The organism is Stenotrophomonas sp. YJH_SMC_43 (genome assembly GCF_059372535.1).
In genome coordinates this window covers 784880-838771 of sequence record NZ_JCAFVQ010000002.1, presented here as the reverse complement: position 1 = coordinate 838771, position 53892 = coordinate 784880, and the positions used below count along the sequence as shown (strand labels likewise).

The following is a 53892-nucleotide window of genomic DNA, read 5'->3' as shown; positions in this document are numbered from 1 at the left end:
GCAGCAGCCAGCCTTCCTCGTCGGCCTGCTCACTGCGGATCACTTCCAGCTGGTGCAGGCGCGCGCGCAGGCGGCCCGCATCCGGCGGCAGGCGCAGTTCGCCGGTGACGTGCTGCAGTCCCAGGCGCTTGCCCAGCACCGCCTGCAGCAGGTCCAGGCCCTGCCCGTCACGCGCGGAAATCCACACCCGCTCGCGGCGCGACTCGTCCGGGATACCGTCCTGGCCGTCGTGACGGACGTCGGCGCCTTCAATGCGGTCGATCTTGTTGAACACCAGCAACTGCGGCAGATCACCGGCACCGACTGCGGTCAGTACCTCGTCCACCTGGGCGATGCGCTCCTCGCGGTGCGGATCGGCGGCGTCGACCACGTGCAGCAGGAAATCGGCCTCGCGTGCCTCCGACAGCGTCGAGCGGAAGGCGGCAACCAGGTCATGCGGCAGGTCACGGACGAAACCGACAGTGTCGGCCAGCACCACGTTGCCACCGGGCACCGCGATGCGGCGCACGGTCGGGTCCAGCGTGGCGAACAGCTGGTCGGCGGCATAGGCCTCGGCGCCGGTCATGGCGTTGAACAGGGTCGACTTGCCAGCGTTGGTGTAGCCCACCAGGGCCACGCGCGGCAGCTCGCTGCGCACACGCGCACGGCGCATCTGGGTACGCTGCACCTCGACCTTTTCCAGGCGCTTCTGCAGCTGCTCGACCCGCTTCTGCAGCAGGCGCCGGTCGGTTTCCAACTGGGTTTCACCCGGGCCGCGCAGGCCGATCGAACCGCCGCGCTGGCGCTCCAGGTGGGTCCAGCCGCGCACCAGCCGCGTGGCCAGGTGACGCAGCTGCGCCAGCTCGACCTGCAGCTTGCCCTCGTGGCTGTGCGCACGCTGGGCAAAGATGTCCAGGATCAGGCCGGTACGGTCGATCACCCGGCGCTCCAGGAACCGTTCCAGGTTGCGCTCCTGGCCCGGGCTCAACGCATGGTTGACCAGGACCAGGTCGGCACCACTGGCGTCGGCCGCCGCCTTGATCTCGTCCAGCTTGCCGCTGCCGATCAGGGTCGACGGATTCGGACGGTCCAGGCGCGCGGTGATCGTCGCGGCAATGCTGGCCCCAGCCGAGCGGGCCAGATCACCGAATTCTTCCAGCACATCGTCTTCCAGCTTGCCGAAATGGGGCTGGATCAACAGGGCGTGTTCGCCCTTCTTCGAGCGGTCAAACATTCACCGCTCCGGTATTACTCGTCTGCTTCATCACCTGCCTGACCACCTTCACCCGACTGCACGTAACCACCGCCCGGACCGACCTTCACGTTGCGTGCCGGAACGACCGTGGAAATGGCGTGCTTGTAGACCATCTGACTGACCGTGTTGCGCAGCAGGACCACGAACTGGTCGAACGACTCGATTGTGCCCTGCAGCTTGATGCCGTTGACCAGGTACACCGAAACCGGCACGCGTTCGCGCCGCAGTGCGTTCAAGAAAGGATCCTGCAGCGATTGCCCCTTGGACATTGCACACTCCTGATTATTGTTCTTATTGGGTTGCCGACGGTTGCCACGGCCCCCGAGCCGCCCGCCGACCGATGATGTTACACGGCTGGCGGGGGTTCAGCGTGCGACGAAGGTCGACACCGCGCCGGCCAGGCGCTCCCTGTCCATATGGGGGTCGAACCAGCGCGCATCAAGCTCGCCACGCAGCCAGGTCAGCTGGCGCTTGGCCAGCTGGCGGGTGGCGAAGATCGCCTTGTCACGGAAACGGGCGGCATCGCCCTCGCCGTCGAGGTATTCCCAGGCTTGGCGATAGCCGACCGCACGCACCGCCGGCAGGTCCAGCGGCGCCGTCACGGCGGCCATTTCCGGCATTGCACGCAGTGCCCGCACCTCGTCCAGGAAGCCCTGCGCCAGCATGGCGTCGAAGCGGGCCTCGATGCGCTGGTGCAGGACGGCGCGGTCACGCGGGGCCAGGATCAGTTTGAGGGTGCGTACCGGCAACGGCGCCACGCCCGGCCGACGCTGCCATTCGGTGATGGGGGTACCGGTCAGGCGGTAGACTTCCAGCGCCCGCTGGATGCGTTGCGGGTCGGTGGCATGGATGCGCGCGGCCGCTGCCGGATCGACCTCGGCCAGCTCCGCATGCAGTGCCGCCCAACCACGCTCGGCCGCCTCGGCGCTGAGCGCCTCGCGCATTACCGGGTCAGCCTCCGGCATCGGCGACAGGCCCTGCAGCAGGGCCCGGAAGTACAGCCCCGTACCACCTGCCAGGATCGGCGTTTTGCCACGCGCCACGATGTCGGCCACGACCCGGCTGGCATCGGCCGCGAACTCGGCCGCCGAATAGGTCTGCCACGGATCGCGCAGGTCCAGCAGATGATGCGGCGCCTGCGCACGCTCGGCGGCGTCGGGCTTGGCCGAACCAATATCCAGATACCGGTAGACCAGCGCCGAATCGACGCTGACGATCTCGCCGTCCAGTTGCCGCGCCAGGGCGATCGCCGTGGCGGTCTTGCCACTGGCAGTCGGCCCCATCACGGCGATCGCCAGCGGCCGCCGGTCGATGCCCATCAGTCTTCGTCCGGCCAGCGGATCGACGGCGTGGCATCGGCACGCGGCGTCGGCACGGCGTCGACGGCCTGCCAGATCTTCAGCGCATCGACGGTCGCCGCCACGTCATGCACGCGCACGATTCGCGCACCGCGCTGGACCGCGATCAGATGCGCCGCCACCGAGGCAGCCACCCGTTCGGATGGCGTGTCGCGGCCGGTCAGTTCGCCCAGGCTGCGTTTGCGCGACAGGCCAGCCAACATCGGCACGCCCAGTTCCAGGAAGCGTTCCGAGCGCGCCAGCAGGGTCATGTTGTGGGCAGTGGTTTTGCCGAAACCGAAACCGAGATCGATCAACAGGTTCTTCTTCGCAATGCCCGCCATCTCGGCAGCGAACAGGCGCTGGACCAGGAAGCCGTGCACCTCGGCGACCACGTCGTCGTAATGTGGATCGGCCTGCATGTGGCCTGGCTCGCCCTGCATGTGCATCAGCACCACCGGCACGCCGGTTGCAGCGGCGGCGTCCAGCGCCCCGTCCTGACGCAGGCCGAAGATGTCGTTGATCATGCCGGCGCCAGCGGCCACCGCCGCGCGCATCACCTCCGGCTTGAAGGTGTCGATGCTGATCGGCACCTGGGTGCGGGCGGCCAGCTGCTCGATCACCGGAATCACCCGGCGCAGCTCATCCTCGATCGACACCGGCGCAGCGCCCGGGCGGGTCGATTCGCCGCCGATGTCGAGCAGGTCGGCGCCCTCCTCGACCAGCTTCAGACCGTGGGCGACGGCCGCCTCGGTGGTGTCGTGCGCGCCGCCATCGGAGAACGAGTCCGGGGTGACGTTGACGATGCCCATGACCTGGGCACGGTCGAGGCGCAGGATGCGGCCGGCGCAGTCGAGCTGGGGCGAGGTATCGAACATGGGCAATCCTGCTGGGACAACGAAAGGTAGTTTAGTTCGGCAGGGCGGCGCCCTGCACCCGCAGAGGCCAGAGCGACAGCAACAGCCGGAGCAACAGCGGGTTCACTGAAGAATGGCGGGGTGGGTCCGGTTGCGGGGGCCGCTGCAAGTACGTCCATGTAAGCTCGGTCGCCGCATCCATGCGGCTCACGCCCCCGCAACCGGACCCACCCCGCCTTCGACAGATTTCCGCGATCTGCAGTAGATCCACGCCATGCGTGGATGAATCTCCATCGGAATCGAATATTTCGAATTGGAATCGAAATTCATCCACGCATGGCGTGGATCCACCGTGTCGACCAAGGTCGACACCCACCAACAGCAGCAGAAATCTGTCAGAGGTGGGGCGGTGTCGGAGGGCGGGGTGTCAGCCGCATGGATGCGGCTGCCAAGCCCCCATGGACGGGTTCACGGCGTCCCCGCCCTCCGACACCGCCCCGCCAAACCACGGAATGTTGCTGTTGCTGTTGCTGTTGCTGCTGAGGTTGCCGGCCAGCGGCCGGCACTACCGCGGGTGCAGGGCGCAGCCCTGCCGATACCCCTCAACGGCGGCGGCGCTTGCGATCCACGTACAGGGTCTTGGCGATGCTCAGCACGATGCCAACGGCGATACCCACCCCACAGCCCAGCAGCAGGTTGTCTGCGCCAAGGCCCACACCCACGCCGACCACGGTGGCGATGACCATTTCGACGGTGTGGGAAATCGGTTCGGGCTTCGGGGCGGACATGCGGGCTCCAGCGTCAGATCGGTTCTTCAGGATGGGCCGATGGCCCATAAACAACGAAGCCGGGTTACCCCGGCCTCGTCTCGTGTCACGTGCAGCGGGCCGTCAGTGCGATTCGGCCGGGCCTGCGATCGGCGGCAGCGGACGGGCGTCGCCGCCCTTGTCGTTGCCACCATCCTTGTTCGACTTGTTCCAGCCGGCCGGCGGCGGCGGATCGCGGCCCTCCATGATGGCGTCGATCTGCGGCGCGTCGATGGTCTCGTACTGCAGCAGCAGCTGCGACATCGCGTGCAGCTTGTCCAGGTTGGCCGTCATCAGCTCGGTGGTGCGTGCGTAAGCCTCGTCGAGGATGTTGCGCACTTCCTCGTCGATGCGGCGCGCGGTGTCGTTGGACACGCTCTTGTGCTGGGTGACCGAGCGCCCCAGGAACACCTCGTCATCTTCTTCGCCATAGGCAATCGGGCCGAGCTGGTCGGACAGGCCCCACTTGGTGACCATGTTGCGAGCCATCTTGGTGGCGCGTTCGATGTCGTTGGAGGCGCCCGTGGTGACCTTGTCGGCACCGAAGATCAGCTCCTCCGCCACACGACCACCGTACAGCGAGCACAGCTGCGACTTGATCGCCACGCGGTTCATCGAATACTTGTCGCCTTCCGGCAGGTACATGGTCACACCCAGCGCACGGCCGCGCGGAATGATGGTGACCTTGTAGACCGGGTCGTGCTCGGGCACCAGGCGGCCGACGATGGCGTGACCGGCCTCGTGGTAGGCGGTGAGCGTCTTCTCTTCTTCGCTCATGGCCATCGAGCGGCGCTCGGCACCCATCAGGATCTTGTCGCGGGCACGGTCGAAGTGGTCCATGCGGACTTCCTTCTCGTTGCCACGCGCAGCGAACAGGGCGGCCTCGTTGCAGAGGTTGGCCAGGTCGGCGCCGGAGAAGCCCGGGGTACCGCGCGCGATCACCATCGGCTCGACATCGTCGGCCAGGGGCAGCTTGCGCATGTGGACCTTCAGGATGTGCTCGCGGCCCTTCACGTCCGGCAGGCCGACCACGACCTGGCGGTCGAAACGGCCCGGACGCAGCAGCGCCGGGTCCAGCACGTCCGGACGGTTGGTCGCGGCGATCACGATCACGCCTTCGCCGCCTTCAAACCCGTCCATCTCGACCAGCAGCTGGTTCAGGGTCTGCTCGCGCTCGTCGTGACCGCCGCCCAGGCCGGCGCCACGGTGGCGACCGACGGCGTCGATTTCGTCGATGAAGATGATGCACGGCGCGTGCTTCTTGGCCTGCTCGAACATGTCGCGCACGCGGCTGGCGCCGACGCCGACGAACATTTCAACGAAGTCCGAACCGGAGATCGAGAAGAACGGCACCTTGGCTTCGCCGGCGATGGCCTTGGCCAGCAGCGTCTTGCCGGTACCCGGCGGGCCCACCATCAGCACGCCGCGCGGAATCTTGCCGCCCAGCTTGGTGAACTTGGACGGGTCGCGCAGGAAGTCGACCAGTTCACCCACTTCTTCCTTGGCCTCGTCGCAGCCGGCGACGTCGGCGAAGGTGACCTTGATCTGGTCTTCGCCCTGCAGCTTGGCGCGCGACTTGCCGAAGGACATCGCGCCCTTGGCACCGCCGCCACCGCCCTGCATCTGGCGCATGATGAACAACCAGAAGCCGATGATCAGGATGACCGGCAGGAAATTCATCAGGATCGCGCCGAGGGAAATGCCGCTGGACGGCTCCTCCTGCACGATCTCCACGTTCTTGGTGCGCAGCACGTTGATCAGGTCACGATCGAACGGCGCGGTGATGGTGGACGACTGCCCACCGCGGGTGGTGTAGGTCAGCTGGCTGGTGCCGCCGCGCATGTCGCCGCCGAAGGCGACCTTCTGCACGTTGCCGCTGTCCACCTGGTCCAGGAACTGCGAATACGACGCGCCCTGCGCCCCGGCCCCGGAGGACTTGGGCGAGAAGCTCTGGAAGACCACCATCAGCACGACGGCGACGACCACCCATAGCAGGAGGTTCTTGGTCAAGTCGTTCATCCTCATTGGCTCCGGTGTTCCTCTCAGTGCTGGCGTTGCGTTGGGGTCGAACTTGCGTACGTTGCGAGCTTACTTCATGTGGGCGCGTTTTCCCTGACCCAAGGCATACACCTCGGGAGAGCGCTTGCGCGAGGCTTCCGGCTTGCGGATGGAGACTTTGTCGTACCGGCGGCGCATGTCGCGCACGTAGTCGTCAAAGCCCTCGCCCTGGAACAGCTTGATCAGGAATGCCCCACCGGTTTTCAGGTGGTTGTCGGCAAAATCCAGGGCCAGCTCCGCCAGGTGCATCATCCGCGGCTGGTCGACCGCGCCCACACCACTCTTATTGGGGGCCATGTCCGACAGCACAAGGTCTACCGGCTGATCCCCGAGCATGGCTTCAAACTGCGATAGAACGGCTTCTTCCCTGAAGTCACCATGAAGGAACTCGACGCCGGCCAGCGGCGGCATGTCCAGGATGTCCAGGGCCAGCACGCGGCCGGTGTCGCCGATCTGTCTCCGAACCTGCTGAGACCAGCCGCCCGGGGCCGCGCCGAGGTCGACCACCACCATGTGCGGCTTCAGCAACCGGTCACGTTCCAGCAGCTCTTCGAGCTTGTAGGCGGCGCGCGAACGCATGCCTTCGGCCTGGGCCTTCTTCACGAAGGGGTCGGAGAAGTGTTCCTTGAGCCAGCGCTGGCTGCTTTTGCTGCGGGTAGCCATTGAAAATAGGGGCTGATGGGGTCCTCATGATACCCTGATCGCCCCATTCAACCGTGTTTTCCTGCATGTCCATCGCCCTGACCGCTTCCCAGACCCGTTTCCTGCGCGGCCAAGCCCACGACCTGAAGGCCCTGCTGCAGACCGGCGGCAAGGGTGTGACCCCGGCCTTCATCGCTGAGCTGAACGAAGTGCTGGAGCGCCACGAGCTGGTCAAGGTGAAGGTCGCTGCCGAAGACCGCGACGCCCGTGACGTGATGATCGGCGAGATCGTCGAAGCCACCGAAAGCGCGCTGGTGCAGCGCATCGGCCACGTCGCCGTGCTGTACCGCCCGAGCAAGGAACAGCGACAGATCGTGCTGCCGCGCGGCTGATCGCCCTACTGCCATGCAGCTGAACCACGAACCGCCGGATTACGCCTACAGCCTGCGCGCCGCCGATGGCCGCTCGGCCCGGGTCAACGAGCTGGTGCTGGGCAGCAGCTTCTTCCTGACCCCGGACCAGCTGGTCGAGCGCTGGCCGGTGAAGCAGGCCACCGAACTGCAGCTGGCCGACCTGGAGCCGATCCTGGCGCTGAACCCGGCGCTGATCGTGCTCGGCACCGGTGACCGCCAGGTGTTCCCGCCGGCGGTGGTGATGGCCGCCTGCCTGTCACGCGGCATCGGCCTGGAAGTGATGAACAATCCGGCCGCCGCACGCACCTTCAACATCCTGGCTGGCGAAGGCCGCAAGGTCGCCGCCGCCTTCATTCTCGAAGGCTGACGTGGCGTCGCCGGGCATGGCCCGGCAGTGCCCTGGATCACACCTACTCTGTAGCGCCCGAGCCCATGCTCGGGCGGCGCCGCGTCGCGGCGCGGCGCGGAAAGCCGCCGGGCGTGACCCGGCGCTACCCGATCACACGGTGATCAGCGTGCCGGCAGATACTGCTGCGGGTCGACCGGCTTGCCGTTGTAACGAATCTCGAAGTGGACCATGTCGCGGTTCGCACCGGTACGGCCCATTTCGGCGATCTGCTCGCCAGCCTTCACGCTCTGCCCTTCATTGACCAGGCGCTTGCGGTTGTGACCATAGGCGGACAGCCACTGGTCGCTGTGCTTGATGATGATCAGTTCGCCGTAGCCGACCAGGCCGGCACCGGAGTACACCACCACGCCATTGGCGGTGGCCTTGACCGGCTGGCCGCTGGTGCCGGCGATGTCCACGCCCTGCTTGGTCGCGTCACCGGCCACGTAGCGGCCGACGATCGCGCCATCGGCTGGCCAGCGCCAGGCGATGTTGCTCTTCACCGGCCCGACCGGCGCCGGGGCCGGCGCGGTGCTGCCGCCACTGCTGCCAGCCGAACGCGGCGGGGTGACCACCGTGGTCGGCGCACGGCCGCTGGTGGCCCCCTGCGGATACAGGCGGATCACCTGGCCGGGGTAGATGGTCGACGGGTTGTCCAGACGATTCCAGGCAATCAGGTCGGCCGGGGTGATGTCATGGATGCGGGCCAGCGCATAGATGGTGTCGCCCTTGCGCACCACCACGGTCTGCCCGGGCTTGGGCACCGAGGTCTTCGGCGTGGTCACACCACTGGCGGTGCTGCCACCACCCGGGCGGACCACAGTGGCGGTGCCGCAGGCGGCCAGGGTGGAAACCAGCAACGCCAGCGCGCCGATGCGCACTCCCTTGCTCTGACGATCAGGACTCATGCGAACTTCGACCTCCATACAAGCCAGGCGATCAGCACCACCACCAACGCGGTGGCGATCCAGCCCAGCGGTTCAATCCAGCGACGCAGTGCCGCTTCGGCACGCGCACCACCGATACGGATGACCGCAGCCAGCACGAACACGCGCTTGCCGCGACCGATCAGCATGCTCAGCAGGTACTGCGGCATCGGTACGCCGACGATACCCGATGCCCACGTGAAGACCTTCATCGGGATGGGCATGAATCCGCCCAGCACCAGGAAGGTGAACACCGCCCAGGGCGACTCGGCCATCTTCGCCTGCACGGTGATGATGCCCTGCTCGATCGCCGGCAGCATGCCCAGCGCTTCGAACAGCGGCTTGATCGCCTCGAAGGCGTAATGACCCAGTGCATAGCCAACCAGCGCGCCGACCATCGAGCCGGCCAGGCTGAGGGTGGCGAACCACCAGCCGCGCTTGGGCTGGGCCACGCACATCGGCGCCAGCATCACCTCCGGCATCACCGGGAAGATGATCGCCTCGAAGAAGCTCAACACCGTCAGGTAGGTCGGCGCGCGTTCGTGCGCCGCCCACTTCATCGCCCGCTCGTACAGCGGCCCGAAAATCTTCATGCAACCCTGCTCCGTGGATTAGTCGAGCATGCCAGACAGCAGCGGCACGAACGTGACCGGCGCCAGCACGTGTTGTTCGATGCTGCCGTCGGCCTTGCGGTCCAGCTGTACCAGCGACTGCGCTCCGGGGCCACCGACCGGCGCCACCAGGCGGCCGCCCCCGGCCAGCTGCTCGATCAGGGCGTCGACCAGTGCCGGCGCCGCCGCAGTGACCACGATGGCATCGAACGGACCGTGCTCGGCCCAACCGACGCGGCCGTCGTCATGCTTGGTGCGGATGTTCATGCCCAGCGCACGGAAGCGCTTGCGGGCCTGGCGCAGCAGATCGCCGATGCGCTCCACGGTGTAGACCTCCAGGCCCAGCGCACCGAGGATGGCGGCCTGGTAACCGGAACCGGTGCCGACTTCCAGCACCCGCTTCGGCGCGACCTGGAGCACCGCCTCGGTCATCCGCGCGACCACCCAGGGTTGCGAGATGGTCTGGCCGTGGCCGATCGGCAGCGCGGTGTCTTCATACGCGCGCGAGGCCAGTGCCTCGTCGATGAACAGATGGCGCGGCACCACCCGGATCGCGTTCAAGGTCGGCTCGTCGACGATCCCGGCTTCGCGAAGGCGGTCGACCAGGCGGTCACGCACGCGCTGCGAGGTCATGCCGATACCGACGGCTTCCGGTTGCAGGCGCAGGCGTGGGCTCATGCCGGCTGGTCCAGCGCCGCACTGAGGCCGCCAACCCAGCTGGCCACCTTCTCCAGTGCCTGGTAGCGGGTCAGGTCGACCTGGATCGGAGTGATCGAGATGTGGCCGGTGCGCACCGCATGGAAATCGGTGCCGGGACCGGAGTCCTGCTCACGACCGGCCGGGCCGATCCAGTACACCTCGTTGCCGCGCGGATCCTTCTGCGCGATGCAGCCTTCGGCGCGATGGCGGTTCCCCAGGCGGGTGACCTCGAAGCCCTTGACCTCGCTCCACGGCAGATCCGGCACGTTGACGTTGAGGATGGTGTCAGCCGGCAACGGATCGGCCTTGAGCCGGGCGACGATCTCCACCGCGGCGCGCGCAGCAGTCTCGAAGTGCTTCGGATCATGGTTGCGGGTAACCAGCGAGACCGCCACCGCCGGCAGGCCGAGGAAGCGACCTTCCATCGCCGCCGAGACGGTGCCGGAATAGATCACGTCATCGCCGAGGTTGGCGGCATTGTTGATGCCGGACACGACAATGTCGGGTTCGAACTCGAGCAGCCCGGTCAGCGCCAGGTGCACGCAGTCGGTCGGGGTGCCGGCCACCGAGACGGTGTAATGGTCGATGCGCTTGAGGCGGATCGGCAGGTCCAGGGTCAGCGAGTTGCTGGCGCCGGAGCGATCGCGGTCGGGTGCCACCACCGTGACTTCGTGTCCGGCCTCGCGCAGCACCGAAGCAAGCATCCGGATGCCTGCGGCGTCGACGCCATCGTCGTTACTGACCAGGATTCGCATCTTCGATTTAACCGCTTGATTTTCCAAGAATTCGATTCCATCACCGTGCAGTGTGGGCGGGACCGTCGTACTCCCCTGCGGAAGCCGTCGACCCTGCAAGGGCATCGTCTATTGTGCCGCATGCGAGCCGCTGGTCCTACCCTGCCGGCGGTCACGGCCGACATCGAACCGTCATAGGCAGACCTGCGCCGGCGGTTTACCCTGTGCGCATGTCGCACCCTGAAGATGAAGATCCGGCCGCATTGTTCCGTGCAGCCATCGGCGAAGTGACGCCGCTGCGCAAGGATGCCGAGCCGGCACCGGCTGCGCCCCGGCCGAAGCCGCGCGCGCGCATGGCCGAACGTGACGAGGCCGAAGCCGCCGGCGAGTTCGCCCGGCTGCTGCGCGACAGCACGCCGCTGGAAGCCGGCGACGTGGCCAGCTATCGCCGCGACAACCTGCCACCACGCCTGTTCCAGCGCCTCAAGCGTGGCCAGTACTCGGTACAGGACGAACTGGACCTGCACGGCGCCACCGCCGCGCAGGCGGAGACGCTGCTGCGCCAGTTCCTGCTGGAGGCGCATGCACACGAGTATGGCTGCGTGCGCATCATCCACGGCAAGGGCCTGCAGTCCGATGGCGGTGCGCCGGTGCTGAAGAACCTGGTTGATCGCCTGCTGCGGCTGCGCAACGACGTGCTGGCCTTCCATTCGGCGCCGACCGGGCAAGGCGGCACCGGCGCGGTACTGGTGCTGCTGGCACGGCGGTGAAAAAAGGGGACACCATGTGTCCAGGTAGAGTCGACTGTCAGTCGACTGCTCTTCCAGCGGCAAGCGAATACCGCGCGCTGCGCGCGCAAGTCGACTGACAGTCGACTCTACCGCGCGCCCTGCTCAGGCCTGCGAGGCGTCTTCGACCGGGCCGAGCTCGTGCAGCACGGCGGTGGCGTAGCAGCCCGGCGGCAGCGCGAACGACAACTCCAGCACGTCATCGGCCAGCCATTGGTGCTGCAGCAGCGCCGGGCGCAGGCGCAGCGCGCGGCGCTCCTGCTTCAGGCGCGCGTCTTCCAGGCCGGCCCGCAGTGCCTTCGACTCTTCGTCGTCCAGCGCGGCCAGCTCCAGCTCGCGTGCCGCATCGGTGCTGCGCAGCTCGCCTTCGCCCCACAGCGGCGCGCTGGGATGGATGTCGAAACGCGCCAGGCGCTCGGCCAGCACGTCGGTGTACGGCTCGGGTCCGAACACGCTGCGGCTGCCATCGAGCATCCACACTTCGCCCTCCAGCGGCTGATCCCAGTTGCCCTGCTCCACGCGCGCGGCCAGCACGCGGTTGAACAGCGCCGAACGCGCGGCTGACAGCAGCAACGAACGCTGATCCTTGCGCATGCGGCGGCCACCGAACATCGCCAGTGCCGCCGGCACGTTGCCGCCGTCGCGGCCAAAGCGCTGCTCGCCGAACCAGTTCGGCAGGCCGCGCTCGGCAACCTGCTGCAGGCGTTCGCTGATCGCTGCGGCATCGCCCTGCACTTCACGCAACACCAGCTTGAAACGGTTGCCGGCCAGTGCGCCACGCTGCAGCTTGCGGTTATGCCAGGTCGCGTCGAGCACTTCGATCTCATCACTGGCCAACTCGGCCAGGTCCGGCGCAATGCGCTTGGGCAGGTGCACGCTGAAACGCTGGGTGGTGACCGCGTGGCGATCCTTCATGCCGGCGTAGCTGACCGCCATTTCCGGCAGGCCGGCCCACTTGGCCAGCACCTTGGCCACATGCACGGTGTTCGCGCCGCGCTTGCGGATATGCAGCAGCAGGTGCTCACCTTCGCCGGTGGCCTCGAAGGCCGGCAGCTCGTCGACCTGGAAATCGTCCGGCGTGGTGCGGATGCGCGCTGTGAGCAATGGCGCACCGAATGCAAGCGGCAGCGGAATCATGCGGCCACCAGCAGCACCACGGCCTGCGCGGCGATGCCTTCACCACGGCCGGTGAAGCCCAGCTTTTCCGAGGTGGTGGCCTTGACGCTGACCGCATCCAGCGGCAACTGCAGCAGCTCGCCGATGCGCTCACGCATGGCCAGCGCATGCGGGCCAACCTTGGGCCGCTCGCAGATCACGGTGATGTCGGTGTTGCCGACACGCCAGCCACGCTCACGCAGCAGGCTGTCGCAGTGGCGCACGAAATCACTGCTGTCGGCGCCCTTCCAGCGGCTGTCGCTTGGCGGGAAATGCTGGCCGATGTCACCCAGCGCCAGTGCGCCCAGCATCGCGTCGCACAGAGCGTGCAGGATCACGTCGCCGTCGCTGTGGGCGAGCACGCCGCAGCTGTGCGGTACGTTCACGCCGCCGAGCATGATGTGATCGCCTTCACCGAAGGCATGGACGTCATAGCCCTGGCCGATGCGGACGGGCGGGAAAGGTGCGGTGCTCATGGATGCAACCCTTGCAGCAGGGCCGCGCGGGCAATCAGCTGGCGCGGCGGGAAAGTACGAATTCGAACCGGTCCAGATCGGCCGGGGTGGTGACCTTGAAGTTGTCCTCACTGCCTTCCACCAGCAGCGGGCGCTGGCCCTGGCGCTCCATGGCCATGGCCTCGTCGGTGACTTCAACACCGGCGGCAGCAGCGTCGGACAGCGCGCGGCTGAGCTGGTGGCGACGGAACAGCTGCGGGGTCAGTGCGCGCCACAGGCGCTCGCGCGGCTCGGTGCCGTCGATGCCACCGTCGTCGCCTGCACGCTTGAGCGTGTCGCGCACCGGGGCGGCCAGGATCGCGCCAACCGGGTCGGCACGGCCGACTTCAAGCAGGCGGCCGAGATCGGCCAGGGACAGGTTCGGTCGCGCCGCATCGTGGACCAGCACGAACTCATCGGCGCGCACCGACTCCGGCAACGCCTGCAACCCGGCCAGCACCGAGGCGGCACGGGTCGCACCCCCGACACAGGTCAGCACCGGCTTGCCCGCCCACTCGTTCCAGCCCGGCCAGTCGGCGTCGTCCTGGCCGATCACCACCATCGCACCGGCCACGGCCGGGTGCGCCAGCAGGGCGTCCAGGGTATGGGCGAGCAGGATCTGTCCACCTGCCTGCAGGTACTGCTTGGGCAACGGCGCGCCGAAGCGGGTGCCACGGCCAGCAGCAGGAACCACGACCCAGATCGCCGCACTCATGGCACGTCCGCCGGGTGTTCGCCGACCTGCGCGCTGACACCTGCCGCAGGCTGCGCCGGATGCACCGGCACATCCTCGACCACGCGGTAGAACTTTTCGCCAGGCTTGATCATGCCCAGCTCGCTGCGCGCGCGTTCCTCGATGGCGGACTGGCCTTCCTTGAGGTCCTTCACTTCGGCAGCCAGCGCATCATTGCGCTGCTGCAGGCCCTCATTGTCCCGCTCCTGGTTGGCGACCTGGGCTTCGAGCATCATCACTTCACCCGAATTGCCCGGACCGAACCAGAAGCGGTACTGCAGCCAGCCCAGCAGCAGGGCCAGCACCAGCAGCATCCAGCGCCAGTCGCGCATCGGCTCAGCGCTTCAGCGAAACGAACGCGTCACGACCGGCGTAACGCGCGCCGGCGCCGAGGGCTTCCTCGATGCGCAGCAGCTGGTTGTACTTGGCCACGCGATCGCTGCGGCACAGCGAGCCGGTCTTGATCTGGGTGGCGGTGGTGGCCACGGCGATGTCGGCGATGGTGGTGTCTTCGGTTTCGCCGGAACGGTGCGAGACCACGGCGGCATAGCCGGCGCGATCGGCCATGGCGATCGCTTCCAGGGTTTCGCTCAGGGTACCGATCTGGTTGACCTTGATCAGGATCGCGTTGGCGGTGCCCGAGTCGATGCCTTCCTGGAAGATCTTCGGGTTGGTCACGAACAGGTCGTCGCCGACCAGCTGCACCTTCTTGCCGATGCGGTCGGTCAGCAGCTTCCAGCCGGCCCAGTCGTTCTCGGCCAGGCCATCTTCAATGGTGATGATCGGGTACTGCGCGGCCCAGTCGGCGAGGAAGTCGACGAACTGCTCGGAGGTCAGGCGCTTGTTCTCGCCGACCAGGTTGTACTTGCCGTTCTCGAAGAACTCGCTGGAAGCCACGTCCAGGCCCAGCAGCACGTCTTCACCGGCGGTGTAGCCGGCCTTGCCGATCGCTTCGAGGATGGTGTCCAGCGCTTCGACGTTGCTGCGGAAGTCCGGCGCGAAGCCGCCTTCGTCGCCGACCGCCGTGCTCAGGCCGTGGCCCTTCAGCACCGACTTCAGCGAATGGAAGATTTCGGTACCGGCGCGCAGCGCTTCGGAGAACGAGGTGAAGCCGACCGGCAGCACCATGAACTCCTGGAAGTCGACGTTGTTGTCGGCATGCGCACCGCCGTTGATGATGTTCATCATCGGCACCGGCAGCGACGGGCTCACGCCGGTCTTGGCGGCCAGATACTGCCACAGTGCCTGCTTGCTCGATGCGGCGGCGGCGTGCGCGGCGGCCATCGAAACACCCAGCAGTGCGTTGGCGCCGAGGCGGCCCTTGTTCTCGGTGCCGTCGAGGTCGATCAGGCGACGGTCGAGGCCGGCCTGGTCGGTGGCCTCGACGCCCTTCAGCGCGGCGGCAATCGTGGTGTTGACGTTGTCGACGGCCTTGCGCACGCCCTTGCCCAGGTAACGGGTCTTGTCGCCGTCACGCAGCTCGACCGCTTCCTTGGTGCCGGTCGAGGCGCCGGAGGGAACCGCGGCACGACCGAACGAACCGTCCTCCAGGATGACTTCGGCTTCCAGCGTGGGGTTGCCACGACTGTCGAGGATTTCACGGGCGTGGATGCTGCGGATCGTACTCATGGTCGGACCGGTTACCTGTCTGGAGAGGGGCGACAAAACGAATGCCGCGTGATTATCCCCGGCTGCCCGCCACTTGCCAAATGGAATGGGCGGCTTCAGCCCCAGCTGGACCCGATCACGATCAGCACCAGCGACACCAACATCACCAGCAACGCACCGGCAATCGCCGCCAGGATGGGGCCACGCCGCCGTCGCCAGGCCAGCACCATCGCCACCGGGCTGCCCAGGAAGGACAGCACCATCGTGACCAGCGCGCCCAGCAACCACCACTGCGTGGCCTGCACGCCGTTGTTTCCGTCCCCCGGCGGCCGGAAACTGGCGGTGAAGGCCAGCACGCCCACCACAAGGGCCATCCAGGTCAACACGGCCAGGCCCAGAGCGATCAGCCCCCATGGCCAGCCGCGCGCCGACGTGGTCGTATTCATCAAAGCACTCCGTAGAACAGGGCGCCGAACCACAGCGACAGCAGGATGATCGCCAGGCCAGCCATCACCTTGCCACGATTCAGCCGCCAGGCCAGTACAGCAGCAGTGATGCAACCTACGGCCGCCACCAACTCCGCGACCAGCAGCGCAATGAAGTACGCGCGCAGATTGAGCCCGCTGCCACCATCACCCGGTGGCCGCACGGATGCGGCGCCGATCAGCACCAGCCCGAACATGCCCACGGTGAACAGCACGGCCAGGCCCAGTGCAATCAGGCCCCAGGGCCCCTGTTTCCAGTGCCGGCGGCGGCGCTGGGCCTCCAGCGCCAGCCACGGGTCACGACTCACGCGAAACGCGAGAAGCCGTGCTTCTTGGTCACCGCGTCAAGCTCCATCAGGGTCTCGAGCAGCGCTTCCATCTGGTCCAGCGGCCATGCATTGGGGCCATCGGACAGGGCCTTGGACGGGTCCGGATGGGTCTCGGCGAACAGGCCGGAGATGCCCACCGCCACCGCGGCACGGGCCAGCACCGGCACGTGTTCGCGCTGACCGCCCGAACTGGTGCCCTGCCCACCCGGCAGCTGCACCGAATGGGTGGCGTCGAACACCACCGGGCAACCGGTATCGCGCATCACTGCCAGCGAGCGCATGTCACTGACCAGGTTGTTGTAGCCGAAGCTGGCACCACGCTCGCAGACCATGATCTGCTCGTTGCCGGTGGCCTTGGCCTTCTCCACGACCGGCTTCATGTCCCACGGCGCCAGGAACTGGCCCTTCTTGATGTTGACCGGCTTGCCGGCCGAGCACACCTTGCGGATGAAGTCGGTCTGGCGGACCAGGAACGCCGGGGTCTGCAGCACGTCCACCACCGAGGCCACTTCATCCATCGGGGTGTATTCGTGGACGTCGGTCAGCACCGGCACGCCGATCTGCTTCTTCACTTCGGCCAGGACCTTCAGGCCTTCTTCCATGCCCGGGCCGCGGAAGGCGGTGCCCGAGGTGCGATTGGCCTTGTCGAAGCTGGACTTGAAGATGAAGTTGACGCCGAGCTTGTCGGTGATCTCCTTCAGCTTGCCGGCGGTATCAAGCTGCAGCTGCATCGACTCGATTACGCAGGGGCCGGCGATCAGGAACAGGGGCTGGTCCAGCCCGACCTCGAATCCACACAGTTTCATGGCGTTTCCTTGTTGTCCGCAGCACCGGCCGGGCCGGTGCGATGGGGGTTGAAGCATGCAGGATGGGGACCGAAGCCCCCATTCACAAGTCAGGCGCGCGCTTCGGAAAGCAGCTTGCCACCGGCCTTGCGCTCGCGCGCGGCACGGATGAAACCGATGAACAGCGGGTGGCCGTCACGCGGCGTGGACAGGAATTCCGGGTGCGCCTGGCAGGCCAGGAACCACGGGTGCGCATCGCGCGGCAGCTCAACCACTTCCACCAGGGTGTCGTCCATCGACTTGCCGGCGATCACCAGGCCGGCGTCTTCCAGCTGGGTGCGGTAACGGTTGTTGAACTCGTAGCGGTGGCGGTGGCGCTCGGCGACCACGTCCTTGCCGTACAGCTCGCGGGCCAGCGTGCCCGGCTTCAGGCGCTGCTCCTGCAGGCCCAGGCGCATGGTGCCACCCAGGTCGCTCTTGTCGTCGCGCTTCTCGACATCACCGGTGGCGGTACGCCATTCGGTGATCAGGCCGATCACCGGGTTCGGCGACTGGCGGTCGTTCTCGGTGCTGTTGGCGCCCTCCAGGCCGACCACGTTGCGCGCGTAATCGACCACGGCCGCCTGCATGCCGTAGCAGATGCCGAAGTACGGCACGTGCTGCTCGCGGGCGAACTTCGAAGTCTGCACCTTGCCTTCGAAACCACGGTCACCGAAGCCACCCGGCACCAGGATGCCGTCAACATCGGCCAGTGCGGCCATGTCGGTGCCTTCCAGGTCCTGTGCTTCCAGCCACTTCAGGTTGACCTTGGTGCGCTGGCGCAGGCCGCCATGCTTGAGTGCTTCACCGACCGACTTGTAGGCGTCCTGATGGTCCACGTACTTGCCGACTACGGCGATGGTCACTTCGTCCAACGGATGCAGGGTCGCGTCGACCGCGTCTTCCCACATCGACAGGTCGACCGGACCCGCCTTGTCAGCCAGCTTCAGCTGGTTGACCACGATTTCGTCCAGGCCCTGCGCGTGCAGGCCCGACGGAATGCGGTACAGCACGTCCACGTCCGGCACGCTGATCACCGCGCGCTCGGAAACGTTGGTGAACTGGGCGATCTTGCGGCGCTCCGAATCCGGCACCGCCTGCTCGGAGCGGCACAGCAGCACGTCCGGCTGGATGCCGATCGAGCGCAGTTCCTTCACCGAGTGCTGGGTCGGCTTGGTCTTCAGCTCACCGGCGGCGCCGATGTACGGCACCAGGGTGAGGTGCATGAACAGCGCCTTCTCCGGGCCACGCTCGGTGCGCACCTGGCGGATCGCCTCCAGGAACGGAAGCGACTCGATGTCGCCGACGGTACCGCCGATCTCGACCAGCGCCACGTCGTAGCCTTCGGTGGCTTCGTCGATGCAACGGCGGATTTCATCGGTGATGTGCGGAATGACCTGCACGGTCGCGCCCAGGTAGTCGCCGCGGCGCTCCTTGCGGATCACGTTCTCGTAGATGCGGCCGGTGGTGACCGAGTTCTTGCGGCTCAGGCGGGTGCGCACGAAGCGCTCGTAGTGGCCCAGGTCGAGGTCGGTCTCGGCGCCGTCGTCGGTGACGTAGACCTCACCGTGCTGGAACGGGCTCATGGTGCCCGGGTCGACGTTGATGTACGGGTCGAGCTTCATCATCGTGACCTTCAGGCCACGGGCTTCAAGAATGGCGGCCAGTGACGCAGCGGCAATGCCTTTGCCGAGCGAGGACACCACGCCGCCGGTTACGAAAATCAAGGGAGTCATGGCTGCAAGCATCCTGTCTGGAAATGGAAAACGGCAGCACCACGCGCGCCCGGAGGGCAGGCATGGTGCTCAGAGGGGGTTTTCCGGTTCGCTGGGACAGCGAGGGAGGTGCGGATCCGTGCGGCGGCAGGCGCCGGACCGGGACCACCGTGCGAGGTCGGGGCGGCCGTGCCGGTCAAATCGACCGTCACCTGCGACCCGCCATGCTGGAAGCCACGCTTGGCCGCTCCAGCCCATTCGCAAAGGGTGGACACGCACTTACTCCCGGAAAGCCATAGTTTACAGATTGATGGCCGCCAACCCAAGAGGCAGATGGCACGCCACTAAAAAGAAACGCCCCGCAATGCGGGGCGTTCCGGAGCGCAGCCCTTGTCGCAAGGGCGCCTGGCAGGTTGCGGGATCAGCGCTTCTTGCGCGCTTCCTCTTCCTCTTCCTGCTGCGGGGCCGGCTGGCCCTGCGCCTTCATTTCGGCATTGGCCTGGGCCCGACGCTTGGCCTTGGCATCGGCCTCGGCCTGCGCCTTGTCGGCCTGGTCACCCTGCTGCGGGGCCGGCTGGCCGGCGTTCTGCGCCATCACCAGCGGCACCGCAACGGCGGCAGCGGCCAGGATCGCAATGGTCAGCAACTTCTTCATGAGGTCCTCCTCGCGGTACGGCTTGGATGTTTCGACCCAACGGGGGTCGCCGGCGTTCAGATTCCAGCGGCTGCCATTTTACCCCCTCTGCGTCGCCGAGACTGAACCGCAGGCGTGCAAAATCCCGTGCCAGACCCCACACTTGCCCGTCGCTCCAAGCTTTCGAAGACAGATGAACGCCCGTTATAACGCCGCCGATATTGAAGTCCTGTCCGGCCTTGACCCGGTCAAGCGCCGTCCCGGCATGTATACCGACACCGCGCGCCCGAACCACCTGGCGCAGGAAGTGATCGACAACTCGGTGGACGAGGCCCTCGCCGGCCACGCCCGCTCGATCGAGATCACCCTGTACAAGGACGGCAGCGTGGAGGTCAGCGATGACGGCCGCGGCATGCCGGTGGACATCCATCCGGAAGAGAAGATCCCGGGCGTCGAGCTGATCCTCACCCGCCTGCACGCCGGCGGCAAGTTCAGCAACAACAACTACACTTTCTCCGGCGGCCTGCACGGCGTCGGCGTCAGCGTGGTCAACGCGCTGTCGACCCTGGTGGAAGTGCACATCAAGCGCGAAGGTGCCGAACACCGCATCACCTTCCGCAACGGCGACCGTGCCACCCCGCTGGAAGTGGTCGGCAGCGTCGGCAAGAAGAACACCGGTACCCGCGTGCGCTTCTGGCCCGACCCGAAGTACTTCGACACGCCCAAGTTCGCGGTGCGCGCGCTCAAGCACCTGCTGCGCGCCAAGGCCGTGCTGTGCCCGGGCCTGACCGTGAAGCTGACCGACGAAGCCACCGGTGAAGTCGATACCTGGTACTACGAAGACGGCCTGCGCGATTACCTGAAGCTGGAACTGGGCGATCGCGAGATGCTGCCGGCCGAGCTGTTCGTCGGCAACCTGAAGAAGGACACCGAAATTGTTGACTGGGCCGTGGCCTGGCTGCCGGAAGGCGAGCTGGTGCAGGAAAGCTACGTCAACCTGATTCCCACTGCCCAGCACGGCACCCACGTCAACGGCCTGCGTACCGGCCTGACCGAGGCGCTGCGCGAGTTCTGCGACTTCCGCAACCTGCTGCCGCGTGGCGTCAAGCTGGCCCCGGAAGACGTGTGGGACCGCGTGTCGTTCGTGCTGTCGCTGAAGATGACCGACCCGCAGTTCAGCGGCCAGACCAAGGAACGCCTGTCCTCGCGCCAGGCTGCTGGCTTCATCGAAGGCGCCGCCCACGATGCCTTCAGCCTGCTGCTGAACCAGAACGTGGAACTGGGCGAGAAGATCGCCCAGATCGCCATCGAACGCGCCAGTGCGCGCCTGAAGACCGAAAAGCTGGTCGTCCGCAAGAAGGTCACCCAGGGCCCGGCCCTGCCCGGCAAACTGGCCGACTGCATCAGCCAGGACCTGTCGCGCACCGAGCTGTTCCTGGTGGAGGGTGACTCGGCAGGCGGCAGCGCCAAGCAGGCTCGCGACAAGGACTTCCAGGCGATCCTGCCGCTGCGCGGCAAGATCCTCAATACCTGGGAAGTATCCTCCAACAGCGTGCTGGCGTCGGAGGAAGTGCACAACCTGGCCGTGGCCATCGGCTGCGACCCGGGCAAGGACGACATTGCCGGCCTGCGCTATGGCAAGGTCATCATCCTGGCCGACGCGGACTCGGACGGCCTGCACATCGCTACCCTGCTCACCGCACTGTTCCTCAAGCACTTCCCGGCGCTGGTCGATGCCGGCCACGTGTTCGTGGCCATGCCGCCGCTGTTCCGCATCGACGTGGGCAAGCAGGTGTTCTACGCCCTGGACGAGGAAGAAAAGCGCTCGATGCTGGACAAGATCGAACGCGAGAAGATCAAGGGTGCGATCAACGTCACCCGCTTCAAGGGCCTCGGCGAGATGAATCCGCCACAGCTGCGCGAGTCGACCATCCACCCCGACACCCGCCGCCTGGTGCAGTTGACCGTGGACGATCGCGAGCAGACGAGCTCGCTGATGGACATGCTGCTGGCCAAGAAGCGTGCGTCCGACCGCAAGGGCTGGCTGGAGTCGAAGGGCGACCTGGCTTCGCTGGAAGTCTGACTCCCGCAGCCCTCCTGTAGAGCCGAGCCCACGCTCGGCTGCATTCCGCGCCGTGCCGGGCAGCCGAGCATCGGCTCGGCTCTACAGAGATCCCGCCCCCATCGGCAAACCCGGCGGCGCCATAATGCGCGTCCATCCGCGTGGATCATCGTATTGGCCAGCCACTCGCTGCTGTTCCCGGGCCTGCCGCTGCACAGCGCGCGCCTGGTCCTGAGCCCGATCCGCCGCGACGATGCGGCCGCCCTGTTCGCGATCCAGTCCGATCCGGACGTGATGCGGTTCTGGAACCACCCGGCGTGGACACGACCGGCCGAGGCGCGTGCGCAGATCGACGATGACCTGGCCGCACAGGCCACCGGCACCCAGCTCAAGCTGGCCGTGCGCGAAACGCTGGACGGTCCGTTGCTGGGCATCTGCGTGGTGTTCGCCCTGGACCGCGATGCCGCACGTGCCGAGATCGGCTACCTGCTGGCCCCCGACAGGCAGGGCCAGGGCTACATGCACGAAGCGCTGCAGCACCTGCTGGACTACCTGTTCCAGACCCTGCGCCTGCATCGCGTGGAAGCCGAAGTCGACCCGCGCAACCGGCCCTCGGCACACGTGCTTGAACGGCTGGGCTTTCACCTGGAGGGCGTGCTGCGGCAGCGTTGGCGCATCCAGGGCGAACTGTCCGATTCGGCGGTATACGGCCTGCTGGCCGACGACGACGTGCGCACTCCTCTGCCCGCTTGACCCAATCTGGCCAGTGGCGGCCTCGACGCGCGGGCATGCCTTTGGACACATACGGCATGCCCGCCACCGGCCTAGCATCGGAACCCCCTTCCGCTGCCAATCCGGTGCCATGAAGTCCCTGCTGCATACTGCCGCGCTCTGCGTCGGCCTGCTCATCGCTCCTGCCAGCGTGCTGGCCGCGCCTGACGCCGAGGCCAAGCCCGATCCGAAAGACGACAAGACCGAAGCACCTGCGCTGCCCGCCGATGCGTCGGCCCGCCAGAGCATGCGCCTGGCCGGCCGCACCCTGGACTACACCGCCACCGTCGGCACCCTGCCGGTGCGTGATGCGAAAGGCAAGGTGATCGCCGATGTGGTGTTCACCGCCTATACGATGCCGGGCAAGGACCGGCCGGTGACCTTCGCGCTCAACGGCGGCCCGGGGGCATCGTCGGTCTACCTCAACATGGGCGCGATCGGACCCAAGGTGGTGACCTTCGGCTCCGAGGGTGACAGCGCCTCGGCACCCGCCACGCTGCACGACAACCCCGGCACCTGGCTGGACTTCACCGACCTGGTGTTCATCGATCCGGTCGGCACCGGCTTCAGCCGCGCGCGCATCGGCGATGACGAAGCGAAGAAGCAGCTGTACAACCCCAGCGCTGACATCGAGTACCTGTCGCGCTCGATCTACGACTGGCTGCTGCGCAACCAGCGCATGGGCGCACGCAAGTACCTGACCGGCGAGAGCTACGGTGGCTACCGTGGCCCCCGCATCACCCACTTCCTGCAGACCCGGCTGGGCGTGGCGATGAACGGCCTGGTGCTGGTCTCGCCCTACCTGAGCCCGACCCTGGAAGACAACGCCGATGTCTCGCCGATGGCATGGATGCAGACACTGCCGTCGATCGCCGCCGCGCACCTGGAGCGCCAGGGCAAGCTGACCGATGCAGCGATGCGTGACGTGGTGGAGTACACCCGTGGCGACTACGCCACCGCGCTGATGAAGGGCCGCAGCGACCCGCAGGCGACCGAGGCGATGCTGCGCCGGGTAACCGAGCTGACCGGGCTGGACCCGCAGTTCGTGCGCCGCGCCGGTGGCCGCCTGGAGACGCAGGCCTATCTGCGTGAGGTGTTCCGCGACAAGGGCACGCTGGGCAGCCGCTACGACTCGAACGTGACCGCGTTCGATCCGTTCCCGAATGATCCGGAGCAGCGCGCCAATGATCCGTTGCTGGACAGCATCATTGCGCCGACCACCACGGCGATGGTCGACTTCGTGACGCGCGTGGTCGGCTGGAAGGTGGATGCGCGCTACCAGGCGCTGAATTACGACGTGAACCGGCTGTGGGACCGCAACGGCGAGCTGCGCCAGGGCGCGGTGACCCAGCTGCGCCAGGCGGTGGCGATCGATCCGCATCTGCAGGTGCTGATCGTGCATGGCTGGAACGACCTGTCGTGCCCGTTCATGGGGTCGATCCTGACGGTGGACCAGATGCCGGCGATGGGCAGCAACCCGGACCGGGTGCAGGTGCGTAGTTATCCGGGTGGGCACATGTTCTACAGCCGGGCGGACAGCCAGGCGGCGTTCCGGAAGGATGTGCAGGCGCTGTTCCAGCGTAATTGAGGGGTTCGGCCGGGCCTGCGGCCCGGCACCCGCCGAATCAACGGCAACGGCAAAAGCGGGCTTTCCGTGGTTGGGCGGGGTGGGGCCGGTTGCGGGGGACGCCGTAAACCCGTCCCTGGGGGCTTGGCCGCGGCATCCATGCCGCGGACACCCCCACAACCGGCCCCGCCCCGCCTTCGACAGATCTCCGCGAACTGTCGGAACGGCGTCGTGCACTGCTCTGGTGGGTGTCGACCTTGGTCGACACGCTTGATACGGAAGAATGATCTGCCCATGAAAAAAGCCCGCCGGAATACGGCGGGCTTTTTTTGTGCAACGTGTGCGTGCAGATCAGGTCCAGCCGAACAGCTCGAACAGCTTCAGGATCAGGTACGCACAGCCGCCTGCTGCCGGGATGGTCAGGATCCAGGCCCAGACGATGCGTTCGATCACGCCGAACTTCAGCGAGCGCGGGTTCTTGGCGAAGCCGACGCCCATGATCGCGGTGGAGATGCTGTGCGTGGTCGAGACCGGCATGCCGAAGTGGGCGGCCAGGGTCAGGATGGTGGCCGAGCTGGTCTCCGCGGCGAAGCCATGGATCGGGTGCAGCTTGACCATCTTGTGGCCCAGGGTCTTGATGATCTTCCAGCCACCCGAGGCGGTACCGGCAGCCATCACCACCGCACAGGTCAGCACGATCCACATCGCGATGCCGTCACCGGCGTGGGCGTCCGGGTGCATGAAGGCCAGCCAGGACGGCAGGTCGTTCAGTGCGCCGGTGGCTTCGGCACCGATCAGTGTCATGGCGATGATGCCCATGGTCTTCTGCGCATCGTTGTGGCCGTGGGCAAAGCCCATGTAGGCCGCCGAGGCGATCTGCGCCTTGCCGAAGAACGCGTTGACGATGCGCGGGCGGGCCAGGCGGCCGATGGCGCCACCGATCTTGGCCAGGCCGGCAATCAGGCCCCACAGCAGCACCATCACCACGATGCCGAGCAGGAAGCCGGCGATCGGCGAGGTGATCATCGGCACGAACACCTTCCACAGCAGGCCCTTGTTCTGCGCCCAGCTGCCCAGGCGCTCGGACCAGATCAGGGCGTCCCAGTTGTTGTGGGCCGCAGCCAGGCCGGCGCCGCAGAGGCCGCCGATCAGTGCATGCGAAGACGAGGACGGTAGGCCCTTCCACCAGGTGATCAGGTTCCAGATGATGCCGCCCAGCAGGGCGCAAAGGATCACCTGCGGGGTGACGTCGACCACGTTGGTGTTGAGCAGGCCCGAGGCGATGGTCAGCGCCACCGCGGTACCGGTCAACGCGCCGATGAGGTTCATGAAGGCGGCCAGCATCACCGCCCAGCCGGGCGAGAGCACCTTGGTCGCCACCACGGTGGCAATGGAGTTGGCGGTATCGTGGAAGCCGTTGATGAACTCGAAAACGAGCGCGGCCAGGATCACCACCAGGACAAGGGTCAACATGCGGCGGCGTCCGTCAGCTGTTCTTCAACACGATCTGGTACGCCACCACGCCGGCCTCGCGGCAACGGTCGATGGCCTTTTCCAAGATCTCGAAGAATTCCTTCAGCAGGAACATCTGCAGGTTGTCCAGGCGACCGGAATAGATGTCGCGGTACAGCTCGAGCATCAGGCGGTCGGCCTCGTTCTCCAGCGAGCGCAGCTTCTCGTTGAGCGCGGTCATCCGGTCCAGGTTCATGTGGCGCAGGTCGGCGACCATCTCCACCACCACGCCGGCAGCCTGTTCCAGCATCGCCGCGCGCGGCGCGAAGTCGATGTGCTCCAGGTGGGTCGTGGCCAGCGAATAGCGATCGGCGAACTTCTCGATCTGCTTCGGAATCTTGTACAGGGCCGAACCCAGCGCTTCGATGTCTTCGCGCTCGATCGGGGTCATGAAGCTGTCTACCAGCGCCTGGCTGATCTTGTCCGAGGCCGCGCGCTCGCGCAGGCGGGCCAGTTTGAAGGCGTCCAGCGCGGGCTGGCGGTCGGCCTCGCGCAGCATGGAATGCAGCGCCTTGGCGGCGTCGGAGGCCGCGACGGCAGCCTCATCAAGCAGGGTGTAGAACTGTTTGCCGGAACCGAAAATGGTCTGCAGAGAGAACATTGAGAAACCTGTCAGCCGTCGCGGGAAGGACGGCACCAGACGGAATTATGACGGCTAGATGACCATCACGGGTATCCCCGTCCCCTTTCGGGGCTCTGGAGCCCCCAACCTGAACAGGCGGTTGCCACCCTGCCACGCCCCTTTGCTAAGATGCCAGCGCGCCCTCGGGCGCACCTTATGGACGACGACCCTTATCCCCCTGCGCCGCGCCGGACCCTGTTCCTGAGCGCCAGCCGCCATCGCAAGCACCCGCCCTCCCTGCCACCAACCGGGGACGATGCCCGTGTTTGAAATGATCCTGATTGTCTTCGCGCTGGTTCTCCTGAACGGCTTCTTCGCCATGTCCGAGATGTCGGTCATGACCTCGCGCAAGAGCCGCCTGAAGCAGATGGCCGCCACCTCCAAGCGCGCCGCCAAGGCACTGGAGCTGTCGGAGAAGCCGGAGAGCTTCCTGTCCACCGTGCAGATCGGCATCACCGTGATCGGCGTGCTGACCGGCTACCTCGGCGGTGATGCGATCGGCGACGCGATCGCCGGCTGGCTGCAGGGCCTGATGCCCGGCTTTGCGTACGCGCGCGAGGTAGGCACCGCCCTGGCGGTCTCGCTGATCACCTTCATCACGCTGATCTTCGGCGAACTGGTTCCCAAGCGTCTGGCCCTGACCCGCTCCGAGGCCATTGCCGGCCTGGTCGCCATGCCGATGAGCTGGCTGGCCAGGTTGGCCCTGCCCTTCGTCTGGCTCCTGTCCAAGACTACCCAGCTGGTGCTGAAGGTGCTGGGCCTGGGCAAGGACGAGGCCGCGCAGGTGACTGAAGAAGAGATCCGGATGCTGGTGGCCGAGAGCCACGAGGCCGGCGTGATCGACGCCCACGAGCGCGACATGATGAACCGCGTCATGCGCCTGGGCGACCGCACCGCCGACAGCCTGATGACCCCGCGCAACCGCATCGCCTGGCTCGACACCCAGGCCGGGCTGGAGCGCAACCTGGAAATCATGGCCGAGCACGAGTTCTCGCGGTACCCGGTGTACCGCGACAACGACATGGACGTGGTCGGCGTGCTCGAACTGAAATCGCTGGCCACGCGCATGGCGCGCGGCGACAACGCGCTGTTCCAGACCCTGCGGGAACCGCTGTACGTTTCCGAATCAACCCACGCGATGAAGCTGCTGGAGATCTTCCGCGAGGAACAGCAGTCGATGGCGCTGGTGGTGGACGAGTACGGCGAGATCCAGGGCCTGGTGACCATCAGTGACCTGATGGGTGCCGTGGTCGGCCGCCTGCAGGCGGTGGAGAACGCCGACGAAGATGCGCTGGTGGTGACCCGCGAGGACGGCTCGCTGCTGGTGGACGGCTCACTGCCGATCGAAGACGTGCGCGAACTGATCGGCAGCAACGACCTGCCCGACGCCGAGGACGGCGACTACTACACGCTGGCCGGCATGTGCATCCACTACTTCGGCCGCATTCCGCACGCGGGCGAGTACTTCGACTGGGCCGGCTGGCGCTTCGAAGTGGTCGACCTGGACGGTGCGCGGGTGGACAAGCTGCTGCTGCGCACGTTGTCCGACGAGCAGGCCGATGAGCTCACCGCCTGAGGCCGGCCAGGGCCCGGGCGCCCAGCGCCCGGCCTACCGCAACGAGGGCATCCGCACCCTGCTGGAGATGTTCGCCTCCGGCGATCCGGCCGAGCACATGCCGCTGGGCCAGATCCTGTGCAACCTGCAGCAGGGCGCGTTCGGCGTGTTCCTGTTCGTGGCGATCCTGCCCTCGTTCATTCCGATTCCGGGCATGGGCGGCGCGGTCAGCGGTCCATTGGTGATCCTGATCGGCCTGCAGATGCTGTGCTGCCTGCGCCGCCCCTGGCTGCCGGGCTTCATCGCCCGCCGCGGGCCAAAGCGCGGCACCATGCACCGTTTCCTGGACCGCATCGACCGCCCGCTTCGGCGCCTGGACAAGATGCTGAAACCACGCATGCCGCAACTGCTGACACCGCTGCCCGCCCACGCCTTCAGCGGCCTGCTGCTGGTGTTGCTGGGCCTGCTGCTGTCGCTGCCGATTCCCTTCACCAACTTCCTGTTCGGCTTCCAGCTGCTGCTGTTCTCGTTGGCGCTGCTGGAACGCGATGGCGCGCTGATGCTGTTCAACTGGATCGCGGCACTGGCAGCGATCGCATTCTTCGGTTTCAGTTCGGGGCAGCTGGTGGGCTATACGGTGGAACTGTTCCAGCGCTGGTTCTGATTGCTGTTGCAGCGCCCGCCGGGCATGGCCCGGCGGGCCGAAGCCCTCAGCGCAGATCGATGAATCCATTGTCGGCCAACGCCGTCGGCTCGTCCTGCACTGCAGACAGCACGAAGCTCAGCGCCGTGCCCAGCAGAGTGCCCGGGCCATCCCAGTATTCGGCACTGTCGGCGCGCACATGGATCAGGCGAAGGTTGGGGTCATCCTTGCCACCGGGGAAGAACAGCTTCATCGCCGGTGACCACAGCTCCTCGATCTTCGCGCGATCATCGACCACGCGTGCCCGCCCCGCCACCGACACGTAGGTGTTCTTCGAGGGCGAGGCGTAGGCCACGTTGACCCGCGGATCGAGCGCGATCTCGGCCACCTTCGGGCTGTCGCCGGTGATCACGAACCACAGGTCACCGTCGAAGGCGACCTGCTGGGTGGCCAGCGGCCGGCTGTAGAGTCGCCCGTCGACGCCGGTGGTGGTGAACATGGCCACCTCCACGTCCTTGATCAGCTCGGCCAGTTGGGCAATGTGTTCGGCACGGGTCTCGGCCATGGTGGGGACTCCAGAAGTGGGAGCCCCCATCAGACGCGGATCGGCCGCAACAGGCCGTGACGCAATTGTTCAGCCCGCGTGGCGGGCGTGCCAGGCCTGCATCGCCAGTTCGAACGAACGCAGGCGTGCGCGGTGGTCGTACAGATTGGCGGTGAGCATCAGTTCGTCGGGCTTGTGCCGTTCGACGAAGGCGGCGATGCCCTCGGCCACCTGCTGCGGATCACCCAGCACGGTGCAGGCCAATGCCCGCTCCACACCCAGCTTTTCATGCGGTTCCCAGAACGATTCGATGTCGTCGATGGGCGCCGGAATCTTGCCCGGCCGGCCACGGCGCAGATTGACGAAACTCTGCTGCTGGCTGGTGAACAGGCGGCGTGACTCGGCTTCGCTGTCGCTGGCGACAACGTTCAGGGCCAGCATCGCGTGCGGCTGCTTCAACGTGGCCGAAGGGCGGAACTCGCGGCGGTACACCGCCAGCGCTTCGTCCATCACGTCGGGCGCGAAGTGCGAGGCGAACGCATACGGCAGGCCCATCGAGGCGGCCATGCGCGCACCGAACAGGCTGGAACCGAGGATCCAGGTCGGCACCCGCAGGCCACCACCTGGAACCGCCTGCACCGCCTGCCCGGGCTGTACCGGCTCGAAGTAGTGCAGCAGCTCGCGCACATCCTGCGGGAACTGGTCGGCGCTGTCGAAGTAGCGGCGCAGTGCACGCGCGGTCGGCTGATCGGTGCCCGGCGCACGGCCCAGGCCGAGGTCGATGCGGTCCGGATACAGCGAGGCCAGCGTGCCGAACTGCTCGGCCACCTGCAGCGGGGCATGGTTCGGCAGCATGATGCCGCCGGCACCGACGCGGATGCGCTTTGTGCCCCCGGCCACATGGCCGATCAGCACAGCGGTGGCCGCGCTGGCGATGCCGGGCATGTTGTGGTGTTCGGCCAGCCAGTAGCGGCGGTAGCCCAGCGCATCGGCGTGCTGGGCCAGTTCCAGCATGTTGGCGAAAGCGGCTGTGGTGTCACTGCCCTCGCAGACCGGGGCCAGGTCAAGGATCGACAACGGGATCATCAGGCGTTTTTCCGTCACAGGATCCCCCATGCATGGGGACGGCCCGGCGCCGCGGCCAGTGACGGTGGCGGGATGCTGATTCCCGTGGGGCAGGTTCAGCGCCCACCGGATCGTGTAGGGCCGAGCCCATGCTCGGCTGCCGTTCGTCGACCAACAGCCGCCGAGCATGGGCTCGGCGCTACAGAGGCGCGGTCAGAACGCGCTGGGGCGCGGCTCCGGCAGCGGCTGGTCCACCATCGGCTTCAGCTCGGCGTCCAGCGCCACGCGCTCATCGAACACGAAGCAGCGGCCTTCGTAGCCTTCGCCGCCCACCTCCTCGAAGTAGCCGAGGATGCCGCCATCGAGCTGCAGTACATTGTCCATGCCGTCATTGACCATCCACAGCGCGGCCTTCTCGCAGCGGATGCCACCGGTGCAGAAACTGACCACGGTGCTGTCCTTCAGCGCTTCGCGGTGCGGCGCCAGCGCCTCGGGCAGGTCGGTGAACTTGTGGATGGGCAGCACCAGCGCATCCTTGAAGGTGCCGTACTCCACTTCCTGCAGGTTGCGCGTATCGAGCATCACCACCGGCTTGCCGGCGTCATCATGCCCCTGGCGCAACCAGCGCTGCACCGTGGCCGGATCGATCGCCGGCGCGCGCGGATAGTCCAATGGCTGGCCGTCGTCACGGCGGAAGCTGATGATCTCGTCCTTCACCTTGGCCTTCAGCCGCGCGAACGGCTGATGCTCACTGAGGCTGGTCTTGACCCGCATATCGGCAAAGCGCGCGTCGGAACGCAGCGCTGCGTAGAAACCCTCGACCGCCTCTGGCGCACCCGCCAGGAACAGGTTCAGCCCCTCGCCCGCCACCAGGATCGTGCCGCGCAGCTCCGCCGCCTCGGCACGCGCCAGCAGCTGGTCGCAGAGGGCCTGGGGAGCGTCGATGACGGCGAAATGGTAAGCGGCGGTATTGGCGATCATCCCGCCATTTTAGCGCCAGAGTGCCCCAGGGTCAGATTTACCCGTTCATCCACGCATGGCGTGGGTCTGCCGTGTCGACCAAGGTCGACACCTACCAACAGCCGCGGGGAACTGTCAGAGGCGTGGCGGTGTAGGCAGGCGGGACCGTTGGCGCCATGGATGGCGCCATCGAGCCCCCACGGACGGGTTCACGGCGTGTCCCGCCTGCCCACATCGCCACGCCATCCCACGGGAACCAGCTTTTGCCGTTGCCGTTGCCTCTGCGGGTGCCGGGTGCAACCCGGCCGAACCCCCTTATCCCCGCAACAGCACGAACGGCAGCAGCACCAGCGCCGCCGCACCGGCCATCGCCAGCAGCACCAGCACCACATACCCCGGTCGGCGCCGGAACAGGCTGCCGAAGGTCTCCGCCGTGCCCTCGCGCAACGCCTGCTCGCGCTCGGCACGGATGCGCGGCCCGCGTTCGGCCTGGTACTCCGCCATCAGCGCCTTCGCACGCGGATGATCGGCGTCCTCGCGCAGCCACAGGCCACCGTTGGAAATGCCCCAGGGGCTGGGTTCGGTGCGATACCAGGCGATGCCGTGCTGGTCGAGCAGCGTGCAGACATCGGCATATTCGTCGTCGCCGACATTGCGCAGATTGAGCAGGAGTCTTGCCATGCCCCCATGATACCCGGCGCCGATGCGCTACCCTTGCCGCCCTCGCCCTGCGCCCTTCCGGAGACGCCCGATGCGCCGCCTGCTGCTTCCCCTGCTGCTGTCCCTCGCCGCCGTTGGCTGCTCGACCGAACCGTCCGGCCCGCCGCCGGGTGGCACCCTGACCACCTTCGAGCGCATCGATACCGTCCCAGGCACTGGCACCGAGGCCGTTTCCGGCAACAAGGTCACCGTGCACTACACCGGCTGGATCTATGACAACCGCACCGAGACCAAGCACGGCAAGACCTTCGACAGCTCGGTCAGCCGTGGCGAGCCGTTCACCTTCGCACTCGGCGCCGGCCAGGTCATCCGCGGCTGGGATGAGGGCGTGGCCGGCATGAAGGTCGGCGGCAAGCGCACGCTGATGATCCCACCGGACTACGGCTACGGCGACCGCCGGGTTGGCCCGATTCCGGCCGGCTCGTCTCTGGTGTTCGACGTCGAGCTGCTCGATGTCAAACCGTAATACCGCACTGCCCCAGCGGGTCGCCGTCATCGGCGGCGGCCCGGCCGGCCTGTTTGCCGCCGAGCGCCTGCGCGCCGCTGGGCTGGAGGTCGACCTGTACGAAGCCAAGGGTTCGCCCGGCCGCAAGTTCCTGATCGCCGGCAAGGGCGGACTCAACCTGACCCATTCCGATCCGCGCCCGCTGTTCGACAGCCGCTATCGCGAGCAGGCCGAAACGGTCGGCAGCTGGCTGGATGGCTTCGACGCGCAGGCACTGCGTGACTGGGCCGCCGGCTTCGGCGTGGAGACCTACGTGGGCAGCTCTGGCCGCGTGTTCCCGGTCGACCGCAAGGCAGCGCCGCTGCTGCGCGGCTGGGTGCGTCGGTTGAAGGAGCAGGGTGTGCGCCTGCACGCCAACCACCGCTGGATCGGCTGGAGTGATGAAGGCGCATTGCGCTTTGAAACCGAAGACGGCGCCGTTGAAGTACATGCCGATGCCACCCTGCTGGCCATGGGCGGCGGCAGCTGGCCGCAGCTGGGCAGCGACGGCGCCTGGGTCGCGCCACTGCAGGCCCATGGCGTGGACATCGCACCGCTGCAGTCGGCCAACTGCGGTTTCGACGTGGGCTGGACCCCATTCTTCGCCCAGCGCAATGCCGGCGCGCCATTGAAGCCGGTGGTCGCGCACTGGATCGACCTGGCCGGACAGCCACAGTCGCTGCAGGGCGAATGCGTGGCCAGCGAGTACGGCATCGAAGGCAGCCTGATCTACGCGTTGGCGGCGGACCTGCGTGAGACCATCAACCGCGATGGCCACGCGATGCTGTGGCTGGACCTGGTGCCGGGCCGTGACGAGACGCGCCTGCTGGCCGATCTGTCACGCCCGCGCAAGGGCCGCAGCTTCGGCGAGCACCTGCGCCGCCAGGCCGGCCTGGATGCAGTGAAAGCCGCACTGGTGTTCGAGATTCTGGGTAAAGAAGCGGGCAACGACCTGCCTGCCGTGGCGGCTACGCTCAAGCGCCTGCCGCTGCGCCTGCTGCGTCCCCGGCCGATGGCCGAAGTGATCAGCACCGCCGGTGGCGTGCGCCTGGGTGCGCTGGATGATGACCTGATGCTGCGGGCAGTGCCCGGCGTGTTCTGTGCCGGCGAGATGCTGGACTGGGAGGCACCGACGGGTGGCTACCTGCTGACCGCGTGCTACGCCAGTGGCCTGCGTGCTGCGGAAGGCGTGATCGGGTGGCTGGCGGAGCGGTGACGCCTGCCTTGTAACGTCGAGCCATGCTCGGCTGCGCTACCTGTAGAGCCGAGCCCACGCTCGGCTTGAATCAAAAGCAGCCGAGCGTGGGCTCGGCTCTACAGAACGCAGAAAACGAGCACTCACCACGGCCGGCGCATGCTCACCGAAGCCAGCGCCACGCCGCTGGGATGCGGGTAGGCCTCTTCGCGCACGCTGATGAACCCCTGCCGCTGATAGAACGGCACGGCATTGAGCGAGGCCGACAGCACCACCTCACGCTCAGGATCGGCCATCGCCAGCAGGCGCTGCATCAGCGCCTGGCCGATGCCCTTGCCGCCACGATCCGGATCGACGAACAACGCGTCGACTTCATTGGCATCGGCATCAAACACGCCGAAGCCGAGCAGACTGCCCTGCTCGTCCTCGGCCACCACGCAGCCACCCTGCGACAACAGCCGCGCGTACTGCGACGGTGGCGGCGAGGCAGACCAGGGCGCGATAACCTCGGGTGGGTAATGGCTGCTGCAGGTCTCGCGCACGCAACGCGTGCGCAGCGCCCACAGCATGGCCACGTCATCCATGGTGCCGGTCCTGAACTGCATGACATCTCCTTGTAGAGCCGAGCCTATGCTCGGCTGCTTCTCGATCACGCATCGCGATGTTGGAACGAAGATCAGCCGAGCATGGGCTCGGCTCTACAACATCACGTTATCGCGACTTGCTGGCACGCAGTGCCTGGATCTTCGGCGGCGGCTGGAAGGAATCGCTGCGTGCATCGGCCCAGAACGCATGGAACACCGCATGGTCGGGCACCTTGTGCAGCAGCTCGCCCGGTTCCAGGTAACGGTACAGCGAGGCCAGCGAACGGATCTCCACCGGCGAAACACGACGTAGGATGTGCTCCGGCCCAAGTTCAGCCGGGTCGTTCAGGCCCGCGGCACACAGCAGTTCCTTCAAGGCATGCAGCGTGTGCTCGTGGTAGCTGTACACACGAGTGGCCTTGTCAGGTGCATCCAGATGCTTCCAGCGTGCGGGATCCTGGGTCGCGATGCCGGTCGGGCACTTGTCGGTATGGCAGCTCAGCGACTGGATGCAGCCCAGCGCGAACATGAAGCCTCGGCCGGCATTGCACCAGTCGGCTCCCAGCGCGATGGTCCGCGCGATGTCGAACGCACTGGTGATCTTGCCAGCCGCACCGATGCGGATGCGATCGCGCAGATCGAGGCCGACCAGGGTGTTGTGCACCAGCAGCAGCGCCTCGTGCATCGGCACGCCGACATGGTCGACAAATTCGGCCGGTGCCGCACCGGTGCCGCCCTCGGCGCCGTCGACCACAATGAAATCCGGCAGCAACCCGGTTTCCTGCATCGCCTTGGCAATGCCGAACCACTCCCACGGGTGGCCGATGGCCAGCTTGAAGCCGACCGGCTTGCCACCGGACAACTCGCGCAGGCGGGCGACGAACTGCAGCAGCTCGACCGGCGTCGAGAACGCCGAGTGACGCGACGGCGACACACAGTCCACCCCCATCGGCACGCCACGCGTCACCGAGATCTCGGCGGTCACCTTCGGCGCCGGCAGCACGCCACCGTGGCCCGGCTTGGCGCCCTGCGACAGCTTGATCTCGATCATCTTGACCTGGTCATGGGTGGCATTGGCAACGAAGCGCTCCTCGCTGAAACCGCCCTTCTCGTCACGGCAACCGAAGTAGCCCGAGCCGATCTCCCATACCAGGTCACCGCCCATCTCGCGGTGGTAGGGCGAGATCGAACCCTCGCCGGTGTCGTGATAGAAGCCGCCCTGGCGCGCGCCTTCGTTCAGCGCGCGGATGGCATTGGCCGACAGTGAACCGAAGCTCATCGCTGAGATGTTGAACACGCTGGCCGAATAGGGCTTGGCACACTTCGGGCCGATCAACACGCGGAAGTCATGCTTGGCGATGGCGGTCGGTGCCAGTGAATGATTGATCCACTCGTAGTCCACCGCATAGGTGCTGCGCAGGGTGCCGAACGGCACCGTGTCCATCTCGTTCTTGGCGCGCTGGTAGATCAGTGCCCGCTGCTGGCGCGAGAACGGCACGTCTTCCAGGTCGCTCTGCACGAAGTACTGGCGGATCTCCGGGCCGATCGATTCCAGCCCGTAGCGGAAGTGCGCCATCACCGGATAGTTGCGGCGCAGCGTGCTGCGCTTCTGCAGCAGATCCCAGGTCCCCAGCGCCACCATCGCGGCAGTCAGGCCGACGCCCCAATACCAGGCCGGCCAGATCGTGGCCAGCCACAGGCATATCGGAAACATCAGGATGGCGAGCAGGTAGACGATATACCGGTGCATGGCTTTCCTCGGTTGCAACTGCCCCCGAGTCTACCGCGCCGTTCACTGCCCGGGCTTACAAGCGATCGTCAACCACGTTGCGCGGCCAGGCCGATTTCACGTCGTAGACCAGGCCACCCGGCGCCAACAGCCCCCGGATTGCGGATTCATCCATCGCCTTGAAACGGGCGTGGGCCACCGCCAGCACCACTGCGTCATAGCGCCCTGCCCCGGGCTCGGCCAGCCAATCCAGGCCCTCGCCGGTCAATGCCGCCGGGCCGACCCACGGGTCGCTGACCTCTACCTGCGCGCCGGCATCGCGCAGCCGTTGCGCCAGTTCCAGCGCGCGGCTGTTGCGCAGGTCCGGGCAATCCTCCTTGAAGGTCACGCCCAGCACCAGGATGCGTGCGTCCGCCGGCACACGGCCACGCTCGGCCAGCATCGCCAGCACCCGCGCCGCCACATGCTCGCCGACGCGGTTGTTGACCTGCCGTGCGGTGTGGATCAGGTCCGGGTGGTAGCCCACGCTCTCGGACTTGTGCAGCAGGTAATACGGATCGACGCCGATGCAGTGACCGCCGACCAGCCCCGGCCGGAACGGCAGGAAATTCCACTTGCTGCCGGCGGCGTCGAGCACGTCCTGGGTATCGATGCCGAGCCGATCGAATATCAGGGCCAGCTCGTTGACCAGCGCAATGTTGACGTCGCGCTGGATGTTCTCGACCACCTTGGCCGCCTCAGCCACGCGCATCGAAGGTGCCGGGAACGTACCGGCGGCGATGATGCGCTGGTACAGACCATCAATCACCGCAGCGACTTCCGGTGTCGAGCCGGACGTGATCTTGCGGATGTCGGCCAGGCGCCGCTGGCGGTCGCCGGGACTGACCCGTTCCGGGCTGTAGCCGCAATAGAAGTCTTCGTTGAAGCGCAGGCCCGACCCCTGCTCCAGCAGCGGCACGCACACTTCCTCGGTGGTGCCGGGGTACACCGTGGACTCGTAGATCACCAGATCGCCGGCGCGAAGATGACTGGCAATCAGTCGTGTCGCCGAACGCAGGGGCTCCAGGTCGGGCTGCTCGTATGCATCGATCGGGGTCGGCACGGTGACGATGTAGACATTGCAGGCATCAAGCAATGCCGGATCACTGCCGAACTGCAGCAGATGCGCACTGGCCAGCTCGTCGGCTTCCATTTCCAGCGTGTGGTCCTGGCCGCTGCGCAGTTCGGCGATGCGACCGGCATCGATATCGAAGCCCAACGTCGGCCACTGCCGGCCAAACGCCACCGCCAAAGGCAGGCCGACATAACCCAGGCCGATCACGGCAAACCGGGGGGCGCTGGCCGCCGCAACCGGCGCACTCATCGGCACATCCCGTGCAACGGATGCGATCGCACATACGCTGCCATGGCTTCGGCCAACACACTCATCTGCTGCACCACTCCGGAAAACCTGCGCCAGAAAGGCTACAGCCTACCGGCCCCGGCGCCCTGCCGCCAAGGCGGGCTCAGGACCCCAACGCCACCGCGGCCGGTTCCAGTTCACCGTCGGCGCCGGTCCAGGCCTGCAGCAGGCGCTCGAATCCACCACTGCCAAGCAGGAAGCCGGGCCACGCGGCATCGACAATCTGCGCCAGCAGCTCCGGCTCGATCCGCCGCGTGCCCATCGACCAGCGCGGAAATGCGCGCTGCACCACGGGTGCACGGCACAGCACTTTCAGCTGCACGTGGCTGCGCGCGTTGAGAATGCGCTGGAACACCGAATCGATGCCGTCCTCCGGGCCCTCGAGATACTGCAGGAAGCGTGCTCCGTCGAACATCAGGACACCGGTGACACCGGCTACACGATTGAATGCCGTGGCGTCGGCCAGCAGGCGGTCAAGATCGGTTGTCTGCAGATCGGCGCGGGCCTCACTGGCATAGGCAATCGCGTGCAGCGACATCAGGTGGCTCCCCCCCCTGGGAACGATGGCAAAGACTATGACATGAATGCGATCGACAGTTAAGCACGCCGCCGCCGTGATGCAATCCGGTCGCGGCACCGCAGGTGGGCTACAATCGGCGCCGCGCTGCAGGCCCGGATGGCGAAACTGGTAGACGCATCGGACTTAAAATCCGCCGGGGGCAACCCCATGCCGGTTCGATTCCGGCTCCGGGCACCAAGGCTTTCAGGGCCATCCAGCCATCCAGCGAAAAACACCGCTGTGCAGTTTTTGTGCAGCGGTCACTCTGCAGGCTTGATCTTCCCTGCCTCCTTCGCCGCAAGGATAGCTGCGACTTCCTGCCGCAGCCTGTCCTGATGCCGGATCACCCACTGTTCCATCCCGGCGCGGCCCGTCCACTGGTTCTGGCAGGGCCTGACAATGTGCCGCCGGTAGTCCAGATGGAAGTCTAGGAACGCCTGCCACCGAAGGTCGTCCACCCTCTGCTGGATCCGGGCCACGCAGATGAAGTCCAGACAGATCATGTCCGGAGCCTGGGTGTACGTTGAGGCCTTCTGCCACGTGAATCCGGACGGTAGTTCCATCCCAGGGAGGATACGCCTCTCCGTCTCAGGGGCTGCGATCAGGCCTTGGCTTCTAGGGCCGCCAGCCGGGCGTCGAGCGCCTCGACCTTGGCCGCCTGCAGGTCGTTCTCAGTCGCCAGCGCCGAGACCATGAAGCACAGCAGCTCTTCCTTGCGGAAGCTGTAGCGGTCGCCAGCTTCGCGGGCAAGCTGGATCAGCTCGCGACCTGCCTCACGGGTGACCTCGCCAGTTTCCTGATCTACCTCCGCCTCCCACTCATGCCATTGCTCCGGCTCCGCCTCCCACTCGTCGTAACAGATGAACGAGTAGGCGAGCGGGTCCAACCCATGTGCCTCCATCACTGCGATAGCTGCCTGAACAGTCGGGCCAGCATGTAGCCGGTCCCCGGTCAGCCACTCCCAGATGGCCGGAAGCCGGGCCAGCTTCGAACCGGCCTTGCGCTCAGCATCAAACAGCTGGCGCGGCTCGGTCTTTAGGCGGGCGTCGGACCCCGTGATGGGGGGATTGAAGACATACAGATTCGCCCATCTAGCAGATGCTGAGCCGATGCTTTGGGTGTTGTCGGTGTCAGGCTGCAGACGATACGGAGTAGAGATTTGTTGACTGTCAACGTTGATCTGTAGAACGCGCGCAAACTGCGAGCCGAACCCAGAATTGCGGGCATTGAAGTTTAAGCGGTTGCCATCGGTGCTAACCAGAAATCCATACTGCCCAGCGGTAGATTCAAACCAAAAACCAGTCGATGCTGCTAAACCACGGATAGGGTTTGTTCCTGTGAGCGTCTTGATGCCTGCGATAGATTCGTCACCGACAGTTCCCACAGCTTGAATCGCCGTCCTCTGCGCCGCCTGAGTGGTGGCGGCAAGCAGGGTTCGCCCTACGGAGGTGACGGTATACGTCGCCCATGCGGTGCCGTTGTAGTACAGCGACAGGTCAGCAGCGGCGGCAAGTCCGGCGATACCAGCAAGGTTGCCGAGGGCGAAGTTGCCATCGGCACCTGCAGCGGTCCGGGTCATCACGTTGTCGGTGGCTGCCGGGGTGCCAACCGGGTATACGGAGGGGTCTGCGTACTTAGGCATGGGGATTCCTAGCGATCGAAGTCGTAACCGATGAGCATCAGCGACGCTGAGCCGGTGATCAGGCCGAGAATCGGCCCGATGAGCGGGAGGGAGTTGTCCAGCAGGACCGTGAACTGGCGAGAGGCGTTCAAGGTCACGTCCAGCACCGGAGACGACCCGGGGACTGCGGCGTACTGGAAATTGGTTGCCGACGGCGCGCCAACGTCCGAGCGCGAGAAGTACAGGCTGAAATTGGTTGGGTTCAGCGCCTGTACGATGGCCCGGTTGGCGGTGATCGGCAGCACTGCTGACAGATCGATGGTCTGCGGCGTCGTTGCCACCAAACCTGACAGCAGCGTCACGGGGACGGATCCAGCAGCGCTGGCGGCATCGAGCATCACCCGGTTACCCATCTCTGCAGGCCGCGTGTGCTTGCCGGGGCGCAGGATGCCGCTGGCGTTGGTCCGACCCGAGATCAGGTAGCGCCGCGTGGTGTCGCCAGTCTTGCAGCGGGCCGTGCCGAGGTACGGCGTATCTGGCGCAACAGTGCTGGCCTCCAACGCCAGTGAGCCACCAACCCCATACCCGTACAGGTGATAGAACGTGTTCGGCGTCAGCCCAGAAAGGGTAATGCTGGCCGTGCCATCGCTGGTGATGCGTCCAGTGCCAGGGATGTAACAGACGCCCGGGCTGACACTGACCGTCAGGCCGTCCAGAGCCACCGAGGCCTGCAGCCCACGGATGATGGAAATTGAAGGATCGAGGGCCATTAGTTCGCGATGCTCCTATCCGAGAAGCGGCGCCACTTAGTGCCGCTGGCGACTGTCGAGTCGTACCAGCACGGCTCACGGCCACCAGTTAGATCGGTGATCGCCACAAGCTGGAAGTCGTTGACGCCAGTGAGCGCGTTGGCAGCTGCCAGCGTCATTGCAGGGAGGGTCTGTAGGCTGGCGAGCGTCTGCAGCGACCACGCCCCACCACTGGACCGAAACGCGTAGCCCTGCCCCGACAGACCAGCAACGCCGGTCAGATTGGCCGGGACGCCCGACAGCCACTGGTAGGGGATCTGCGCCGAATTGGCGTACAGCGGCCTGCCCTGCTGGTCCGTCAGCGGGTTGCCAAGCTGGTCAGTCAGGATCGACCAGCGCAGCAGCACATAGGGGCTGTTCGGGCCATCCAGTGGCGCCCACGCCAGACTCTGCCGGGCATAGGGCCACCCGTCGTTCGGCGCCTCGGGGAAGTACTTGTTGATCGTGCCGGGCGGTAGATCGTCGGTAGTGGCCGTCTGGGTTCCGGACACCCTGCCCTTAGCATCGCGAGTGATCTTTACCAGCGACGCACCAACACCGGAATCGGGCAGGTTCGATAGCGAGATGGTCGGCAGCCCCGCCGCCGCATTCCCGTTCGCCACGTCGATCTGCTGGGCGGTGCCGGTGATCGTGGCGGCTTTGGTGCCAGTGACCCGGCCCTTTCCGTCCCGGGTGATCGCCAGCAGTGTGCCAGCGCCAGAGTCGGCTACGTCGGCCAGCCCCAGCGTGGTGACGCCATCGGTGCCAACGGATTTTGACAGCTCGCCAGAAGCTACAGAGATCGAATCGGAGACGGAAAACCAGCCCTTTGAGCCAGTCGGCCCGGTGCCGTAATACATCGTGTTGCCGGGGGCGTCTTCGTCGCCAAGCAGAGAGATCAGAACTATCCCGCCTGGCTGCACTAGACCATCCACATTGACCGAGTTGGCGCCGAAGATGGAGAAGTTGAGGGATTGTCCGTCCTCCAGCTCAGCCACCCGTGCAGCTAGGGCTTCATACAGCGCGCGTAGGTCATCGCTTGACTGCGCAGAGGCCATCCGCAGGAAGTAGTTGGCCCATGCCTGCGTGACCCTACCCCCTTGGTCAACAACCGGTTGATCGAAGCGCGGCTGCTCGGCTGGTGTTGGCATCAGCTGGTCACCTTGCCGATGGCACGCCAGGAGAACTCAAATGGGGAGGTGAGGCGAAGACCAGTCCGGATATCGTCAACCCCGGTATTCCAATCGACAGTTGCCCCATTCACCGATGGCGTAGCCTTGATGACGCCGGTATAGCCTTCGGTAACGATGGGGCCCGCTTTCTGGATCAGAACCTGGATCACCGGTACATTCGTATATGCCACCGGGAAGTTGAACGACATGGTGGCGCTCTGCGCATTGCTCGCAGGCATCGTCTGCACGCCCCACTGATCCAGGACTACCGAGCTGGTTCCGGTGATCTTGACCGAGTTGTCTGTCACCACTACCGGCGACGTTGGCGCTACCGGCTGAGCTTGTAGGACATACCCACCACCACTAGCGACGACCATCTTGCCGTCCGAGCCGGTGGGGTCCGGAAGCTGGATCAGGTCGGCCCACAGGACCACAGATCCGTCATTGGTTAGGAACTTCCCAGCCTCCAGTGTCGGGAAGACGTTATTTCCCGCAGATCCATCATTGACGTCCCGGGTCCAGATCACGGCGCCAAGGCTATCGGTCAGCCGGACGGAATAGGACCCAGACAGCCAGATGTTGACGTTTGCCCGGCCCGAGCTGTCCAGCGGCACGGGGTTGGTGTTTGGGATCGTCAAGGCCTGATTCGACCACGTCATGCGCGGGTTGGTTGTGCCTTGGTCGTAGAACTGCAGGAACCCACCGGCCACCGGCTGGTTGCTCAGCAGGTCGAAGTAGACCGGATTCGGGTCGTAAAAGCGTCCGCTCATGGGATCTCCCAAAGAAAAAGCCCGCGATTGGCGGGCTCCGGGCATAAAAAACCCGCTCAAGGCGGGGCTTCGGGTGTTCAGGTTGTTAGCCGCTGGCTAGGAGGCTGACCACACGATCAGGGCAGCCCCAGAAAGGGCCACGGCTAGCATTGCCGTGAAGGCCAGGACGAGGCCCACACGATCAGCGCCTTTCGCCGTCATGTTTCCTTTAACTCCAACATGGGTTTTGGGTGTACGATTGCTCATAGTCCTCCGTGGTGCAGACACGTGTGGATCAATGAAGGGTCACCAGCTCGCAACTGGTGGCCCTTCGCCGTCTGAGAGGGTCACTCTCCAGTATGGACCAGGTTTTCTGGCCCTCTGTTCTCTATGGGTACTGAATCAGCAGGGTCCTCTCTTACTACGTTCCGATCTGGATCGGCTTCCATGTTGTACGGGTACTGATTCAGCCCTGCTGGCCGCTCCCTACTCTGGTTCGCCCCGAAATAGCCCCTCCCTGCACCCCAGCCAGATGGGTGGTAGGATTCGGGCCAGATATCCACAGGCCCGGGCCATGAGTAAGGAAAAGTTCGACCTCTCCAATGTCGGCGGACAGCCGAAGGATTGGATGCAGAAGAGCCATGAAGCCGAGGTTGCCTCAAACTGGCGTGAGCCTTGGCTAGTTGTTGGCCTTGTAGTGCTTCCGCTACTGATTCTTGGTGGGGTCGGATACTTCTTGTTCTCGTTGCTCAAGTACGCTGGCAAGTTCAACTAGGGAATCGTCTCCTGATTCCTGCCCAGCGACTCGCATAGCGTTCAGCGCCCCAGGGATCGCCCCTCTCGGCAGCGTGGTAGTCCGGGCCATCCACTTCACGGCGCTTGGGTTGGTCAAAATCCGGGCCACCGCATTTGCGCCAACGCCGCTCAGCGCGAGAGGCGCCGTTCCGCCAGTGAACAAGCTGCCAACCAGCGCAGCGCCATAGGTCATCGCAGCCGCTCGGTTCGCGGTGCCTGACGGATTGGCGAACACCTGCGAACCACTCTTGACGTTGTCTGCTACCCGGGCGATCCGATCCACGTCACGGCTGAAATCCTTTCCGTAGCGGTCAAACAAGGCGCGCTTGGCCTCCGGACTGACCCGGTTCCAGTTGGTCAGGAAAGTAGCGGCACTGAACGCCTCTCCGGTTGCATCCTGAGCGCCAGGATTCGCCAGCCCCATGCGCTTGATTACTGCGCTGGTCACCGCCTTCTGGCCGTCCTGCGGAAGCGACTGCATCACAGCCCGCAGCGTCGTGCCGCCGTCACGGGTGCCCGACATCGCGGCGTTGTAGATCGCCTCACCACCTCCGTTCTTGTCGATGACGCGCTGGACCTGCTCCAGACGGTCAGCCGCAGCCCGGGTGTAGTTATTGGCGCGTTTGGCTGCTGCTACGGCCTGCGGACCTTGGGACTGCGCCGCAGCTTCCATATCCCGCGACAGGGCGGCATAGAGCTGCTTGAGCTCGCGAGTTGGGGTCTCCGGCGACAGCGAGAAGTCGCTGATCTGCTCGCCAATGTCGGTCCGGATGCGCTTGAGCGCCGAGTACGGGATCTGCCCGCCACCCGCCTGTAGGTCAGCAGCAAGGTTCTGCTGCAGGGCTGCGATGCGCGGGTTGATGAGCGATCCGGTAGTTTCCACGGCGCCAGGCATAGGAGTAGTCAGCTTCTGAACCGTCTGCATGGTGTTGCTCAGCCCAACCGGAGTCGACTCAGGGATGAACCTGTCGGCCTGCCAGTAGAGCGCCCGCTTCTGGGCATTGACGTTCTTGGCGAACGTCTCGGCGCCACGCTCGATGGCACGCCCTGCCCGCTCAGCACTGGCGCGCGGCGTCAGGTTGTCGGCCAGCCTGCCCAGGCCTTCGCCGATGTCTTCGCCCTGGCGCGTGGCAAACCGGTTCATCACCCCCGCACTGGTCGGACCGCCAGCCAACAGGTTTTCGACACCCTGAACCATGCGATTCCCCGATGCCTGCCCAACGGAGGGAGTAGCGCCCAACCGCTCAAAGTCGGCCAGCGTGTTGCGCATCTGCTCACCCGAACCGCCACGTACAGCCCCGCGCAATGCCGCGCCCGTTCCTGCTGCCAGTGCGCCCGGGCCGAGGCTGCCAGCCAGACCGGCCAGCAGCTGGTTGCCCTGCGATGCACCAGACTCGCGGGCCAGCGACGATGCACCAGCACCGCCAGCAGCAGACACCGCCTGCATGGCAGGCTGCGCGGTAAGGAAGCTCGCCAGCTGATTGGCTGCCGGAGCCGCTGCACCGCGTCCAACGTTCGCCAGGGCATTGATGCCGCCGCCGATGCCGAGCGTCAGGCCGGTGCCTGTCAGCGCCTCGCCCACATCGCCAAGCACGCGGTCACCGGAGGTCTGAGCCTGCGGCAGACCAAGACGGTCAGCCAGTGCTGAGGCTTCCTCCCGGTAAGGACGTGCCTCCTGCATTCCGAGAGTGCGGGCGATGGGGTTGCCGATGTAGGTGTTGAACGCGTCGCCACCTACGGCGCCGAGCAAGCCTCCCGCGCCCTGCAGCACCGAGCGAGCGCCATAGGCAAGGTCACGCACTGGACCATACTCCCAGCCGTCAGGTGCGCGCTTCCCGCCAACGATCTCGAGGTTGAGCGGAGCTTGGTCAAAGCCCTGGCCGTCATCAGCCACTATGGGGTCGGCGTCCCACGGGTTGCCCTGCGCCTGCATCTGAGGCGCAGCCGGGGCCTCAACGATTGGATCGTTGTCCCAGGGGTTTGCCATTAGCGCTTCCTCCGCTGGGTGCCGTCCGGGGCAATGAACAGGGCGCCGCTCGGGAGTGCGTTGTACTCAGCTGCGGACTGGATCTGGCGCGGGGCAACCTGCGGCTGCATCTGAGCTGGAGCACCACCAGCAGCCTGCGCCTTGGTCTGCGCACGAGTGATCGCTGCCTGAGCCACGTCGCGAAGGTCCTGCAGGGACTGCCGGAACGCGGCCTCGCTTTGATCGCGATTGAGCCGGGCGATTGCCTGCTCAGCCTTGGTGCCTTCCACTTCAGTGATGGCGCCGCCGCCCTTTAGGCTCTGGAATGCCTGCAGGAACGTACCACCCTTGATCTGATCCAGCAGGACGCGGAAATCAGTGGCATCTGTGCCAGGGATGTAATTCCTTGGATCGGTGCGGCCAGATGCGCCGACCGCAGTTGCAAGGCCTGGATGGCTGAGCGCCTTATCGATCAGGTTGATGGCGTTGGTGGATTCCTGCATCACCCGGGGCAGGCCCTGAATCGCCTCAAGTCGCGCCTCAGCCTCGCCCTTGGCCTGAGCCGAACCACCAGCCTGCTGGATAGCTGCCTGTGTGCGCATTGCGAGCTCGTCGGGCAGAAACCGCTGCTGAGCCTCCAAGCGCGCAACCTCGCTAGACCCCGCCTTTTCCGCTGCTGTCGGGACGCGAACCGGACCGGAACGCGGCGGCAGAACCATGTTGGACGGGACCTGTTGCCCCGCAGCCTCAGCGGCGCGGATCTGCTGCTGCACTTCGGGCGGAAGGCTCGGGTCAATGGCGAACTGGCCGGTAGCACCCTGCATCGGCGCTTGGCCGCCGCCAATGTCCACCACAGCGCCAGGACGGCCGCCAGAGGTGACCACGCCGTAGGGTAGAGCGCCCTCCTGTTCCATGATCCGGATCGATGCGTTGTTCGGCCCAAGCACACGCTGCGAGCCGTCACGCATGATGGCGACTCGGTTGCCGTTGCCGTCGATGTAGGTCGACTGCACATTGCCGCCGACGCCCATGCTGGGAGCGTTCTCAGCCACCGCCAGCACCTGATCGACAATCGGCATGACCGAGGCAGCGTCGAATTCGTCCGGGATCTGGGTGCCGAAGCTGCGCTTGAGGAACGGAACCGCCGAGCGATAGATGCCAGCCTGCATCTGCGGGTTTGCAGCCGACTGCTTCAACGACTTGGCAAGGCCGAACAACTGCTGCTGCTGGCGGTTACCCTCGGCTTGGAACGCCTGTGCGCGCTGCGGGTCGAGCGCAAAGGCGCGGTCTGTCGCAGCAAGGTCGCCCGCAATGACCTGCGGCCCGATCTGCTGCAGCTCGGCCAGCATGTTGCGGTTCTGGCGGTCCTGCTTCTGCTGCTGGCCCAGCGCAAAGCCACGGCTGTAGCTGTCGAAGAAATCTGCCATATCAGCGGTTCCCGAAGTAGTTACCGGCGAAGCCGCCGATGTTGCTGAGCGCGTTGTTCCAGGCCTGACCCTGGTTGAGGTAGGCCGATGCGCGGGCATTGCCTGCGTTGGCGAGCTGGTTGCCTACCTGAGCGCCAGTGTTCTGGCCGAGGCTGTTCAACTCGCTGTTGGCCTGACTGCCGAGACCAGCAAGTCGGAAAAGGTTGTTGGCAGCGTTCCCGAAGGCCTTGGAGCCGAGGTTGGAAGCGAAGGTCATCCGGTCAGCGTCGGCGCCACCTGAGTACAGGCCGCCACGGGCCGCTGCACCACGGTCCAGCGCGTTGATTCCTTCGTCTCGGGCAACGAGGAAGTCAGGCGTCTGATAGTAGGAGCTGAAATCAGGGGTGCCGCTGCCGGGGTTCAACACACCACCACCGGCCAGAGCATTGCCCGTTCCACCACCGGTCGAGAACTGGAGCCCGCCGCCACTGCCGGTGCTGCCGCTACTGAAGAACCCCAACGGGTCGTAGCTGGTGCCGCCGAACTGCCCGGCGAGGTTGGCCGGATCGGTCACCTTGTCGAAGAAGCTGCGCTTCTTCTTCTTGGCTGGCTCAGGGTTGCTGATCTGGATCCCGCTGGAGATGGGCGCCGAATAGGTCGGAAGCCCATACCACCCAGCTAGAACATTGAGCGCGCCATTGCCAGTCACCTGATACGGCAGTGTGTCCGCGCGGCTCTGGCTGTACATCGCCAGTTGCGCCCGGATCGCGTCCTGAGAGGCGTTCGACGCCGCGTCGCCAGCCCGGCCAGCCGCGTCGGACTGCATCTTCCCGCCGATCAGGCTTCCGGCCGCTCCTACAATTGCACCTGCAGCAGGCATATCAGCTCTCCAATACCGAGTAGTCGTCGTTTGTCACGGCCCAGCGATACGCCAGCCGCAGCCCTTTGTTCTTGTTGTCCAGCTCGAAGCAGCGCTTGAACGCCCACACAGGGCCGTCTGTACCGCGCACCCATAGGTCGATGTCCCAGCTGTAGTGCTTCACGTCGTGGGCCACACCGCCGCGCCGAAAGGCCTTCTCGGCCACGTAGTCCAGGCGGAACCCGACGCGCTCGGTCAGCCGCATGGCCGGGATGTTGTCCACCGGCACCTTCGTGACGATCTTGGTCACCTCGGTGCCGCAGAACAGGTACTCAGCGGCCTGTGCGCAAAACCCCGCAACTCCCTTGGAGTGCGGAAGGAACATCGTGTGCACTTCCACCACTCCGTCACCCAACCGGTGGAAGAAGAACCCGCCGCCCTCAAACTCGATGCCGATCCCCTGATCGAAGATCGCAGACAGCGGCAACGGCCCATCCACGCCGTCCGGGGCAATCCACGGACGCACGGCGGGGTGATCCATGACTTCCTGCAGGAAGCATGGATCGGTTGCGATTTTCATCAGTCGTCCGTCTGTTCCGGGGTCAGCACCGCGCCGAGTACGTCGGTCTTGCGGGCAGAGGAAGTGGTGAACTCAAAGATCCAGTTACGCTTGCGGCCAATCCGCATGTAGCGCTGACGAACCTCATACTCACCGGTAGCGCCCAGCGAACGCTCCTTCCAGTTCGACCAGTTCCGGCCCCGGTCGGTGCTGTACCGCAGCTTCAGGATGTGATCGGTATCGGCCATGTCAGAGCACGCAGGTTGCGTTGGCGTAGCTGGCGACGTTCTGGCCGATAGCGACCAGCCGTGCGAGCGGCGGTGACCATGCCAAGAGGCGGAACGAATTCAGGCCGTTGTAACGAGTCCACGTCGTGCCACCATCGACGCTCACGGCAGTGCTGTTCGTGGCGCCTTGACCCACGGCAATCAGCGCACCCATCTCGGGGATGTCGATGATTGACGAGAAGGTCTGTCCACTTGCTACAAGGCGATTCACATAGGTCCCATCGTCCAGCCGCTCTCGGATCAGCCCTGATGTGGCGATAAAAGTCCGTCGCAGGCGCTTGGAATAGAGGATCGTGACGAGAGTGTTCCCAGCCCAGCCTGGGATGGTCGACGTGGTTGTATATGGCCCAAGTGGCGCGGTTGAGGTCGCTGTATTGCCATTGAAGCCATTCACAAAGAAGTAGAGTCCCAGGTGTTCTATGAACTCCCACGCGTCAATACTCACCGGGGCAATGGGGCCCGTTGTCCATGTGAGACCATCTGCGCCTCCGGCCATCATCCGCGAACCAGAGTTCCCAAGGAACTGCCCTTGAGTGAACCTCATGGAGCCAGAATCTACTGTGGACGGGGTTCTCTGGGTGACAGTGACTCCGCCATCGTCAGACGTGTATATCCCCGAGGTGCTAGTAGTAAGTGCCAACCGTCCAGTGATGGGGTTCTCTGCGACTCCTAGGAAATCTGTGGAACCGGACTGCGGCCAATTGATTCCATCAGTGCTTATCTTTCTACCCGGGCCAGTGCATGAGATGAATTGGTTCCAGTACGTGGACCAAATCACTTTGCCAGCGCCTAGTGGGGACACATACGCGCCGCCCGGCAGCCACGTGGTGAAGTTCCACGTCAGCGGCTTGATTGTGAACTGAGCTTGGAAGTTGGCGATGCGGCCCACGGCGTCGCGGGCCTGAGCGGAAACTGTGAAGGTCCCAACCTCCGGACTGGGCCAGCTCAGGGCGCCGGTCGGGCTGATGGTCAGCGTGACAGGCCCAGCAGACTTGCGGATGGTCACCGGAGTGGAGCCGCCAGTGGCCGTCAGCGTCGCGGTGTAGGTCGGGCCTGCGCAAGCGTCGGCGAGCGTGCCAGACAACGTCGGAGCGCCAGGGTACTGAGGCGCAGGGCCAAGAGGCGCTTGCGGAACAGTCGGCAGCGTGCCGGTGCCAAAGATCAGCTCCGCGTTGGGGATGATCAGCTGGCTTTGATTGTCGTGCAGGACGCCAGTCACGTGGCGCCGGATCATCGGAGACTGCCCCTCAAGGTAGTAGTCCCACTCAATGACCCAGATGCGGCCCGTCTGGAAGTCGCCGCCGTACCACGTGTTGTCAGACTTCACGATGTGGCTCAGGCGCCAGCGGTCCATGCCAAAGGACTGGCGGCGGGTCCACAGGCCGGTGACCACGTCGTAGCCGAAGGTCAGGCCGCCTGGGAAGGTCAGGTAGTAGACCTTGTAGCCGCGATCCTCCCACACGTAGGAGATGGCCTCGGACCAGTTGTAGCCCGCAATGGCTTTCTCCAGCGGCTGCGTCGAGATCCGGCGCGCGGCATAGCCGTCAAGGCGGTATACGATCCCGTCGTCACCCAGCCAGAACAGGCTGTTGTCCAGCTTCTGGATGGTGTGGCGCGACGCGCAACCACGGGTGATGGACTGGCGCCGGTTCTGGAAGGTGCCCGTCTGGCCGCCAGAGTTGAAGAAGAATTCAACGGTCCGCTGACCGAAGACGACAACCTCAAACTGACTGACCGCAAGGCCTACGATCTTGTCGGGCGATGCCTCCGCCTCGTACCGATCAAGGGTGTTGTAGTCCGTTGCATCTGCCAGATTGGAGTGGAACCAGTACCGGCCCAGCGGCTCGACGCCGAGCATGTAGGAGTCGAGGTAGTCCGAGGAGATCGAACCCGGATAGCCCTCGTCCGTGATCTTGGTGAAGGTGTTGTCCACCGTGCTGTAGACGTAACCACCACCGCCCTGCCCGTTCTCGACCAGCAGTTGGTAGCCGGTCTTGAACTGGTTGTGCGTCATCTGCACGCGGCTGACGCCAGGGATCAGGCCAAGCGCATCAACACCGCCATCAACCCGCTTGCGATACAGCGTCTGCCCAGAGACGAAGTACAGCTGCCCCTCAAGGTCGTGCATGCCACGGATAGGCGCGGAACTCGCACCCAGCCACAGGCTCTCCCGAAGTCCCGGGCACGTCTCCAGCTTCCACGGCGTGCGCGTACCCTCAACCTCAGCACGAGTCGGCAACCAGTTCACCGTGTCCTGGCACGACCACGGCAGGCTGTCGTCGGTGTAGAAACCGCCAACCATGGCGATGGGCTGGGCGCGCATTACCAGCGATGCCCGTCGCTGCGGATGTTGTAGCGGCACCGGAAGCCCGGGATGCCTCGCTCCATCTCCATCGGGCTGGACGCGAACACGTCAGCCAGCACGTCAGACTTCAGCCGCCGAGCCTCTTCAAATACATCCGGGTCAATGCTCACGCCGTAGCGCGGGCGAAGCTTGACGGCAAGGTTGTACATGATGGCCTCGTCGGCCTCAGGCACATTCGGCATCTCGTCGGCTGGGTTGGAGACCGGAGACCAGCCCACCGAGTAGCCGTTGGCTTCCCAGCGGATCATCATTTGGTTGAGGGTGAAGATGCCGGTCTCCATGTCCTCGGCCTCAGGGGCTTCGGTTGCGTCGAGAACACGCAGTAACCCCAGGGCTCCAGAAACGATTTCGGAAACCTTCGACATGGCAATCCCTCAAAAAGAAGGGGCGCCCCGAAGGACGCCCCTGATCACTGACAACGATTCCCCGCTTATGCGGTGGTCTTAACGATGCCCATAGCAGCCAGCGCGGTAGCCAGCTGCGCAGCGGTCACAGTTGCCAGGCTCAGTGCAGCGGGCTGCGCAGCCGGAGTGGCGCCGAAGAAGCCAACCTTGGAGTCGGCGTTTCGGCCAACCAAGGTGCCATCGGGGGTTTCGGTCGCCGCTGCGGCGATGGTGTCGGACGGAAGTGCCATCGTGTCTTCTCCTTAGAAGTTGGTCGGGTCGTTCGGGATGACCACGCCGAACTCGGGGCGCAGAACGGCCGAACCCCACAGGATGTCGACGCGATTCAGGAACTGATCGTTGACGGTGTCGTAGTCGCGGATCATGCGCAGGCTCAGGCCGTCGAACTGCATACGGCTGGCTTCCTTATTCTCCGGCAGCGGCAGGTCGACCGTTGCGAAGGTGAGGAAGTCGCGAGCAAAGCCCAAGTTGACGCCGGTCTGAGCGGTTGCACCCAGGACAGCAACGGCAGCGGAAGCAGCCGGGGAAGCGGTGACGTTCTGCTCCGGGCCGCTGGTGACGATGGCCGGGGAGATCTGCAGGTTGCCAGCGCCGCCAGCGTAGTTGGCGGTGACAACGAAGGTCTGCAGGACGCCAGTCGAAACCTTGGTGGCCGGGTTGACCGCGAACACACCCGCGAAGGTGACATGCTGACCAGCAACCAGGGTGCCGGTGCCGGTGTTGACCGCGATGGAGCTGCCAGTCTGATTGGCGCCGTTGACCTGATAGGTGCCCGGGATGGCCGATGTGCCGTAGGCCTGTGCAGGCATGTTGGTGGTTTCGAACCAGTCGAAGCCAGCCGCACGAGCCATCAGACCGTCTTCGTACTGCTCGGCCAGACGATCCTGGGCGTTGAAGAAGCCCTTCAGCTGGTCGACCACCTGCACGGTTCCGCTGGTGTTGGTGACCAGGAATCGGCGAGTCGGAGCGAGGTTGTCGGTCAGCACCTTATTGGCGCGCAGGGCTTCTACGAAGTCCAGCTTGCCATCGGCGTTCGGCACGAAGTTGGCCGCGAACGGCAGGGCGCGCTGCAGAACGGTCTGCTCAATGCGCGAAGCCAGGTCGGCGATGGGCTGGTCCAGGTATCGGGCGCTGAAGTCATCGATCTTCAGGGCCATGTCCGAGCTGTTCCACACCAGATCGACGCCGGTCTGATCGGAGATGGTCAGCGGGACAGTCTTGTCCACCATATTGGACGCATCCATGATGCGACCGCTGCGGATCTTGGCATGGGTCGGGACACGGATGTTTACGGTGTCACCGATCTTGGCGCCAGTAACGGCGAACTCACCCTTGTACTCCATGTTGATCTTGCGCAGGAAGGTCAGCTTCTGACGCAGGACCGAGAGGATTTCTCGGGTGATGAGCTGGGTATTGAGGAATTGATTTGCCATGGGAAGGTCTCCTTAGAGCCCTCGGGCCTTGCGCTCTTTCCTGCGCTGCGCGTCGTAGTCGGCCATGGACATTTCTGCCAGATCCTTCACAACAGGCGGAGCGCCGGAGAGCGTAGTCACCGGGGGCGGGGCTTTGGTCACGGTTTTGGTTTCGGGCTGGCGCGCCGTATCAACGGCGGCGGGTGCGGCCTGGGATTCCAGCTTTGCCTCGATGCGCCCGATGGCTCGGCTGGCTCCCGTAGGGCTCATAGCCGCAATGCGTGCGGCCTCCTCCGGGTTCTGTCCCAGGTAGTAGGCAATGGCAGCGGGGTTGTCAGTTTCGGTAATGGCTTCGGCCATCGATTCCGATACCGGCAGACCGCCGTGGAACACTTCGTAGAAGTCCGGATGCGTTTCGGCAAAGGCCTGCACGCTGTCCTGATACCTCTTGGCGCGCTCCTGCTCGCTTTCAGCCTCCTTGGCCTTCTGCGCGCTCTTGGCATCCTGCTGCTTGTGCCATTCGTACAAGGCCTCGGTATAGGCGGCGACATCAAAACCATGCTGTTCCATGGTCGGTTTGTCGGAGGCTTCGTGCTGCTGGCTTGCCTGTTCCTGGCGGTGCTCAGGCTGCCGCTGATTGCGGATCGCCTGTTCGCGCCAGTAGTCACGCTCCCGCTGCGCGTCGTACTTCTCACGCGTCAGCTCATCGATGCGCTTCCCCACGCCCTTGTTCTTGGGCTTTTGGGCGGCCGCATCATCCGTTTCCGAAGCTGCCGATCCTTCGGGTTCGTTCTGCTCGCCGGTTTGCACCTCTGCCGTCTGCTCAGCGGGTTCCTTCTCCACTGGCTTCTGTGCTTCGGCTTTCTCGGCTCGCGCGGCAATGCCCGCGTCCAGGTGGCTGTTGTCCACCGGACCCGGCTTGGTCACTTCGTCACTCATGTGCGCCTCTGGCGATATTGGCCCGGTGAACCTCACCGGTACGGTTTTGGATCACTGAAATGAGAAGGGGCCCATCTGGGCCCCCTGCATTCCGATCTGAGTTGTGAGGAACGTTCGGAACAGCTCCTGCAGCTGTGCCTCTTGCTCCTTCGATAGGTTGTCCAGCCGAATGGACTCGGCCTGAGCGGCGTCCTTCTCGGCAGACGCCATGTAGCTGACCGACTGTGCCTCAGACTTCTTGGCGTCAGCCTGCATCTTCTGAGCCTGTGCCATCTGCTCAGGGCTCGGCTGTTGCTGTTGCTGCGGCCCATCTTCGCCCTCTTCAGGCTCAAGCAGACCGGCTTGCACCACGATGCGGCGCGCGGCCTTGCGCACGTCCTCTAGCCCTGGCATATCCAGCGACTTGATGAACCCGTACTTGGCAACCATGCCCAGCGGACTTGGATCGTTCGCCAGCTGCATCATCGCTTCGGCAGCTTCCATGCGCTGGGTCGTGTAGCTCGGCCCAATGGTTACAGCGATGTCGTACCGACCTTGCGAAAGGTCATTCAGCGTGACCTCGCGGCCAGTCTGCTGATCCACCACCGCTTGATTCACGCGGATCACCTTCTCTGCGCCGTCTTCACCAATGATTCGGATCTGGCGCTCGGTGTCGTAAATCTTGGTGATCAGGTCGTTCGTGATCTCAAAGTCGTACTTCATTGCGTACGACAGGTTGTCGATGTAATCGAAGTTGGCTACATCGCCCTCACGCTGGCGAGCGAGAATTGCCCGGCCGCTCGTCTCGTTGGACCTGGCACCAAGGCTCGCATCGTAAATGCCGGTCGCAGCCTTGATATCGTCACTGCTGATGGCTGCGGCCTGGGCCAACGCCGCAGGGAACTGCGCAGTGGGCTCACGGGACGGCTTGCCAGCGTTCGGCAGCTCCGGGTTGGACTTGTACAGCAGCACAGGCGGCCGCTTGGTCTTGAGGCTGTTCCACTGCCCCTCATAACCCGCCAAAGACTCTGCAGGAGCCATGAACGGGCTATAGGGCTGGTCGGAAAGCACCTCAATGAAGGTCGAACGCTCGTAGTTGTACATCCGCTGGGCGTCCTTGCCGAAGCGCACGGCTCCGAAGAACGTT

At 65.4% G+C, this 53892-nt stretch carries 57 protein-coding genes and 1 tRNA gene (2 of these 58 only partly in view); 11 read left to right on the top strand and 47 right to left on the bottom strand.

All coding sequences use genetic code 11. The features are described from left to right. From hflX to rlmE, 7 genes are all read right to left on the bottom strand, one after another. Nucleotides 1–1213, bottom strand: partial view of a ribosome rescue GTPase HflX gene (hflX, locus tag AC5QAH_RS10375; protein WP_019338214.1) — the 5' portion only. 98 nt of this gene lie to the left of the window's left edge; only the first 1213 of its 1311 coding nucleotides appear in the window; the start codon lies at nt 1211–1213; the stop codon falls past the left edge of the window. A 14-nt stretch (nt 1214–1227) separates the two neighbouring features. Beyond that, the gene (gene hfq, locus AC5QAH_RS10370; protein WP_004152891.1) at nt 1228–1503 is read right to left on the bottom strand and encodes an RNA chaperone Hfq; all 276 of its coding nucleotides are present in this window, start codon (nt 1501–1503) and stop codon (nt 1228–1230) included. A gap of 96 nt (nt 1504–1599) precedes the next feature. After that, the gene (gene miaA, locus AC5QAH_RS10365; RefSeq protein WP_049412635.1) at nt 1600–2553 is read right to left on the bottom strand and encodes a tRNA (adenosine(37)-N6)-dimethylallyltransferase MiaA; all 954 of its coding nucleotides are present in this window, start codon (nt 2551–2553) and stop codon (nt 1600–1602) included. Continuing rightward, nucleotides 2553–3449: a dihydropteroate synthase gene (gene folP / locus AC5QAH_RS10360; protein ID WP_010484246.1), complete on the bottom strand. Its 897-nt coding sequence runs from the start codon at nt 3447–3449 to the stop codon at nt 2553–2555. The genes miaA and folP overlap by 1 nt, the downstream gene beginning before the upstream one ends. A gap of 581 nt (nt 3450–4030) precedes the next feature. After that, nucleotides 4031–4216 carry a hypothetical protein gene (locus AC5QAH_RS10355; protein WP_049455330.1) on the bottom strand — a complete coding sequence of 62 codons (186 nt, stop codon included), beginning with the start codon at nt 4214–4216 and terminating at the stop codon, nt 4031–4033. 102 nt (nt 4217–4318) lie between these two features. After that, complete coding sequence (gene ftsH / locus AC5QAH_RS10350; protein WP_010485966.1) at nt 4319–6253, bottom strand: ATP-dependent zinc metalloprotease FtsH; 1935 nt, start codon at nt 6251–6253, stop codon at nt 4319–4321. A 69-nt stretch (nt 6254–6322) separates the two neighbouring features. After that, complete coding sequence (gene rlmE / locus AC5QAH_RS10345; protein ID WP_005409014.1) at nt 6323–6955, bottom strand: 23S rRNA (uridine(2552)-2'-O)-methyltransferase RlmE; 633 nt, start codon at nt 6953–6955, stop codon at nt 6323–6325. Between the two features lie 65 nt (nt 6956–7020). Here rlmE and yhbY point away from each other — a divergent pair, with 65 nt between their 5' ends. Both yhbY and AC5QAH_RS10335 read left to right on the top strand, forming a co-directional pair. Next, nucleotides 7021–7326, top strand: a complete 306-nt coding sequence (gene yhbY, locus AC5QAH_RS10340; protein ID WP_004152868.1) for a ribosome assembly RNA-binding protein YhbY — start codon at nt 7021–7023, stop codon at nt 7324–7326. Nucleotides 7327–7339: 13 nt separating this feature from the next. After that, nucleotides 7340–7714, top strand: coding sequence for an Mth938-like domain-containing protein (locus tag AC5QAH_RS10335; protein WP_010485970.1), 375 nt, complete (start codon nt 7340–7342; stop codon nt 7712–7714). 143 nt (nt 7715–7857) lie between these two features. On the opposite strand, the gene AC5QAH_RS10330 is transcribed toward AC5QAH_RS10335, so the two are convergent. From AC5QAH_RS10330 to surE, 4 genes are read right to left on the bottom strand one after another with little or no spacing between them, the layout of a single operon-like run. Further along, on the bottom strand, nt 7858–8643 hold the full coding sequence (locus AC5QAH_RS10330) for a peptidoglycan DD-metalloendopeptidase family protein (RefSeq protein WP_049455329.1): 786 nt from the start codon (nt 8641–8643) through the stop codon (nt 7858–7860). After that, nucleotides 8640–9254: a YqaA family protein gene (locus tag AC5QAH_RS10325; protein WP_043402113.1), complete on the bottom strand. Its 615-nt coding sequence runs from the start codon at nt 9252–9254 to the stop codon at nt 8640–8642. Before AC5QAH_RS10325 ends, AC5QAH_RS10330 begins: the two co-directional genes overlap by 4 nt. Nucleotides 9255–9272: 18 nt before the next feature. Then, the gene (locus tag AC5QAH_RS10320; RefSeq protein ID WP_049435940.1) at nt 9273–9950 is read right to left on the bottom strand and encodes a protein-L-isoaspartate(D-aspartate) O-methyltransferase; all 678 of its coding nucleotides are present in this window, start codon (nt 9948–9950) and stop codon (nt 9273–9275) included. Beyond that, nucleotides 9947–10726 carry a 5'/3'-nucleotidase SurE gene (gene surE, locus AC5QAH_RS10315; RefSeq protein ID WP_010485979.1) on the bottom strand — a complete coding sequence of 260 codons (780 nt, stop codon included), beginning with the start codon at nt 10724–10726 and terminating at the stop codon, nt 9947–9949. The genes AC5QAH_RS10320 and surE overlap by 4 nt, the downstream gene beginning before the upstream one ends. A 209-nt stretch (nt 10727–10935) precedes the next feature. Here surE and AC5QAH_RS10310 point away from each other — a divergent pair, with 209 nt between their 5' ends. Further along, nucleotides 10936–11475: a Smr/MutS family protein gene (locus AC5QAH_RS10310; RefSeq protein ID WP_005409007.1), complete on the top strand. Its 540-nt coding sequence runs from the start codon at nt 10936–10938 to the stop codon at nt 11473–11475. Nucleotides 11476–11598: 123 nt separating this feature from the next. Here the strand turns inward: AC5QAH_RS10310 and truD are convergent, their stop codons facing one another. The 10 genes from truD to AC5QAH_RS10260 all read right to left on the bottom strand — a co-directional run bounded on the left by truD (nt 11599) and on the right by AC5QAH_RS10260 (nt 19491). Further along, on the bottom strand, nt 11599–12630 hold the full coding sequence (gene truD / locus AC5QAH_RS10305; RefSeq protein WP_049455327.1) for a tRNA pseudouridine(13) synthase TruD: 1032 nt from the start codon (nt 12628–12630) through the stop codon (nt 11599–11601). Further along, the gene (gene ispF / locus AC5QAH_RS10300) at nt 12627–13124 is read right to left on the bottom strand and encodes a 2-C-methyl-D-erythritol 2,4-cyclodiphosphate synthase (protein WP_043402123.1); all 498 of its coding nucleotides are present in this window, start codon (nt 13122–13124) and stop codon (nt 12627–12629) included. Before ispF ends, truD begins: the two co-directional genes overlap by 4 nt. A gap of 34 nt (nt 13125–13158) precedes the next feature. After that, nucleotides 13159–13857 carry a 2-C-methyl-D-erythritol 4-phosphate cytidylyltransferase gene (gene ispD / locus AC5QAH_RS10295; protein ID WP_049435946.1) on the bottom strand — a complete coding sequence of 233 codons (699 nt, stop codon included), beginning with the start codon at nt 13855–13857 and terminating at the stop codon, nt 13159–13161. Next, nucleotides 13854–14207 (bottom strand): cell division protein FtsB, encoded by a 354-nt coding sequence (gene ftsB / locus AC5QAH_RS10290; RefSeq protein WP_099559596.1) that lies wholly within the window; start codon nt 14205–14207, stop codon nt 13854–13856. Before ftsB ends, ispD begins: the two co-directional genes overlap by 4 nt. Before the next feature lie 4 nt (nt 14208–14211). After that, a complete protein-coding gene (eno, locus tag AC5QAH_RS10285; protein ID WP_057502983.1) occupies nt 14212–15504 on the bottom strand; it encodes a phosphopyruvate hydratase in 1293 nt (430 codons plus the stop codon). A gap of 95 nt (nt 15505–15599) precedes the next feature. Next, nucleotides 15600–15929, bottom strand: coding sequence for a hypothetical protein (locus AC5QAH_RS10280; protein ID WP_010485991.1), 330 nt, complete (start codon nt 15927–15929; stop codon nt 15600–15602). Next, nucleotides 15929–16276 (bottom strand): hypothetical protein, encoded by a 348-nt coding sequence (locus tag AC5QAH_RS10275; protein ID WP_099559597.1) that lies wholly within the window; start codon nt 16274–16276, stop codon nt 15929–15931. Before AC5QAH_RS10275 ends, AC5QAH_RS10280 begins: the two co-directional genes overlap by 1 nt. Next, nucleotides 16273–17103: a 3-deoxy-8-phosphooctulonate synthase gene (gene kdsA / locus AC5QAH_RS10270; protein ID WP_019338187.1), complete on the bottom strand. Its 831-nt coding sequence runs from the start codon at nt 17101–17103 to the stop codon at nt 16273–16275. The genes AC5QAH_RS10275 and kdsA overlap by 4 nt, the downstream gene beginning before the upstream one ends. An 89-nt stretch (nt 17104–17192) precedes the next feature. Beyond that, on the bottom strand, nt 17193–18857 hold the full coding sequence (pyrG, locus tag AC5QAH_RS10265) for a CTP synthase (protein WP_019338186.1): 1665 nt from the start codon (nt 18855–18857) through the stop codon (nt 17193–17195). 400 nt (nt 18858–19257) lie between these two features. Further along, nucleotides 19258–19491 (bottom strand): hypothetical protein, encoded by a 234-nt coding sequence (locus AC5QAH_RS10260; RefSeq protein WP_010485998.1) that lies wholly within the window; start codon nt 19489–19491, stop codon nt 19258–19260. Between the two features lie 172 nt (nt 19492–19663). Between AC5QAH_RS10260 and parE the strand changes: the two genes are divergently transcribed. The 3 genes from parE to AC5QAH_RS10245 all read left to right on the top strand — a co-directional run bounded on the left by parE (nt 19664) and on the right by AC5QAH_RS10245 (nt 23891). Continuing rightward, nucleotides 19664–21553 (top strand): DNA topoisomerase IV subunit B, encoded by a 1890-nt coding sequence (gene parE / locus AC5QAH_RS10255; protein WP_010486000.1) that lies wholly within the window; start codon nt 19664–19666, stop codon nt 21551–21553. A gap of 153 nt (nt 21554–21706) precedes the next feature. Next, the gene (locus tag AC5QAH_RS10250; RefSeq protein WP_049421510.1) at nt 21707–22285 is read left to right on the top strand and encodes a GNAT family N-acetyltransferase; all 579 of its coding nucleotides are present in this window, start codon (nt 21707–21709) and stop codon (nt 22283–22285) included. A gap of 109 nt (nt 22286–22394) precedes the next feature. Continuing rightward, the gene (locus AC5QAH_RS10245) at nt 22395–23891 is read left to right on the top strand and encodes a S10 family peptidase (protein WP_043402133.1); all 1497 of its coding nucleotides are present in this window, start codon (nt 22395–22397) and stop codon (nt 23889–23891) included. 330 nt (nt 23892–24221) lie between these two features. Here the strand turns inward: AC5QAH_RS10245 and AC5QAH_RS10240 are convergent, their stop codons facing one another. Together AC5QAH_RS10240 and AC5QAH_RS10235 are read right to left on the bottom strand one after the other, a co-directional pair. Beyond that, complete coding sequence (locus AC5QAH_RS10240; protein WP_006431323.1) at nt 24222–25343, bottom strand: inorganic phosphate transporter; 1122 nt, start codon at nt 25341–25343, stop codon at nt 24222–24224. Nucleotides 25344–25356: 13 nt separating this feature from the next. Beyond that, the gene (locus AC5QAH_RS10235) at nt 25357–25983 is read right to left on the bottom strand and encodes a DUF47 domain-containing protein (protein WP_004152833.1); all 627 of its coding nucleotides are present in this window, start codon (nt 25981–25983) and stop codon (nt 25357–25359) included. A 292-nt stretch (nt 25984–26275) separates the two neighbouring features. On the opposite strand from AC5QAH_RS10235, the gene AC5QAH_RS10230 reads away from it, so the two are divergent. Then, on the top strand, nt 26276–27580 hold the full coding sequence (locus AC5QAH_RS10230; protein ID WP_423159418.1) for a hemolysin family protein: 1305 nt from the start codon (nt 26276–26278) through the stop codon (nt 27578–27580). After that, on the top strand, nt 27564–28223 hold the full coding sequence (locus tag AC5QAH_RS10225; protein ID WP_010486010.1) for an exopolysaccharide biosynthesis protein: 660 nt from the start codon (nt 27564–27566) through the stop codon (nt 28221–28223). Before AC5QAH_RS10230 ends, AC5QAH_RS10225 begins: the two co-directional genes overlap by 17 nt. A gap of 46 nt (nt 28224–28269) precedes the next feature. On the opposite strand, the gene AC5QAH_RS10220 is transcribed toward AC5QAH_RS10225, so the two are convergent. The 4 genes from AC5QAH_RS10220 to AC5QAH_RS10205 form a co-directional block, all read right to left on the bottom strand. Beyond that, the gene (locus AC5QAH_RS10220; protein ID WP_010486012.1) at nt 28270–28767 is read right to left on the bottom strand and encodes a pyridoxamine 5'-phosphate oxidase family protein; all 498 of its coding nucleotides are present in this window, start codon (nt 28765–28767) and stop codon (nt 28270–28272) included. A gap of 69 nt (nt 28768–28836) precedes the next feature. Then, complete coding sequence (locus AC5QAH_RS10215) at nt 28837–29832, bottom strand: LLM class flavin-dependent oxidoreductase (protein WP_043402145.1); 996 nt, start codon at nt 29830–29832, stop codon at nt 28837–28839. Nucleotides 29833–30024: 192 nt separating this feature from the next. Beyond that, on the bottom strand, nt 30025–30792 hold the full coding sequence (locus AC5QAH_RS10210; protein WP_329763857.1) for a sulfurtransferase: 768 nt from the start codon (nt 30790–30792) through the stop codon (nt 30025–30027). Nucleotides 30793–31086: 294 nt separating this feature from the next. Further along, the gene (locus tag AC5QAH_RS10205; protein ID WP_329763858.1) at nt 31087–31452 is read right to left on the bottom strand and encodes a DUF6164 family protein; all 366 of its coding nucleotides are present in this window, start codon (nt 31450–31452) and stop codon (nt 31087–31089) included. Nucleotides 31453–31522: 70 nt separating this feature from the next. Between AC5QAH_RS10205 and AC5QAH_RS10200 the strand changes: the two genes are divergently transcribed. Together AC5QAH_RS10200 and AC5QAH_RS10195 are read left to right on the top strand one after the other, a co-directional pair. Continuing rightward, nucleotides 31523–31957, top strand: a complete 435-nt coding sequence (locus tag AC5QAH_RS10200) for an FKBP-type peptidyl-prolyl cis-trans isomerase (RefSeq protein WP_143994290.1) — start codon at nt 31523–31525, stop codon at nt 31955–31957. After that, nucleotides 31944–33191: a TIGR03862 family flavoprotein gene (locus tag AC5QAH_RS10195; RefSeq protein WP_329763859.1), complete on the top strand. Its 1248-nt coding sequence runs from the start codon at nt 31944–31946 to the stop codon at nt 33189–33191. Before AC5QAH_RS10200 ends, AC5QAH_RS10195 begins: the two co-directional genes overlap by 14 nt. A 122-nt stretch (nt 33192–33313) precedes the next feature. On the opposite strand, the gene AC5QAH_RS10190 is transcribed toward AC5QAH_RS10195, so the two are convergent. From AC5QAH_RS10190 to AC5QAH_RS10175, 4 genes are all read right to left on the bottom strand, one after another. Further along, nucleotides 33314–33775 (bottom strand): GNAT family N-acetyltransferase, encoded by a 462-nt coding sequence (locus AC5QAH_RS10190; RefSeq protein ID WP_049482982.1) that lies wholly within the window; start codon nt 33773–33775, stop codon nt 33314–33316. 106 nt (nt 33776–33881) lie between these two features. Then, entirely contained in the window at nt 33882–35504 is a 1623-nt protein-coding gene (locus tag AC5QAH_RS10185; protein WP_010486030.1) for an FMN-binding glutamate synthase family protein, read from the bottom strand. A 55-nt stretch (nt 35505–35559) separates the two neighbouring features. Next, nucleotides 35560–36846: a nucleotide sugar dehydrogenase gene (locus AC5QAH_RS10180; protein ID WP_053442792.1), complete on the bottom strand. Its 1287-nt coding sequence runs from the start codon at nt 36844–36846 to the stop codon at nt 35560–35562. A gap of 142 nt (nt 36847–36988) precedes the next feature. Beyond that, nucleotides 36989–37423, bottom strand: coding sequence for a BLUF domain-containing protein (locus tag AC5QAH_RS10175; protein ID WP_010486035.1), 435 nt, complete (start codon nt 37421–37423; stop codon nt 36989–36991). Nucleotides 37424–37555: 132 nt separating this feature from the next. Between AC5QAH_RS10175 and AC5QAH_RS10170 the strand changes: the two genes are divergently transcribed. Further along, nucleotides 37556–37642: transfer RNA gene (locus AC5QAH_RS10170), tRNA-Leu, on the top strand. 62 nt (nt 37643–37704) lie between these two features. On the opposite strand, the gene AC5QAH_RS10165 is transcribed toward AC5QAH_RS10170, so the two are convergent. The 16 genes from AC5QAH_RS10165 to AC5QAH_RS10090 all read right to left on the bottom strand — a co-directional run. Continuing rightward, entirely contained in the window at nt 37705–37947 is a 243-nt protein-coding gene (locus tag AC5QAH_RS10165; RefSeq protein WP_495232324.1) for a hypothetical protein, read from the bottom strand. Nucleotides 37948–38045: 98 nt separating this feature from the next. Continuing rightward, nucleotides 38046–39086, bottom strand: a complete 1041-nt coding sequence (locus AC5QAH_RS10160; protein WP_495232323.1) for a tail fiber domain-containing protein — start codon at nt 39084–39086, stop codon at nt 38046–38048. A gap of 8 nt (nt 39087–39094) precedes the next feature. Beyond that, entirely contained in the window at nt 39095–39835 is a 741-nt protein-coding gene (locus tag AC5QAH_RS10155) for a hypothetical protein (protein WP_495232322.1), read from the bottom strand. Further along, complete coding sequence (locus AC5QAH_RS10150) at nt 39835–41004, bottom strand: hypothetical protein (protein WP_495232321.1); 1170 nt, start codon at nt 41002–41004, stop codon at nt 39835–39837. The genes AC5QAH_RS10155 and AC5QAH_RS10150 overlap by 1 nt, the downstream gene beginning before the upstream one ends. Beyond that, nucleotides 41004–41795 carry a hypothetical protein gene (locus tag AC5QAH_RS10145; RefSeq protein WP_313470870.1) on the bottom strand — a complete coding sequence of 264 codons (792 nt, stop codon included), beginning with the start codon at nt 41793–41795 and terminating at the stop codon, nt 41004–41006. Before AC5QAH_RS10145 ends, AC5QAH_RS10150 begins: the two co-directional genes overlap by 1 nt. A 685-nt stretch (nt 41796–42480) precedes the next feature. Then, nucleotides 42481–44556, bottom strand: coding sequence for a hypothetical protein (locus tag AC5QAH_RS10140; RefSeq protein WP_495232320.1), 2076 nt, complete (start codon nt 44554–44556; stop codon nt 42481–42483). After that, nucleotides 44556–45962 carry a hypothetical protein gene (locus AC5QAH_RS10135; protein WP_495232319.1) on the bottom strand — a complete coding sequence of 469 codons (1407 nt, stop codon included), beginning with the start codon at nt 45960–45962 and terminating at the stop codon, nt 44556–44558. The genes AC5QAH_RS10140 and AC5QAH_RS10135 overlap by 1 nt, the downstream gene beginning before the upstream one ends. A gap of 1 nt (nt 45963) precedes the next feature. Continuing rightward, nucleotides 45964–46821, bottom strand: a complete 858-nt coding sequence (locus tag AC5QAH_RS10130) for a hypothetical protein (RefSeq protein WP_495232318.1) — start codon at nt 46819–46821, stop codon at nt 45964–45966. A 1-nt stretch (nt 46822) separates the two neighbouring features. Continuing rightward, entirely contained in the window at nt 46823–47380 is a 558-nt protein-coding gene (locus AC5QAH_RS10125) for a GNAT family N-acetyltransferase (RefSeq protein WP_495232317.1), read from the bottom strand. Then, nucleotides 47380–47607, bottom strand: coding sequence for a hypothetical protein (locus AC5QAH_RS10120; RefSeq protein ID WP_495232316.1), 228 nt, complete (start codon nt 47605–47607; stop codon nt 47380–47382). The genes AC5QAH_RS10125 and AC5QAH_RS10120 overlap by 1 nt, the downstream gene beginning before the upstream one ends. 1 nt (nt 47608) lies before the next feature. Beyond that, complete coding sequence (locus tag AC5QAH_RS10115; protein WP_495232315.1) at nt 47609–49969, bottom strand: packaged DNA stabilization protein; 2361 nt, start codon at nt 49967–49969, stop codon at nt 47609–47611. Next, nucleotides 49969–50376 (bottom strand): packaged DNA stabilization gp4 family protein, encoded by a 408-nt coding sequence (locus AC5QAH_RS10110; RefSeq protein WP_495232314.1) that lies wholly within the window; start codon nt 50374–50376, stop codon nt 49969–49971. The genes AC5QAH_RS10115 and AC5QAH_RS10110 overlap by 1 nt, the downstream gene beginning before the upstream one ends. A gap of 65 nt (nt 50377–50441) precedes the next feature. Beyond that, nucleotides 50442–50645: a hypothetical protein gene (locus AC5QAH_RS10105; protein WP_478416219.1), complete on the bottom strand. Its 204-nt coding sequence runs from the start codon at nt 50643–50645 to the stop codon at nt 50442–50444. Between the two features lie 12 nt (nt 50646–50657). After that, nucleotides 50658–51848, bottom strand: coding sequence for a P22 phage major capsid protein family protein (locus AC5QAH_RS10100; RefSeq protein ID WP_495232313.1), 1191 nt, complete (start codon nt 51846–51848; stop codon nt 50658–50660). 12 nt (nt 51849–51860) lie between these two features. Next, entirely contained in the window at nt 51861–52766 is a 906-nt protein-coding gene (locus AC5QAH_RS10095; protein ID WP_495232312.1) for a hypothetical protein, read from the bottom strand. Between the two features lie 51 nt (nt 52767–52817). Next, nucleotides 52818–53892, bottom strand: partial view of a portal protein gene (locus tag AC5QAH_RS10090; RefSeq protein ID WP_495232311.1) — the 3' portion only. 962 nt of this gene lie beyond the right edge of the window; the window shows 1075 of its 2037 coding nt (coding positions 963–2037); the start codon falls outside the window, past its right edge — the gene reads right to left on this strand; its stop codon occupies nt 52818–52820.

What these genes read in the sequence shown, in the direction of transcription:
- hfq (WP_004152891.1), bottom strand. Translation starts at nt 1,503, where the DNA reads ATGTCCAAGGGGCAATCGCTGCAGGATCCTTTCTTGAACGCACTGCGG.
- miaA (WP_049412635.1), bottom strand. Translation starts at nt 2,553, where the DNA reads ATGGGCATCGACCGGCGGCCGCTGGCGATCGCCGTGATGGGGCCGACT.
- folP (WP_010484246.1), bottom strand. Translation starts at nt 3,449, where the DNA reads ATGTTCGATACCTCGCCCCAGCTCGACTGCGCCGGCCGCATCCTGCGC.
- AC5QAH_RS10355 (WP_049455330.1), bottom strand. Translation starts at nt 4,216, where the DNA reads ATGTCCGCCCCGAAGCCCGAACCGATTTCCCACACCGTCGAAATGGTC.
- ftsH (WP_010485966.1), bottom strand. Translation starts at nt 6,253, where the DNA reads ATGAACGACTTGACCAAGAACCTCCTGCTATGGGTGGTCGTCGCCGTC.
- rlmE (WP_005409014.1), bottom strand. Translation starts at nt 6,955, where the DNA reads ATGGCTACCCGCAGCAAAAGCAGCCAGCGCTGGCTCAAGGAACACTTC.
- yhbY (WP_004152868.1), top strand. Translation starts at nt 7,021, where the DNA reads ATGTCCATCGCCCTGACCGCTTCCCAGACCCGTTTCCTGCGCGGCCAA.
- AC5QAH_RS10335 (WP_010485970.1), top strand. Translation starts at nt 7,340, where the DNA reads ATGCAGCTGAACCACGAACCGCCGGATTACGCCTACAGCCTGCGCGCC.
- AC5QAH_RS10330 (WP_049455329.1), bottom strand. Translation starts at nt 8,643, where the DNA reads ATGAGTCCTGATCGTCAGAGCAAGGGAGTGCGCATCGGCGCGCTGGCG.
- AC5QAH_RS10325 (WP_043402113.1), bottom strand. Translation starts at nt 9,254, where the DNA reads ATGAAGATTTTCGGGCCGCTGTACGAGCGGGCGATGAAGTGGGCGGCG.
- AC5QAH_RS10320 (WP_049435940.1), bottom strand. Translation starts at nt 9,950, where the DNA reads ATGAGCCCACGCCTGCGCCTGCAACCGGAAGCCGTCGGTATCGGCATG.
- surE (WP_010485979.1), bottom strand. Translation starts at nt 10,726, where the DNA reads ATGCGAATCCTGGTCAGTAACGACGATGGCGTCGACGCCGCAGGCATC.
- AC5QAH_RS10310 (WP_005409007.1), top strand. Translation starts at nt 10,936, where the DNA reads ATGTCGCACCCTGAAGATGAAGATCCGGCCGCATTGTTCCGTGCAGCC.
- truD (WP_049455327.1), bottom strand. Translation starts at nt 12,630, where the DNA reads ATGATTCCGCTGCCGCTTGCATTCGGTGCGCCATTGCTCACAGCGCGC.
- ispF (WP_043402123.1), bottom strand. Translation starts at nt 13,124, where the DNA reads ATGAGCACCGCACCTTTCCCGCCCGTCCGCATCGGCCAGGGCTATGAC.
- ispD (WP_049435946.1), bottom strand. Translation starts at nt 13,857, where the DNA reads ATGAGTGCGGCGATCTGGGTCGTGGTTCCTGCTGCTGGCCGTGGCACC.
- ftsB (WP_099559596.1), bottom strand. Translation starts at nt 14,207, where the DNA reads ATGCGCGACTGGCGCTGGATGCTGCTGGTGCTGGCCCTGCTGCTGGGC.
- eno (WP_057502983.1), bottom strand. Translation starts at nt 15,504, where the DNA reads ATGAGTACGATCCGCAGCATCCACGCCCGTGAAATCCTCGACAGTCGT.
- AC5QAH_RS10280 (WP_010485991.1), bottom strand. Translation starts at nt 15,929, where the DNA reads ATGAATACGACCACGTCGGCGCGCGGCTGGCCATGGGGGCTGATCGCT.
- kdsA (WP_019338187.1), bottom strand. Translation starts at nt 17,103, where the DNA reads ATGAAACTGTGTGGATTCGAGGTCGGGCTGGACCAGCCCCTGTTCCTG.
- pyrG (WP_019338186.1), bottom strand. Translation starts at nt 18,857, where the DNA reads ATGACTCCCTTGATTTTCGTAACCGGCGGCGTGGTGTCCTCGCTCGGC.
- AC5QAH_RS10260 (WP_010485998.1), bottom strand. Translation starts at nt 19,491, where the DNA reads ATGAAGAAGTTGCTGACCATTGCGATCCTGGCCGCTGCCGCCGTTGCG.
- parE (WP_010486000.1), top strand. Translation starts at nt 19,664, where the DNA reads ATGAACGCCCGTTATAACGCCGCCGATATTGAAGTCCTGTCCGGCCTT.
- AC5QAH_RS10245 (WP_043402133.1), top strand. Translation starts at nt 22,395, where the DNA reads ATGAAGTCCCTGCTGCATACTGCCGCGCTCTGCGTCGGCCTGCTCATC.
- AC5QAH_RS10240 (WP_006431323.1), bottom strand. Translation starts at nt 25,343, where the DNA reads ATGTTGACCCTTGTCCTGGTGGTGATCCTGGCCGCGCTCGTTTTCGAG.
- AC5QAH_RS10235 (WP_004152833.1), bottom strand. Translation starts at nt 25,983, where the DNA reads ATGTTCTCTCTGCAGACCATTTTCGGTTCCGGCAAACAGTTCTACACC.
- AC5QAH_RS10230 (WP_423159418.1), top strand. Translation starts at nt 26,276, where the DNA reads ATGATCCTGATTGTCTTCGCGCTGGTTCTCCTGAACGGCTTCTTCGCC.
- AC5QAH_RS10225 (WP_010486010.1), top strand. Translation starts at nt 27,564, where the DNA reads ATGAGCTCACCGCCTGAGGCCGGCCAGGGCCCGGGCGCCCAGCGCCCG.
- AC5QAH_RS10220 (WP_010486012.1), bottom strand. Translation starts at nt 28,767, where the DNA reads ATGGCCGAGACCCGTGCCGAACACATTGCCCAACTGGCCGAGCTGATC.
- AC5QAH_RS10215 (WP_043402145.1), bottom strand. Translation starts at nt 29,832, where the DNA reads ATGATCCCGTTGTCGATCCTTGACCTGGCCCCGGTCTGCGAGGGCAGT.
- AC5QAH_RS10210 (WP_329763857.1), bottom strand. Translation starts at nt 30,792, where the DNA reads ATGATCGCCAATACCGCCGCTTACCATTTCGCCGTCATCGACGCTCCC.
- AC5QAH_RS10205 (WP_329763858.1), bottom strand. Translation starts at nt 31,452, where the DNA reads ATGGCAAGACTCCTGCTCAATCTGCGCAATGTCGGCGACGACGAATAT.
- AC5QAH_RS10200 (WP_143994290.1), top strand. Translation starts at nt 31,523, where the DNA reads ATGCGCCGCCTGCTGCTTCCCCTGCTGCTGTCCCTCGCCGCCGTTGGC.
- AC5QAH_RS10195 (WP_329763859.1), top strand. Translation starts at nt 31,944, where the DNA reads ATGTCAAACCGTAATACCGCACTGCCCCAGCGGGTCGCCGTCATCGGC.
- AC5QAH_RS10190 (WP_049482982.1), bottom strand. Translation starts at nt 33,775, where the DNA reads ATGCAGTTCAGGACCGGCACCATGGATGACGTGGCCATGCTGTGGGCG.
- AC5QAH_RS10185 (WP_010486030.1), bottom strand. Translation starts at nt 35,504, where the DNA reads ATGCACCGGTATATCGTCTACCTGCTCGCCATCCTGATGTTTCCGATA.
- AC5QAH_RS10180 (WP_053442792.1), bottom strand. Translation starts at nt 36,846, where the DNA reads ATGAGTGCGCCGGTTGCGGCGGCCAGCGCCCCCCGGTTTGCCGTGATC.
- AC5QAH_RS10175 (WP_010486035.1), bottom strand. Translation starts at nt 37,423, where the DNA reads ATGTCGCTGCACGCGATTGCCTATGCCAGTGAGGCCCGCGCCGATCTG.
- AC5QAH_RS10165 (WP_495232324.1), bottom strand. Translation starts at nt 37,947, where the DNA reads ATGATCTGTCTGGACTTCATCTGCGTGGCCCGGATCCAGCAGAGGGTG.
- AC5QAH_RS10160 (WP_495232323.1), bottom strand. Translation starts at nt 39,086, where the DNA reads ATGCCTAAGTACGCAGACCCCTCCGTATACCCGGTTGGCACCCCGGCA.
- AC5QAH_RS10155 (WP_495232322.1), bottom strand. Translation starts at nt 39,835, where the DNA reads ATGGCCCTCGATCCTTCAATTTCCATCATCCGTGGGCTGCAGGCCTCG.
- AC5QAH_RS10150 (WP_495232321.1), bottom strand. Translation starts at nt 41,004, where the DNA reads ATGCCAACACCAGCCGAGCAGCCGCGCTTCGATCAACCGGTTGTTGAC.
- AC5QAH_RS10145 (WP_313470870.1), bottom strand. Translation starts at nt 41,795, where the DNA reads ATGAGCGGACGCTTTTACGACCCGAATCCGGTCTACTTCGACCTGCTG.
- AC5QAH_RS10140 (WP_495232320.1), bottom strand. Translation starts at nt 44,556, where the DNA reads ATGGCAAACCCCTGGGACAACGATCCAATCGTTGAGGCCCCGGCTGCG.
- AC5QAH_RS10135 (WP_495232319.1), bottom strand. Translation starts at nt 45,962, where the DNA reads ATGGCAGATTTCTTCGACAGCTACAGCCGTGGCTTTGCGCTGGGCCAG.
- AC5QAH_RS10130 (WP_495232318.1), bottom strand. Translation starts at nt 46,821, where the DNA reads ATGCCTGCTGCAGGTGCAATTGTAGGAGCGGCCGGAAGCCTGATCGGC.
- AC5QAH_RS10125 (WP_495232317.1), bottom strand. Translation starts at nt 47,380, where the DNA reads ATGAAAATCGCAACCGATCCATGCTTCCTGCAGGAAGTCATGGATCAC.
- AC5QAH_RS10120 (WP_495232316.1), bottom strand. Translation starts at nt 47,607, where the DNA reads ATGGCCGATACCGATCACATCCTGAAGCTGCGGTACAGCACCGACCGG.
- AC5QAH_RS10115 (WP_495232315.1), bottom strand. Translation starts at nt 49,969, where the DNA reads ATGCGCGCCCAGCCCATCGCCATGGTTGGCGGTTTCTACACCGACGAC.
- AC5QAH_RS10110 (WP_495232314.1), bottom strand. Translation starts at nt 50,376, where the DNA reads ATGTCGAAGGTTTCCGAAATCGTTTCTGGAGCCCTGGGGTTACTGCGT.
- AC5QAH_RS10105 (WP_478416219.1), bottom strand. Translation starts at nt 50,645, where the DNA reads ATGGCACTTCCGTCCGACACCATCGCCGCAGCGGCGACCGAAACCCCC.
- AC5QAH_RS10100 (WP_495232313.1), bottom strand. Translation starts at nt 51,848, where the DNA reads ATGGCAAATCAATTCCTCAATACCCAGCTCATCACCCGAGAAATCCTC.
- AC5QAH_RS10095 (WP_495232312.1), bottom strand. Translation starts at nt 52,766, where the DNA reads ATGAGTGACGAAGTGACCAAGCCGGGTCCGGTGGACAACAGCCACCTG.